Source organism: Methylocella tundrae (genome assembly GCF_901905185.1).
GTDB lineage: Bacteria > Pseudomonadota > Alphaproteobacteria > Rhizobiales > Beijerinckiaceae > Methylocapsa > Methylocapsa tundrae.
Genome location: NZ_CABFMQ020000142.1, coordinates 114,487 through 170,932, shown reverse-complemented (window position 1 = coordinate 170,932; position 56,446 = coordinate 114,487). Strand labels below are relative to the sequence as shown.

Below are 56,446 nucleotides of genomic sequence, written 5' to 3'. Positions count from 1 at the left end.
CCCGACGCCTCCGTGCGGGAATTCGTGCAGACCTTTTCCGGCCTCGGCCTGATCGGCCGCACCGTGCAGCTGCTGGTGTTTCACTATGGCTCGGGCGCCAATGGCAAGAGCGTGTTTCTGGAAACGCTGATGCGCGTGTTGGGCCCGCTGGCGGTTGGTCTGCCGGCCGAAAGCATCACGGGGCAGGGCGATCGCAGCGCCGGGGGCGCCTCGCCCGACCTGGCGCGGCTCTATGGCGCGCGAGCGCTGCGCGTGCTGGAGCTGCCGGCCGACAAGCCGCTGCATGAGGATCTGGTGAAGAAACTCACGGGCGGAGAGAAGATCCCTGTGCGCACGCTGTTCAAGGGCTATTTCGAGTTTACGCCGATCTTCTCATGCCACATGAGCGGCAACGGCTATCCGCGCATCGACGGCACGGACAATGGCATCTGGCGGCGCATGGCCGTGGTGCATTGGCCGGTGACGATCCCGGAGGAAAAGCGGCGCGAGTTCGAGGATGTGCTGGCCGGTTTCGCGCCGGAATATCCGGGCATTCTGAACTGGCTGATCGAGGGCGCGATGCGCTTTATCGAAAGCGGGCTTCACATGCCGGATTCGGTGCGGGCGGCGACGGCCGAGTATCGCAGCGAAATGGACCCGATCTCGGATTTTATCTCGGATTGCGTCGAGGTGTGGGCGGGCGGCAGCGTGACGGCGCGGACGATGTATGACGCCTATGTCTCATGGTCCATGGCGTCCGCCCGGCGGCATGTGTTCGAGGCGAAATTCGCCAAGGTGATGAAGACGCGCTTCAAGCGCCTGGACGAGCGTGTGAGGCGCTATGTCGATTGCAGGCTGCATGATGTGCCTGCGCGGCCTGACGCCGAGCCCCGCATCCCCGGTTGGGAATAGAGGATGGTCGCGATGAGTGTGGTCAAATGGAAGGAGATTGCTAAATGAAACGCATTTATGTCGCCTCTTCTTGGCGAAACAAACATCAACCCCGGATTGTCGATATGCTTCGACAGGAAGGCCACGAAGTTTACGATTTCAGATCGCCTTTCTTTGGTTTGAAGGATGGCTTCCGCTGGCTGGATATCGATGCCAACTGGGAAACTTGGGACCCAAGCGCCTACAGGGATAAATTGCTCGGATCTGCTGTAGCGGCCCAAGGATTCAATTCTGATTTCCGGGCGATGCGCTGGGCCGACACCTGTGTTCTCGTCATGCCTTGTGGCCGAAGCGCTCATCTTGAGCTCGGATGGTGCGCCGGCGCTGGAAAGCACACCATCGTGCATATCCCGGAGAGCTGCGAGCCCGAACTCATGAACATGATTGCCGACGACATCACTATTAGCGATGACGAGCTCCTGAATTCCTTGCGTGGGCGTATCTCGGGAACGGCGGAGATCAACGCGAGTAGGATGGTCAAGGCATGAAAACGCGAAGCGCCGCCTTTGGTCTCCTTGCCTTCGCAAAGACCTTCCTCGCCACAGGACCTCCTCGGCGAGCGTGAGGCCTCACCCTCCTTTTGGCCAAAAGTCAGTCGAGGGGTCGCATTTTGGAACGCATGGATGCTGAGCGCTCCCGCTCGCTCTCGATTTGGACGAAAACGGCGATTTTTCTGCGAGGGTCGCGAGGGTCTTGCGAGGGTTTAGAACGTACCCTCGCAGGCAAAAACGATAAATAGAACAATAATATGCAAAGTCTTTGCGAGGGTTGCGAGGGTTTCGCGCGCGTATATATGAGAAAAAAGGGTTTCGGGAAAAGAAGCTTTTTTTGAAATTTCCTTATGTATACGCGAGAAAAACCCTCGCAACCCTCGCAGACTGTTTGGAACATACTGAAAAGATTGATGAAAAGTGCTGCGAGGGTTTTGGCGAAGTGTTCGCAGGACCCTCGCGACCCTCGCAAACGGATCGGGGATGCGACATGGCGAAAAAGCGGGTTGAGATTGAGGCGCTGCTGCGCTGGGCGTATCGTGAGGAGTTGCCGAAAGAGCAGGCGCGGGGCGGCGCGATCGCGACGGGGTTTCGCGCCGGATGGGGCGGCGTCTCGAAATTTGGCGACTATCTGACGATCATCGATGAGGCGGGGCTGAACCAGTGGGGCGTCGTGCCGATCGCTGGCGCGGAAAGCGCGCCGCATCCGGATGCCGTTGCGATCGCGGCGGCTGTCGCGGCGCTGGATGATCTGGAATTGGGCTTGCCGGAGGATTGGAGCCCGTTCTCGGATTTGGGCGATATGGGCGTCCTGGGCGAAGCGGCGGTTGCCGCGACCGTGGATCGCCTGACCGTGCGCGACGCCGATGGCGCGCGGCGGTTGCGAACGCCGCCAAGCCGGCTGATTTTCAAATTTGCGATCATGGGCGGTTGCCCGGTGTGGCAAGCCGACAAGCCTGAGGCGCGGCTTGTGCGCGGCGCGAACGGGCGCCCGAAATGGTTTGTGCGCAAGATGATCACGACGTCGGTGAGCGATACGCCCTATGAGGTCGAGGCGGACGGATACTCGCAGACAGCGAAAAGGCCGGTCGCGGGCGCGTATCAGAAACGCTATCTCGATCCGTGCCCTGTCGATGCGGGCGTCGCGCGGGGCGAATATGAGATCTGGCGATTCGCGATGGATGTGCTGACTGACGATTTGCGAGAGACGCTGAGCGAGCATGAGGTTTTGGCGTCGCCGCGGGTGATTCGGCCATGGGAAGGCGATATTCGTCTGCCACGAGTGCTGCCGGATTTGACCTGGTCTTGCGTGGTCGCGGCCGTCAAGAGGCGCGGGCGGGGAAGGGCGCAAAAAACCGCTTGACTTGCGGGCGGAGTTTGGCGCACCTTATGCAGGCTTTAAAAGGTTACTCAAACCCGACGCTTCCCGCGCCGGGTTTTTTGTTGCGCGTTTGAGGAGGCGACCATGTGCCGATGCGCTGAGAGACGCGCGGCGATCGGCCGTGTTGTGTCGTCTCTGGCGGATGGCGAATTCGAAAAGGCGCGCATGGCCGAGGCCGCGCGATTCGTGACGCGCACCATGGTCGAGGATGCGCGGGCGCTGGTGAGCGGATCGCGTTTGGCCGCGGCGCGGATGAGCCTGCGCCGGTGATCGCGCTACGGGTGAAAGTGATCAGCAAGGCCGGCCGGTTCGAGACGGCGATCCCGCTGGCGATCGCGCGCGGGCTGAACGAAGGCGGCGACAAGGTGCGCACGCAAGTGCAGCGCGCGCTGAAGACGCAGACGGGCGTGACGAAATACGCCTCGATCACGTCGAGGATGCAGGATTCGGGACGCGGCTATGCGCGCGCCGCGCCTGGCAAACTTGCCTATCAGATCATCGCGAAGGGCAAGGGCATTCCGATCAAGGAATTCCCGGTGAAAGACACCGGGCATGCGATAGATGCGCGCACATGGGGCGTCGATCATGTCTTCAAGCGCTCGTTTGGGATGCCTGGGCTCGGCGTCGACGGGTTTCGCGCAAGGCTGACGGATAAGCGATTGCCTATCCGTAAGCTGTACGGGCCATCGCTGCCGAAAGAGCTGGTGAAAGACAAAGCGGCTGAGGTGTTCATCGCATCGGCGCAGGGGGTTGTGCCTGCCGCTGTGCTCAAACATCTGCTGAAGTCGGTAGGGTGAGATACGGCGTGGATCTGTGGTTCACGGGTCCTTCCCCCCTCCCGAATGAGCTGCGCCGCCGCCGCAGTCCGGAATTTCTCTAGCAAGACTTTGATTTTTTAGGGTCAACGGGGTCAACATTGACATCAACAGCCGTCAACGCCGACGCTGGCGATGGCCTGTGGATCTCTGTGTCGGATCTCGCTCGCCAAAAGGGCGTCGACAAGGCCGCAGTTTCGCGTCGCATCTCGCGCCTCGAATCACTTGGCTCTCTGGAAACACGCACCGGCGCCCGCGGGACTAAACTCGTCAACATCGCGGCCTATGATCGCGCCGTCGGCGAAACCGGCGACGCCATCCGCACGATGAACGGCGCCGGCGCGACGCATCAGCCTCCGCCATCCGGCAATGGTTCAGACCCGATTCTCGCCCGCGAGCAAGCGCGACGCACAGCCTACCAGGCGGACATCGCCAAGCTCGATCTCGATGAGCGGCTCAAGAAGCTGTTGCCCGTCGAGGACATCGCCTCCGCAATCGGCATATGCGCCGAGGGCATCGTGCGCGTCCTCGATCAACTCCCAAGCCGCGCCGATGAGCTCGCATCAGCCGTCGGCAAAGATGGCGCCCTCGGCGCCCGCGCGGTCCTCAAGATTGTCGCCCGCGATCTTCGCTCCGCTATCGAGCGCGAACTGCGCAAGCTCGCTGAGAATGGCGTCAATGCGCCGGCGCCAGATGAAGAGGCCGACGCGGCGTGACGCTCCAATTCAAGCGCTCAGCCCTCGAGGTCGTGGCCAACGCCTTCGCCGACGTCCTATCGCCGCCCGTTCCCATGCCGCCCTCGCAATGGGCGACAGAAAACCTCGTTGTTCCAGACGGCCCTCAGGCAGGGGCGGCATGGGATCTGGCGTTGACGCCCTACATCAAGGAGCCGCTCGACCTGCTCGGGCCTGATTCGGGCGCCAACCAGATCGCCGCGATGAAGTCCGCACAGACCGGCTTCACCACGCTGCTCATCGCCGCCATCGGCCATTCGATCGATCGCGACCCATGCCGCATGATGATCGTGCAGCCGACCGACGCCGCCTTGTCGGACTTCAACCGCGACAAGCTGCAGCCGGCCATCGAATCGACCAAGGCCTTGAAGCGCAAGGTCGCGCCGCAGACCTCCCGCTCATCGGAAGGCTCGACGACCTATTCGAAGAAATATCCCGGCGGGTCGCTGACGCTGGCGATCGCCACCTCCGCGGCGGACCTTCGCTCGAAGACGATCAAGAAATTGCTGCGCGACGAGATCGACCAGTATCCGGACGATCTCGACGGGCAGGGCGATCCAATCGAGATCTCGGACGGGCGCCTGATGTCGTTCCTTTCGTCCGGCGACTGGAAGAAAGTCGACATCTCGACGCCGACGATCAAGGGCGCCTCGAAGATCGAGGCGCGCTACGCCGCCGGCGATCAGCGCCGCTGGCATGTGCCATGCCCGCATTGTCGGGAGGAATTTGTCTTCGAATTCGGAGCGTATTTTCGTTTCGAGCAGACCTTCCCGCACCAGGCGCATTATGTCGCGCCGTGCTGTGGCTCCATCATCGAGGCGCACGAAAAGAAGGCGCTCGTGCGGAGGGGCCGCTGGATCGCGACCAACCCGCGACCCGGCGCGTTCCCCTCCTACCACTTCGACACATTTTCGAGCCCATTTGTGCCCTGGGATGAGATCGCCAAGGCGCATATCTCGGCCGGCGACGATCCGCAGAAGCTCAAGACGTTCTGGAATCTCTGGCTCGGGCTGCCTTACGAGATCAAAGGCGATGCGCCGGACCATAAACGTCTCCTGGAGCGTCGTGAGGAAGGCATAACCCGTGGTCACGTGCCGTCGCGCGGCCTCATGCTGGTTGGCGCGGCTGACGTCCAGATGCGCGGCATTTGGGTCGAGATCACGGCTTTCGCGCCGAACCGTGAAAGTTGGGTTGTCGACGCGTTCTATATCGACGGCGGGACGGAGAGCTTTGACGGCGGCGCATTCGAGAGACTGGCGGCGCAGACTATCGACCGGGAATTTCCCGACGCATTTGGCCGCAAACGGCGTCTCGACGCCTTTGCGATCGATTCTGGCTACCGAAGCCATGTCGTCTATGCCTGGGTGCGCAAGAACCAACGTCTGCATGACATCACCGGCCGCGACACCGTTCTTGCCGTCGATGGTCGCGACGGATGGGGCAAGCCTCCGATCGGCACGCCGAGCCTCGTCGACATCGATTTAGCAGGCCACAAGGTAAAAAAGGGCTGCCAGCTCTGGCCGGTCGGCACATGGCCGCTGAAAGGCGCGTTTTACGCCGATTTGCGCAAGGAAGGGCTGCGGTCCGGCGGCACAAGCGATCCGGGAGGCTATTGCCACTTCGGAAGCTGGCTCGATGAGACCTATTTCCGGCAGATCACGGCGGAATATCTCGCTGACGACGTCGTTCGCGGAAAAATTCGCAAGTTCTGGAAGCTCAAAGCCTCCGAGCGCGACAATCACTTGCTCGATTGCCGCATCTACAACCTCGCCACGGCCGAATATCTCGGCCTTTCGTCGCTGACGGACGATGAATGGGCGCAAATCGCCCGCATTCGCGGCCTTCCGGACGATGCCTGGCGGCCAAACCTGTTTACGCAGCTATCAGCGCCGCCGGAAAGGCCTCTGCCGCAGCCAGCGACGCTGCAAGGCGTCGACATTTACACGAATCTCGACGGCACGGCGTCAAAGACCGACATTTTTGCGAAATTCGCGGCGTTGAACCAGGGCTTGAAATGACGCTCATCGAAAGACTTAGCGCGGAAAGACAAAAGTTGTTGAGTAGGTCTGTGTGCGTTCAAGGCTACATTAATAGCCGGGCTCGCCGCTTCGAAGAGAAGGGATGGCCCGTCGACAATTTCCTTAAAAATGAACTTCCGGCTGCGCGAACGCAACTCGCGGCTCTCAATAAGGCGATTATCGATATTGATGCGAAAATCGCTACGTATAAGCTTCAGGAAGGTGAATTCACTAAATTGGTCAAGCGCCGCGCTGTTTGGTGGGTAAGAAATCTCGCGTCACCTGAAGCTAATGCTCTCGCGCGGCATGAAGTTTTTCGCGGGCTCTCCGATGCCCTAAATGGCGGCGAATCTGTCAGCAAATTAGCGAAGATTGTCAATTGGACCCCGCAACTTCTTGAATATCGTGTGAAGCGGTTTCGGCGTGAAAAAGCTAGACCGGAAAAGATGTATGATGGACATAAGCATCGAGGCGATGTGACGTCCGAGATCAAAGATTTCATAGATAAACCTGCGGCGATGGACGCCCGGCTGCATCGCGCCGTCTGCGTCGTTTCCGTATTATCACAATTTTCGACGCTGAACTCTCGCACATGAGAATTGCCTCCCGATGATTCAGCAGCCGCTAACTCTGGAACAGATGCTTTGCCAGGCGCAGGCCGTCTTGCATCTTCGCCAGATGGGCAAAAGCGCAAACGAGATCATCGCTGACGGCTACGTGGCTAAATATACCCGCATCACAATCCCTGAGTTGATGGCCTATATCAGCCAGCTTCGGGCCCAGATCGCCGGCGCGCCGACGATCGGCGCCATCAACACGATCTGGTCGCGTTGAGCGAAGCTCCGGGCCTCCTCGACAAGAACGGCCGCCCGATTCCATCGGCCGAGATTGACGTGATCCGCGCGCAGGCGATTGGCGGCTTTGGCTCCATTGGCGTCGTGCCCATGGGCGGCTCCGGCTACATCAACCAGGCCTATCATGCCGGCGGCATCGATTCGCAGGACACCGCCAACTGGTGGCCAACGCGGTCCTCGGCCGACGGCACGATCCTTCCCGCCAAGGATCTGACGCTCGCCCGTGTCCGCGACGTCATTCGCAACGATCCGATCGCCAGCGCCGCGGTCGATCGCCTCGTCGATCTCGTCGTGGGGCCCGGCCTGCGTCTTTCAGCGAAGCCGGACGGCCTGGCGCTTGGCATCAAGGATCCGAAGGCGCTGCGCGATTTCGCGCGCTCGATCCAGTCCGAATGGCGTCTCTTCGCGGAAGATCCGCGCTATCTCTGCGACGCGCAGCGGCGCGTCTCGATGAATGGCTTGTTCCGGCTCCTGGCGCGAACGTGGATCGTCGCCGGCGAGACGACAGCCGTGATGAGCTGGCGTGACGCGCCCGGACAGCGCTATTCGACCTGTGTGCTTCCGGTCGATCCGGACCGGCTCTCGAATCCAAACGGCGTCTATGAGCAGCTGACCCTGCGCGGCGGCGTCGAGATGGACCTTTTCGGCGCTCCGATCGCCTATCACGTCCGCAACGCCCATATCGGCGATTGGTGGGCCTCGGAGCTCGCCTGGACATGGACGCGCGTCCCGCGCGAGACGTCTTGGGGCCGTCCGGTCTTCATTCATGGCTTCGAGCCGGATCGGGAGGGCCAGACACGCGCGATCTCGCCGTTTGCCTCGCTGATCCAGCGGTTGCGGATGATCGGCAAGCACGCCGACTCGGAACTCGCCAGCGCCGCCGTCAACGCGCTGTTCACGGCCTTCGTCGAGACCGATCTGCCGACGAGCGAGGTGCAGCAGCGCATGGCGCCGTCGGTCTCGGATTATGCCGACAAGATGGTCTGCTACTACTCGCAGAACCCGGCCATCGTTGGCGGCCAGCGCATCCCGGTGATGCTGCCTGGGACAAAGGTCACGATGAACTCGACGCCGCGTCAAACGGCGAGCTTTGATGGCTTCCAGACAGCCTTTTTGCGGTCCATCGCCGCCGCGCTCGGCATTTCTTACGAGCAGCTCAGCATGGATTGGTCCAAGACCAATTATTCCTCCGCCCGTGCGGCGCTGAATGAGGTCTGGCGGGCGGTCAAGCGCATGTCGGCGGTCTTCGTCGAGCAGGTGGTGACGCCGATCTATTACGCCTTCCTCGAGGAGGCGTTCGACAAGGGCTATCTCAAGCTGCCAAAGGGCGCGAAGCTTGTTGGCCACAACGGCGGACCTCCGCTCGATGATCTCGAGGCCTTCCTCGCCATGCCGGGCGCCTTCACCCGGGCCAGATGGATCGGGCCTGGGCGTGGTTATGTCGATCCGGTCAAGGAAGCCGAAGGCGCAACGCTCCGCATGGAAGGCATGTTTTCGACGCTCGAAAAAGAGTGCGCGGAGCAGGGCGATGATTACGAGGACACCCTCGACCAGATCGCCAACGAGGAAGCCGATCTCAAGGAGCGCGGCCTGACGCGCATGTCGCTCGTCGCCGCTGTGCAGAGCACGAAGGGGCCGAAGCCGGATTCGGAAGAGGCTGAAGGTCCCGCGGGGCCTGGCGGAATAGCGGAGCCAAACAAATGAACAATTTTGAAATCGTAATTGCCGTCGTTGCGGCTATCTCTTTCATCCTCGCCAGCCTTTCTCTGGCGCGCCCGCGTGTTGATAGTACGGAGCCGCAATATCGAGAGATGAGCGAATATCACCGTGATGCGATCGATGCGGCTGATCAGGATCGCCTCCTCAATCCGATCAAGGATTACCATCTCCTTTCATCCGAGATCGAAAAAACCAGTGCGGTGCTTAACGAGGCCATCTTGCAGAAGCTGCGTATTCCAGGCCTTCAGGCGGAATTAGACCGCCTCAATGCTCGCAAAGCGGACTTGCATCGCAATCTCTTCTTCGGAAAGGCTGCGTGATGGCGATACTCGCAGACACTGTTTTTGAATGTCCAGCGCTTAAAGACGCGCAAATGGAAAGTTTACGCCTTCTCGCATGTGAGGCGCTGCGCCGCCCTTGGGATGAGAATCATTCTTCGCCGCCGCATCCATTGACTGTTTTGTCTATTGCTGGAGAAGCGGAAACGAAAGCACAACTGTTTGTTTTCGATGATGCTGTGATAGAGAGTGCAGCTAGCATTCTTGAAGATTATGAAAGCATCGATATTGCAAAGCGATACGCGCGTCTGCCGGCGTCTATGTGTTGGTTCGAATGGAACGAAGATGGCATCCGCGTTGGTGCCTTGTTGACAGATGTGGATGACGGTATTTCATTTGTTCTATTTTCTAAAAATGAAAGATATGGAGCGATACCGGTACTTTGTGGGGAATATGCATTCCATCATGGTAAGTACAAATACAATGTACTTCATTGCAAAAACATCAATTCTAAGGCTAATGAGGGGTATGCAGTTTATATCTCATCGAAGATCTTTGCCATTTGCGCATTCCTGAATATTCCAGGCGCTGTTCATAGTGCGAATTTCAGATGGGGCGATAAGCTTCAGAAGAGCCGCCGAAAGCGCGGGAAAGCGCCACTCCTCAGCTTTAATGAGGTAAAACTTGCCCTCCCGAAAAATTCGGCCTCTCGCAAGGATGTCACATGCGATATGGGGCGTGGTGTCCGATGGCATCATGTTATTGGCTATCTTCGCATCAGCCGCCATGGTGACCCAGAGGCTCATTATACGTGGGTCCCCTCAGTGTGGCGCGGCGATAAGTCTTCGGGCGTTGTTCTGAAGTCTCGAAACGTCTGCGTTAAAGCCGACAGAACTCGCCCGCGTCGCCGTGATACCGCCGGGGACAAAAGTCACGATGGACACGCCGCCACATCAGACGGAGAGCCCTAATGCCTTCGAGAAAGCCTTCTTGAGGTCCTTCGCCGACTCACTCGGCACTTCCTATGAGCAGCTCAGGATAGAGTGGTTGCAGCTCTACGGAGGCCCAGGCGGAACAGCGGAGCCAAACAAGTGACAGAACTCGCCCGCGTCGCCGGACTGCTCTTCAACCGTCCGCTGCTGCTGATGCCGGAGACCGCGATCGCCATCGCCTCCAACCTCGCCGATCGCTTCGGCGTGGATCCGATGCAACCGCCGGCTGAGGCCAGCGCCTTTCGAGGGCGTCCCGTTACCGGAACGCTCGACGATGGCTCGAAGGCCAATCTCTATCGCATGCAGGATGGCGTCGCCATCATCCCGGTGATGGGCGAGCTCGTCAATCGAGGGTCATGGATAGGCGCTTCGAGTGGGCTTACGAGCTATGAAGGCCTCGCCGAGCAGCTGCGCAAGGCATCCGCCGATCCCAACGTGCGCGGCATTCTGCTCGACGTCGATTCGCCCGGCGGCGAAGCGGCCGGAGCGATGGAGACGGGCGCGATCGTGCGTCAGACGGCGGCGCAAAAGCCTGTCGTCGCTTACGTCAGCGGGCTCGCAGCATCCGCCGGATATGCGATCTCCGCCGGCGCGAGCCATATCGTGACGGCGCCGTCCGCCAATCTCGGATCGATTGGCGTCGTCAGGCTGCATGTCGATCGCTCTGAGGCAATCGCCCGTGCTGGCCTCAAGCCGACGCTGATCACGGCGGGCGCCTACAAAGGCGATCATTCGAGCTTCACGCCGCTCGAACCGGACGCCCGCGCGCGGATCCAGGCTGGCGTCGATGATCTTTATGACCTGTTCGTCTCGCATGTCGCCGCCAGCCGCAAGCTGCCGGAAAAGGCCGTGCGCGCGACCGAGGCCGGACTTTTCATGGGCCAGCGCGCGGTCGACGCGGGCCTTGCGGACAGGGTCGGCGATTTCGACGACGCGATGGCCTATTTCGACGATTCAACTCCCAAAAACGTCATTCTGAGCGGAGCCAACATGACTGAACAAACGACTGCCAACGCCGCCGCTGAACTGGCCGCGGCGACCTCTTCCGCGGCCTCGCAGGCCCGCGCGGCGGAACGGGCGCGCACGCAGGCCATCCTCAATGCGCCGGAAGCGACAGGCCGTGCTGATCTGGCGAACTATCTCGCCTTTGAGACGGATATGGCGCCCGAAGCGGCGTCGGCGCTTCTCGCCAAGGCTCCCGCGGTGGCGCCCGCCGCCGCCGCGGCTTCCGAACAGGCCGCGGCCAGGCCGCGCCTGGCCGTGCCGGTCCCTGATGTCAATCCGGATGCGGATGCCGCCGCCGGGGCCGAAGCGGCGTCGGGCTGGGACAAAATCTACACGGACCTCAATCGGCAAGCTGCCGCATCGAACAGGGCGTTCGTGATTCCAGGCTAAAAACGTAACGGAGAGCTTTTATGACGACCGTCCTGACAGAACACCTCCACGCCGGCGCATTTATCGTCAGCGAGGAAGAGGGACTTTATTCGCGCGATCAGATCATGATCTCGAATCTGACGGCGAAGACCCCCGGCACGGTGCTGGGTAAAAGCGGCGTTCCCGGCGCCGAGACCGCGACCGTCGCGGCCGATACGGGCAATGTCGGCACAGGCGCTCTCGTCATGGACGCCACCGCGCCGATCGCCGCCACGGCCATCGATGGCGTTTACGAGGTCATCCTGCGCGCCACGGGCGCGACCGCATCTTTCGATGTCATCGATCCGAACGGCATCGTAGTCGACGCGGGTCTGGTCGGAACCACATTTAACAACCAGATCAAGTTCCTGCTGTCGAGCGCCGGCACGATGACCATCGGCGATCGCTGGTTTGTCACCATCAGTCGCCCGGTCGGGACCGGCGATACATGGGATGCTCTTAATTTCGGTGCGGTCAATGGCCTGCAGATCGTTGCGGGCATCCTGTTCGGCGATGTGGATCTTGGCGCCGGCTCGCAGGCCGCCGCCGCGATCGTCCGCACGGCGCAGGTTCGCCTCGCCGATCTCACCTGGCCAGCCGGCGCGACCGCCGCGCAGATCGCCGAGGGCGTCAACCAGCTGCGCCGCCTCGGCATCATCGTTCGCTAAATTCCAGATCGGGGCCGGGGTGTTCCGTGAGGTGATGGCGGGCGTCTTACGCACGCAACAGAAAGGTCTGATCGGTCCGGCCCATCGCGCTAATGCGCGAGGAACTCAACCCGCAATCAGGCCATCCCGTCAATCTGATCAAAATCCAGTCGAAAGGACTTCGCAGCCATGCTGACGATGGACGTCTTTACGCAAAATGCATTCTCGGCCATCGAAATGACCATGGCTGTTGATCGCGCCGGTTACGTTCCCACCACGCTCCAGAGCATTCCTGGCCTTGTAACGCCGGTCCCGGTTTCGACGGAGCATATCTTCATCGAGGCGCGCGCGAATGCGCCCGCGCTGATCCAGACGTCTCCGCGTGGCGCCCCGCCATCGCAGAAGAGCGGCGATATCCGGGACGCGCGCCCGTTCAAGACGCGCCGCCTCGCGCGCGCCTCGCGCATCACAGCCTCCGAACTGCAGGGCATCCGCGCCTTCGCCTCGCAGACGGAGCTGAAGACGCTGCAAATCGAAATCGGACGGCGCACTATGAAGATCAAGCAGGACTTCGCGCTGACCAAGGAAAACTGGCTGCTCGGCATGGTGCAGGGCCTTGTCACCGACGCGGACGGCTCGACAATCTATAATTGGGCGACAGAATTCGGCCAGACCATCCCGGCCGAGGTCGGTTTCGATCTGGCCAACTTGACGCTTCCCGAGGGCTCCATCCGCCTGAAATGCGCCGCGATCCGCCGCACTATGACCCGCAATTTGCAGGGCCTCGGCGGCATGGGTTTTGACATCGTGGCGCTCTGCGGCGATCAATTCTACGATCAGCTGACGAGCAATTCCGAGGTGCTCAACACCTACAAGAATTGGGCGTCGGCGGCGGACCTCCGCAATGACCTCGGCCGCGCGTGGACGGCTTTTCGTTACGGCGACATCAATTTCGTCAACTATCGCGGGACGGATGACGGCGCCATCGGCATCGCGACCGACAAGGCGAAAATCTTCCCGATCGGCGCGGGCATCTTCCAATGGGCGATGGCCCCTGCGGAGACCTTCGAATTCGTCAATACGCCCGGCCGCGACATGTACAGCTGGGTTGTGATGGATCGTGACCGCAATATGTGGGCGGACCTCGAATATTATTCCTATCCGCTGCCTGTTTGCGTCCAGCCGCAGGCCCTCGCCAGCGCCCGCGCCGGAGCATAAGCTTCGTGGCGTCGCTCTTTATGGCGGAAGTCCTCGACATGGCCGCGTCTGTCGGCGAGGTCATGTCGGAGCCTTTCACCTTGCTGCCGCGCATCAAGGGCGCGGACAGGAACGCGCCGGATATTCCTGACCCGGCGCGCGCCCAGGCAACCTTCAACGGCGTGTTTCTCGATCCGCCGATGAAGCCGGCCATCATGCGCGCCTATGATGCGCGCACGGACCAGCGCCCGGGCACGAATGCAAGCGAGCCGCGCATCGACATCATGCCCGACCAGCTTGTGCCTGGATTTGCCGTGCAGGCGCCGGATCTGATCGTATCTCAAAGCTCGGGCAAGACCTGGCGCGTCACGCATGTGACGCCGACGAAGGCCGCGATCCTGCGCTGTTTCGTCAATCTCGTCGGCTAACCCATGTCGCTCGCGCGTCTCGCCCTGCGCCTTGCCGCGATCGAGGCGCTTTGCCCGTCCGCGACCATCGCGACCGGACCTTATCCGACCGTCGCGGGCGCGCGCGTCGATGACAGCCGCGTCGATCTCATCGCCGCGGCGGAAAGCCCCGAGGCCATCGCCGCGGCTCTCGCGGCGCTGGAGAACAACCCGCTGCTGGTCGTCTACACGGAAGAACAGCAGACATCGCCTTACGGGGATGTCAGATATCCAGCGGCGGAGGAGGTCGTCACCCTCGTCATCGAGGCCATGATCGCCGGTTCCGGCGTCATGCAGATCGAGCTGCCTGATGGAACCATCCAGTCGATCGGAACGCTCGAAGCGCCGGTCACAGATCGCCAGCATGAGGCGATGCTCGATCTCCTCGAGGCGCAGGTCCGTTATATTCTGACCATCAAAAACCGCGCGCCGACGGCCGTCCTCTATAACAAGGTGGCCATGGAAACGCGGATGATCCATTCGGACCCTCAGCGCGCCGCCGACCGCACGCTGCGACTCGCTTCACGCACCATCAAGTTTCACGTCAAGGTTAAAGCGGAAGTCTGGCCGGCGCCCGTCGCGGCGTTGCCGGAGCCTCTCGCGAGCGTCGCCGGCGGCCTGGCGCCCGGCTCATCCGGCGCGCTGCTCTGTGCATCTCTTCTTCCGCTCATTCCCGGCGCCCCCGCGCTCCCGCCGCCGCTTCAGGGCATCGACATTTACACTCATCTCGACGGCACAGCGTCCGCGACCGATCCGGATGGCGTGCACGCCGTCGCCGCCGCATCCGCCGCGATGGACTTCAGCAGCGGCGGCAATAGCGGCCTCATCGCCGCGCTCGCGGGTTAGACTTCAACTTTTGAGGATTGATCATGTCTGAACGCCATGTCCAGGCCCATCTCGTCCATCCGTCGCACAAGCTGCCTGTTCCCGGCACCCAACGGTTCTTCTCGGCTGATGACGCCGGCGAAACCATCGATACGTTCGATTCATTCTGGCTGATGCTGCTGCACGACGGTTCGCTTGCGCTCGGCCCGCGCCTTTCTGATGCGCCAACGGATCACGACGAGCTGAGCGCCTAAACAATCCTTCCCGACACGATTAACCCCATGGAGCCAGCCCGTGACCAATGGCGTCATCTTTCAGTACATTCCAGGCACAGGGCTGGCCGCGCCCGGCCAGTTCTTCGAGGTCAACTCCGGCGGCCAATATCAGCCGGCGACCCGCATCGTGCTGCAAGGTCACGCCACCGCGGCCGGATCGCTGGCGCTCGATACGCCGACGCCCGTCGCCTCGCAAAATGACGCCGACGCCTTCGCTGGCCCCGGCTCGATGCTGCGTGAGATGTTCCGTCTCGCCGCGGCCAATGCGCCGGCCCAGCCGATCTGGATCGAGGCTGTCGCCGATCCCGGCACGCCTCCCGCGCAATGGACGCTGACTGTCGCGACGCTTCCGGCGCCCGGACAGGGCGTCATCGAGATCTGCGGCCGCCAGATCGCGATCGCCGTCTCGACCACGGATACAACCGCGACCGTCGCGGCCTCGCTCGGGGCGGCCATCAACGCCTTCTACGACACGCTGACCAACGCCATGCTGCCGCTGACCGCGACGGTCGCGACCAATGTCGTGACGCTGCTGGCGCGCCACGCCGGCGCCATCATGAATGACGTCGATATTTACAATTCGACGGCGCCTTCCAATGTTCTGGGCGCTACGGGTGTTTTGACCGTTGCGCAGCCGGTTCTCGGCACTGGAACGCCGACCCTGTCTTCCGCGCTCGCCGCCCTCGGCGATGATCCGGCCGATTTCGTCGTCTCGCCCTTCTCCGACGCGATCAATCTCGCGGCGGCGACAATAGCCTTCAATGACACTTCGGGCCGCTGGGCCTGGAGCCGCCAGAGCTATGGTCATTACTGGAGCGTTTCGACCAGCGCTTTCTCGGCGCTGACGACGCTTGGCCTCGGCCTCAATGACCGCCATCAGCTCCTCATTGGCCGCTTCCCGGGCTCGGTTACGCCGTCCTGGGAATGGGTCGCCGGCCGCGCCGCCCTTGAATCGACATGGCTCTCCGACGTCACCACCGGCAACGTCTCGCGCAACCAGACTGGCCGTATTGTGCAGGGCGTGCGCGGCCCGCGCAGCCGTTCCGGCCTGTGGAACTATTCAGCGCGCAACACGCTTCTGAATTCCGGCATTTCGACCTCGACGATCGACACGAGCGGCAATGTCATGATCGACAAGACCGTGACCTGCTACCGCGTCGGCACGTCGGGCCAGCCGGATACGGTGTTTCGCGATATCCAGGCGATCTATCAGGCCGCCGGCGGCATTCAATACATCCGCGCCATGCTGGCCGTCGAGCAGGGCCAGAAAGCCTTCGCGGCGAGCAACCCCGGCAATCTGGCGGCGATCTCGACGCCGTCCGACATCAAGGGCACTTTCGTGCATGCCTATACGGATCTGGTTAACCGTGGCGTCTTTCAGGACGCCGACACCTTCACGCGCAATCTGATCGTGCAGGCCAATGCGAGCAACCCCGCGCGATGCGACGTGCTGGCGCCGATCGAGCGCGTCAATCCGCTCGACATCCTCGCCGTCAACGCGACGTTCTACCAGGCGTATCCGCCTGGCTTCTAATTAGAGGCCAATCCTTCCCCGTAAAGAGTTTTCTCATCAGGAGCCTTTCATGGCAGATTTCGGCGGCTTTATGCGCTTTACGGTCGGCGGCAGTCCGCTGACCTTGCGCGCTAAATTCGAAAGCGAACCGTCCGCGCTCGAGATGGACGGCGGCGCGAATCAGGACGGTTCGATCTATCGCACGATGAAGCCGATGGGCTACATCTTCGAGCCGACCTTCGAGGATACGCCGACGGGCACGGCGACAGCGCTCGACTGGGCCGCGATCATGCTTGGCGGCCCCTACAATATCACGCTCGTCGAAGAGCAGACCGGGCGCATGCACACCTGGACCGTCGCGCAATTCGAAGGCAAGCCCCGCGTCGATCACATGACCGGCGAAGTCACCGGCATCAAAGGCCGCGCCACGGCCTACACCAAGACGAGCGCTTGAAAATGGCGATGAAAACGATCGTGCTGGCGGAGCCTGTTGAGATGCACGGCAGAAGGATCGCCGAAATCGTGCTTCGCGAACCGACTGGCGCCAATTACCTCGATTTCGGCGATCCTTTCACCGCCGTCAATTCCAATGGCGGCTTTTTCTTCGCGGAGGATAAGGCTGTCGTCGCCAATTATTTAGATGCCTGCGTGCAGCATGAGAGCGGGGCTCATGTGCTGCGCCTGCTTTCGCTCGCCGACGCGCGAAAGGTGAAAAAGGAACTTCTGAGTTTTTTTACGGACGCCGCCCCGGCGACCTGAGAAAAATAATCGACGCGCTGTTTTTCGATCTCGCCGTGCGAGAAATCGAGTCCATGCCCCTATCGCGCATCATCTATTGGCATGAGCGCGCGGTTCTGCGCCGCAAGAAGGCTTAAAGCATCATGGCAAGCTCGATGATGGAGGCCAGGCTTGTCATCAGCGCTGATGACAAGACGGGACCGGCCTTCGCCGAGATCGAGCGCAAGATCGCGGCGATCGGCGGTGTTTCAGCGGATGTTGGCCGCATCTCCGGCGGCATCGGTGATGTTTCCGCGAAGATCGGCGGCATTTCCGGCGCGATCGCGAATGTCGGGCAAGACGCAGGCAAGGTAGTCAAGGCCTTTGATGATATAGGGGGCAGCGTAGCCGGAGCGGCGGCGCATGTCGGCGGCTTGTCCAAGGCGATCGAGGGGATTGGCTCCGTCGCCCAGTCGATCGTGCCTGTGGTGGGGGCGGCCTTCGCCGCGATCACGGCAGAGGCCGTCAAGGCCGGCGCCGCGATCGAATCGTCCAAAGCGCGCATGGGTGTCGCCGGCATCACGCGGCCGGAAATCGCCGCCGTGGAGGACGCCTCGCGCGGCTATCTGTCGAAATATCCAAATATCGAACGGGCGGAGGTGTTCGACACCTATAAAGAGCTTCGCTCAGTGCTGTCGAACCCAGAGGAGGTGCTGCCGAACCTCGATTCTGTCGTCGCAGCGAAATCCGCCATGCGCGCCGGCGGCAGCGGCAACCCGGAAGACCTCGTCTATGCGATGAAGGCGGCCGAACTGCTTGGCAAAGCGAACGATCCCGCCGAATTCAAGAAGTTCATCGACGCTTCTGTCAAGGGGCAGCAGGTGATGGGCAAGACGCTCAGGGATGAAGACGTCCTTGAATTTGCGAAAATGTCCAAGTCTGCCGGGTTGCAGCTCTCCGATCGGTTCATCACGACGGCGGCGCTTTCCCTTACCCAGGAAATGGGTGGTCAGCAGGCCGGAACCGCCTTGCAACAGGCGTCCAAAACGCTTGGGGGTGGTGGCCTCGCCAATAATCACGCGGCGGGCAAGGAGTGGCTGCGGCTGGGATTTTTGACCGATGACGATCTCGACCACACGAATAATGGCGAGGTCAAGGGCCTCAAGGCCGGGCATAATCTGAAGGATTGGCGGCTGGGCCAGACGGACCCTGATTTATTCCTGCTGCAGAAGCTCCTACCGGCCATGGAGTCGGCTGGCATCACCGATCCAATCGAGCAGAATAAGGAATTCGAGCGGCTGTTCCCCGGCTCCCGCGCCGCCAACCTGTTTACGCATATGCTCAATCAGCGCGAAGGCCTCGCCAATCACGCGCGCATGTACCAGAGCGCCGCGGGCATCGCGGGCGGCGCCGATCTTTTGAAAAATGATCCTGTCGCCGCGGCGACAGGGGCGACGACGGCGTCGAAGAATTTATTCGGCGCAGTGGCGGAGCCGGCGATGGGCCCCGCGACGGTCGCCCTAACGGCATTCACAAGCGCCACGGCCGCCGCGACGCAGGCGCTCATGGATAACGCGAAAAAGCATCCTGCCCTGGCGTCCGCCAGCGGCGTCGCGGCCGCCGGAGCGGGCGCACTCGCAGGCGTCGCGGCTGGAGCTGGCGTTCTCAGCCTGGTGCCTGGCGTCGGCATCGTATCGGGTCCGGTGGCCGTTGGCGCCGGCGCGCTTTCCGCGGGGCTCGCCGCTACGGCCGTTGGTCTGCGCGCCTCCGGCGCTCTTTACGATGACGCCATCTCGCAAAAAACCTTCGCGCGCGGCCGCTATGGCCCGAATGGCGGCCCAAGCGGCTATGAGCATGATTTTACGCTCGGCTCTGGCGGCGGCTTTTCGAGCAGCGGCAGGCTGCGGCCGCCGTCCAATCTTGGCTACATGTCGAAATGGGATAGCAGCCATGTCGCGCCGACGCCGCTCGGCAAGGAAGGCCCGGCGATCGCCGAGCTGAAGGGCGCGGCGGATATTTCCCTGACGGTGAAAATCGACGCCTCGCCGGAGCTTTTCAGCGCTATCGAGACGGCGCGCAGCATCAGCGCCAATGGCGCGTTGCGCGCGAACACAGGAACCTCGATGCCGGAAGCCGCGCCGACCGGCGTTTCGGGGAATTAGTTATTTCGGGACGGGCTTTTCGTCCTTGTCTTTAGTATTCACTTGCTCTGGCTTGCAATGGGTCGTCGGCGGGATACCGCAGACGCTATTGAGGCGCTTCCAACTGAGGCATTGTCCATCTGGGCCTCTATAGCCTGGACCTCCTTTGCAGCCGCACCCGTCGCAGCCTTGCCCGTCTGCGGCGCAGCCGACGCATATGATCGCCGCGGCGATTATCAGGCGCAGCATGCCGTGCTTCCTCCTGGAAAGCCGATCTTATGCTGATTATGCAGACGCGCATCTCTTTTTCGCAACCATCGCCCGAGTCGCTGCTCAGGACGTCGCAATCGTCCGGGGTTCCACCTCTTTCGCCCGAACAGATCTTGCCGCCGGTCGGCGCGACGCCCTCCGCGTCACTGAGCGCCGTGACGCCCCGGGCGACAGGCCTCATCACCACACCGGCGCATCATCGCTATCTGCGGCACTCCCCGCTTCGCGACAATGGCGCGATGACGCCGGTGACCGCATCCCCCGGCGGTTCGACGCCGGCTGCGGCGGTCGACGCGGCAAAATCAATCGCCGGCGCGCATGAGCGGAGCGACAATGCGCTGATCCGCAAATATCTCGCGACCGGCGGTCACGGCATGAACCCGGCCGATACGGCCTGGTGCGCCTCTTTTGTCGGAGCCTCGTTGCGCAAGGCTGGCGTCAAAGACGTCCCGGCGAGCCGGGGCGGCAATGTCGCGACGTCTTATGAGAAATGGGGCGTGCCGGTCGACCCCGCGAAGGGCGTCTCCGCCGGCGATGTGCTGGTCGAGACGCGCGGGCTTGGTCCCGGCCGGACCGGCGGCCACGTCGGCCTGTTGACCGGCCGCGTCAAGGACGGCCGCGTCGAGATGATCTCCGGCAACTACAGCGATCGCGTCAAAACCTCCTGGGAGAGGCCCGGCGGACGCAACATGATCCGCCGCGCGGGGGACGCTGAATTGCCGCGCGCATCCGAGATGGCGAAAGCGCGTGAGAGTTTGAAGAAGCCGGAGTGATGGTGCGATATATCAAGACCCCGATCGATCGCTTCAATCTGATGATCATGCATTGGCTATCCTTCGATTTATCGGCGCGGATCATCGAAAGTCTCACCGGCGACGAAATCGCCGTCCTCATTGATGAGCGGGCGACACGAATCGTCGGCAAGGTGCGGTCTACAGGCTATCTCTTCGACAGGCTTGCGGAGATCGATAGATAGATAATAGCCCTTGACTTGCGGGCGGAATTTGGCGCATCCTGTGCAGGCTTTAAAAGGCTAAAAACCCGACGCTTCCCGCGCCGGGTTTTTTGTTGTCTCGGCTTGGGGAGGACGGATGCGCAACTGGCCATCGACCCTCTGGCCGGCGAGCTTCCGCGGCATTGCGTTTCAGGTTGAGTCGGATCGCGGCCCCGGCGGCCGGCGCATCGCCATCCATGAATTCCCCGGCTCAGAGACGCCTTTCATCGAGGACCTCGGCAAGACCGCGCCGACGTTTCAGGTCACCGCCTATCTCGCCAGCGACACCGTCGACGCCGACGCGATGGCCTTTCGCGCCGCGCTGGATACGCCGGGGCCTGGCGTGCTTGTTCTGCCGATCGAGGGGCCGCTCAGCGCGCATCTGCGCGCCTATGACCGCGCCTACGCCAAAGACCGCATGGGCCTCGTCGCCTTCACGCTGGATTTCGTCCGCGCGGGCGCGTCGAGCCCGCTGACGTCGGTCCTGATGCTGGCGCAGTTCGTCTATGACGCGGTTGATTCGCTCGGCGCCGCGATTACCACGGCCGCAGCGCAGATGCAGGCATTCGCGCAGCCCGGTTGGGTTGTCTCATCCGCGATAGCTGGCCTGCAGGATATTCCCGCTGTCCTCGAAACCGTGCGCGCCGAGGCCGTCATCGACCCGGTGGTTTCGGCCGGCCTGCAATCGACTCTGGCCGGCATTTATAACGCCGTTCCCACTGCGGTCTCTTCGCTGACCGGCGTCGATACGAGCGTCGTGACCGACAGCCTCGCCGCCGCTGCGGCGCTTCAAACGGCGATGGACCCCGCATCGGCGGCGACTGCTTTTGGCGCCGCCGTGGATGATCTGGCGTCGCTGCCGCCGCCGATGGGCACAACGCCGTCAGCGCAGACTCTCGCCGCCAACGCGGCTTTAGCGCAGCGTCTGGCGCGTCTGACTTTGATGACGGCCGATGTTTCCGCGGTGGCGTCGGCGTCCTATGCGTCGCGGCCGGACGGCGTCGCCGCGCGGCAGCTGCTGGTCGCGCGGTTTGACGTCGAATTTGCCGATTGCGCCGGCGCTGCGAACATCGACCTTTACGTCGCGCTGCAGAATTTGCTCGCCGCCGCGCTGTCCTATCTTTCCTCCGTCATCGCCGATCTGCGGCCTCTCGTGACGGCGAGCTCCAATTCGCCGATGCCTTCGCTCTGGTGGGCGTGGCGGCTTTATCAGGACCCATCGCAGGCGGCTTCGCTCGTCGCCCGCAACAGCGTGCGCCACCCTGCCTGGATGCCGATGCGCATATCGGCGCTGGCGCCGTCGGTTGTTGCTTCCTAACGCGAATTTCCAGAAGCGCGGTTTTGCGACGTATTCGCACAGGTCCGAGCCTCGACCCATGCGAGGATATCGCTTGGGCGGTAGCGGATACAGCGCCCGACACGAACGAAATCCGGGCCACAGCCCTTGACGCGCCATGATTGAAGTGTGGCAACTTTCACGTTGAGGAAGTCTGCAACGCCATTTTCGTCAAGCAATTTCCAATTCTCGGTGAGTGTGCGGTCCATTTGATAGCTCCGAACCTAGTTTTATCGACTCGGATATTGCTTGATCTCGCCACGCTGAGGAATGAGAGCTAATGAGCTCAAAATTCGCTGAAAGCCCTCATTGACAAATATATTGATGTGTGTCTCGGAAGCCGTGTGCGTTCAGCGAATATTTTATGCCGCAGGCTGAGTTCGTCACGGTCGCCGTCGGCGGTTCGCTTTATTCATCCTGGCAGAACGTCAAGGTGCGCGGCTCGATCAAGGAGGCGTGCCGCGACTTCTTTCTGCTCGCGGCGGCGCAGCTTGGCGCGGACGCTACGGCGGCGCTGTTCCAATTGTTCACGCCGCTGAAAATATATGCGACCGGCGAGCTGGTGTTTAACGGCTTCATCGATCGCCGCCGCCCGCATCTCGACCCGCGCCAGGGCTATATCAGCATCGAAGGCCGCGCGAAGGGTCAGGACGCCGTCGATTGCTCCTGCGTCCATCCGACTGGCCGTTTCGAGAACATGACGCCGCTCGATATCGCCAAGGCGCTCGACCGGTTCAATATCGGTTTTTCGTCTGACGCGCAGTTCGACAAGATTCCCGAGTTTCAGTTGCAGCCGGGGGAGACGCTGTTCCGCGCGATCGAACGCGCCTGCCGCGACCAGGGCGTGACGCTGGCGGGGCAGGCGGATGGATCGATCAAGCTGACGAAAGCCGGGCAGACGGCGCAGAGGCAGCCGGGCGCATTGATCCAGGGCGTCAACATTGAAGTGATAGATGGCGATTTCAACGCCACGAATCGCCATTCCAAGATCTATGCGCGCGGCCAAAGCTATGATGGCCACGGCAAGGATGCGCTGCAAATGGAGGCGATCGCTCTGGATAGCACGATCCCGAGGCTGCGTCCTTTGGTGCACGTGCAGGACGCCAACACGGACAAGACGCGCCTGCAAAAGCGCGCTGAAAACCGCCGGGATAAAGCGGCCGGCGACGGCGTTCGCGCCACAGTCCAAACCGCCGGCTGGCGCGACGAGACTGGCGTCCTCTGGACTCCCGGCAATAAGGTCTGGACGGAGAGCCCATTTGCCGGCCTCGCGCAGGATATGCTGATCGAGAATGTGAGCTATCAGCAGGCCGAGTCGAGGACGTGGTCTCTGCTGTCGCTTGTCGATCCGCAAGCGCATGGCGGCCAAGCCGGTAAATCCTCCGGCTCCGGCTCGCAGTGGTCTTTCGACTCCAGCGATGCGACATTGCAATGACTGACGAACACGATACGGCGATCAAGGGCAGCCTGCGCCGCGTCTCGGTCGTAAGCATCGACGATGCCGGCACGCAACAGCGCGCGACCTTGAATGGCCTCTCCGGCGAACAGTTTAAAAACGTTGTGCGTTCACAGCACTTCGGGCTGTCGACCGTGCCGCCGGCTGGTGGCGAGGGCGTAATCCTGATGCAAGGCGGCCGTTCCGACCGCGCGCATGTGCTGGGACTTGAGCATCCGCAGTATCGGCCAAAAAACACCGAGCAGGGCGGCACTGTCCTTTATGATGCGAATGGCCAAGCCATCTCTCTGATCAAAAAGAACCTGCGCATTGTGGGAACGGACACAATCACGCTTACGGCGCCGAAAATCGTGCTCGACGGGATGGTCTATCTCGGCGGCGCCGATGCATCGCTGCCGGCGTCGATGAAGGGCACAATCGATACCGCCGGCGACGCCGATATCAGCAATCTTGCGCAAAAAGTCTTCGTGAAGTGAGCGATATTGTCATCCGGCCAGATCCTGCCTGCAGCGACAATGGGTTATTCGGCTGGGACTCGGTCTATAACGAGACGACCGGTTGCGCCGATTGGGCTTTCGCCGGGCCGCAGGATGCGCCATCCAATCTCGGGGGTCTGCAAAACCTCGCGGCGCTGGCGACGTTCGTTGTGATCACTCTCTTTACCGATCAGGCGTGTCCGCCCGGGCATCCTTTGGAACAATACGCCGATGGTGACCCGCGCGGCTGGTGGGGCGACGGCCTTCTGGAAGACGGCGAAGCCCCCATGGGCTCGCTGCTCTGGCTGCTCGAACGCTCCGTCGCCACCGAGACGACGCGCCGATATGCCGAAGTCTTTGCGCTCGCGGCGCTGCAGCCGCTGCTCGACGCCGGCGCCGCCGCTAATATCGCCGCATCGGCGAGTATTCTGCCGCAAGGCAATGGGATTTTTCTCGACATCGCGCTTTACGGCCAGGACGGATCGAAAATCTATGATCGCAGGTTTGAGATGAGCTGGCGCCAGGCCGCTCCGGCCGCCATCGGATCTCCGCGCGGCTGATGTTCGCACTCCCCGCGCTTGGCGACCTCTATCAACGCACGATTGGCGCGTTCCGCGCCTACGCCAATCTCGACGCCTCGCTGCCGCTCAATAATGTCCAGCCGACCGCGAAGGTTATCGCCGGCCGCGACTTCGAGATCTTCGGCCGTATGGATTATGTCGGGCAGCAGGCCTTCGTCCTGTACGCGGACGAGATTTGGCTGCCGAAGCATGCGTCGCAATATAACATGCCCCGTAAGCCCGCGGCGCTGGCGACAGGCCGCATCGGGGTTGTCTCGCCGGCTGATATTCTGGTCCCGGCCGGTACGCTGTTCACGCGCGCCGATGGCGTGCAATACGCCGCCGCCGCCGACTTCTCGCTTGCCGCCGCCGGAACGCTGCTGGTTTCCGTGGTCGCGCAGGCGACGGGCGCTCTCGGTAATGCCGACGCCGGCACGATTTTGACGATCGGCTCAGGGCCGACCGGAAATGGCGCCTCGGCCGCGACGGCGTCGGTCGCAGCTGGCGGCGTCATCGGTGGCCTCGACATCGAGGATCTGGAGGCCTGGCGCGACCGCATCCTGTTCCGGTTGCGCTATCCGCCGCATGGCGGCGCCGCGTCGGACTATGTGATGTGGGGCAGGGCGGTCGCCGGCGTCACGCGCGTTTTCGTCGAGCGGCTTTATCGCGGCCCCGGCACGGTGCGCGTGTTCCCGATTTTCGACGATCTGTTTGCCGGGACAGGCGGCGTCGCGACCGATCCTTACATCGAGGCGGTCATCGCGGCGATCGCCGCGCAAGAGCCCGCGACGGCGTTTGTGACTGTTTCGGCTCCGACATCGCAGCCGATCGATATCGTCGCGACGGGCGTCGCGCCTTACACGACATCAGTCAAGCAGGCGATCGTTGACGAACTGCTCGACATGATGCGGCGGCTCGGCGCGGTCGCGGGCTCGGATACGGCGACGCCGTCGATGCCGTTTCTCGCCTCGCCGCAGGTCTTCTCGCGGTCATGGATCTGGCAGGCGATCGCCAACGCCAGCGGCGAGCAACGTCATGTGCTGGCGCTGCCCTCGGCTGACATTCCGATCGCCCCCGGCGCCATCCCGGTGCTCGGCTCGGTTGATCTGCAGCCATGAGCAGCTCTTCCTGCAGCCCCGGCGTCGTATCGGAAGATATCTGCCTGACACAGCCGCAGGCGCTCGACCAGCTGGTCAAACTGCTGCCTCGAGGACGCGCCTGGCGCACCGACGAGGACGCGCCGGTGCGGCGAGGCTTCCTCAACGCGCTGGCGGCGAGCTGGGCCTATATCGAAGAGCGGCTCTGCGCGCTGCGGCTTGAATTCTTCTGCCAGAGCGAGACCGAGACGAATGACGTCTGGCTCAGGCAATATGGACTGCCGGACGCCTGCGACCCCTATCCCGATCTCTGCGGCAAGGTCGCGGCTTTCGGGGGCACGCAATGCGATTATTTCCAGGCGATCGCAGCGCGCGCGGGATGGTCGATCGCCTGTCTTGAGACGGGCTGCGGCGCGATTGCCGGGCGTGCGCTGGCGGGCTGCGCGCAGGCCGGGCGCGGGCGCCGCATGGGCGAATTGCACGTGCTCGTCAATCTTGCGGATAGCCCTGCCTATACGGGCGGCTATCGGACGCCCCCTCTCGCAGGCCGGCTGCTCGCCGGCCAGCCGCTTGCCTGCCCGCCAGATCTCTCGGCGCTCGAATGCCTGCTCGAGCGCATCGTCCATGCGCATGTGCTGATCGTTTATTCCACGACCACTGTGCCCGCCTCCTCGATGGATTTTCGTAGCGGCGACAATAGCAGCCTGCTGGCGGCGATCGCGGCTTAAGGAAAAACGATGACAGACATCCTCGGCCCCGGAGCAACCGCCACCAACGTCACGACGACGCGCCCGGCCGACAGCCGCATCATGGCGGCGATCGACACATGGCTGCAGGACTGCACCTCCTCGACGGCGCAGGACGGCACGGAGATTTCGGCGGAATTTCTGAACGGCGTGCTGGCTAATCTGCGCATTCTCGCGCGCGGCAATGGCCCGCAGATCTCTGGCGCCCCGGTCGTTCCGGAAGACAATTCCGATTTGATGCTGCTTAACGCCGCGCTGCATCTGATCCAGCGCGGCAAGATGCATGTCGCGACGGACGCGGGCGGCGTCAACGCTCTTGTCGCGCAGCTCTCGCCCGTTCCGCCGGAACTCGTCGACGGCATGCTCATCGTCATGCGTCCCGCGATAGCCAACATCCCCGGACCGGTGACATTGTCCGCCGCTGGCGTGATCAACGCGGTCGTGTCGTCGACCGGCGCGCCTCTCGTCGGCGGCGAGCTCAATCCTTCGCTGTTTTCGGCTTTCCGCTGGAACGTGACGTTGGGCAAATGGCAGCTCGGGGAGTCCGTGCCGGAAGCGGCGATGGTGCATTTCGGCGCGGACACGAGCGCCGCCGCCAACACGATCGTCGCGAATGTAGCGCCGGCGATCTCTTCCTATAAGCCTGGGATGCTTTTTTCGGTTCCGATCGCCAATCCCAACACCGGCCCGTCACAGGCCAATTTCAACGGCCTGGGCCTCAAAAATATCGTCCTCAACAACAGCGGCGCCGCGCTTTCTGGCGGTGAAATGAGCAACATTGGCGGCTATACCGCGTTGTTCCTTTATGATGGCGTGAGTTTGCGGCTTTTGAACCCGCTGCCCAAGGGCGTTTCGCGCATCGTGCCTTTTATGTCGAGTGGAACGTTTATACCGGGCGGCTCCCTCGTCATGGTGCAGGAATGGGCCGGTGCCGCGGCGGGCCGGAATGTCGGCGGCAGCAGCTACACGGCCGGGCAGGGCGGCGGCGCTGGAGAATACCGCTATGGCTATTTCCAGGTAACGCCGGGTGTTGGCATTGCCGTCACCGTAGGCGCGGGAGCCGCGGCCGGATCGAACGGCAATGGGGGCGCGTCGTCTTTCGGAGCGTTAATGACGGCGATGGGCGCGATCGGCACGGCGGGCGGAACCGGAGGGTTCGGCGGGTACGGGTTCGCGGGCGGCGCGGGAAGCCCCGGCTTTTCGAACGGCAATGTGACGGGAGCGATCGTCGTCATCGGCTCCGGCGGCGTGCCTTATCTCGCCGGCCTGTTCGGTAGCGGCGGTCAGGGCGGCGACGGTGGTCCGTCCGGAAATCCGAATGGCCGCGCCGGGCAGGGCGGTTTCGTCCTCGTGTCCGAGGTGGGATAACCAATGTTTGCATTGAAACAAAACGGAGTAGCCGTCGAGCTTTTTGCCGAGAAGCCCGTCCTGCATCCAGACGTCGAATTGGTTGACGTCTCGGCTGTTCCTGATATCGCCGTCGGCTGGATATTCGAGAATGGCGCCTTCCTCGCGCCCCCTCCACCGCCGCCACCGACGCGGGCCGAGCTTGAGGCCTATGCCGCCGCCAAATGGGCGTCCGTCATCGCCAGTGGAACGGTGACGGCTGGCGGGTTTCAATCTTCGACGGCCGAACAGTGGCAAGGATATGTCTCGCGCGCCGTGCAGCTTTCGCAGACCGATCCATCGACCCCCATTCTCTGGAACGGCGTGACGCCGATCACGCCTTCGCAATTGCAGGCGCTTGGGGCGGCCGTCGGCATTTTCGTGCAGGCGGCGTTCACGGCGGAGGGCGCCGCGCAGGCGGCGATCGCCGCCGGAACCATCACGACCTTCGCCGGGATCGATGCGGCGGCGTGGCCCGCGAATAGCTGATGGATCTCGCTTTCGCCAATAATCAGTCCTGGATCTGGACGGTCAGCCTCAGCCAATGGGCGCTCCTCTATGACCTGACGCAGGCGACGTTCCGCATGCAGATGCGGGCGGCGGCCGGCGATACGCTGGTGATCTATCGCTGGTCATCGAACCCCGCCGACATGGCGCGCGGGCTTCTCTCGTATGAGCCTAGCTCGAAGCTTCTGACCTCGACCGCGCCCTACGCGGACATGGCCCAGCTCGCCGCCGCGACCAATGTCTATGACCTGCAGGCGCTATTGCCGGTCCCAAATCCCGCGATCGTAAAAATCTTCACCGGCGGCGCGCTCGCAGTCTCATCCGGTGTGACGAGGTAGCATGACAGATACAGTCGTCGTTACGACGCCAGACGCCACGCCCGCGGTGCTCCAGCCGACGCTGACGGACGCTATCGCCGCCGCGCTGGCCTATTCGCTGTCCGCCGGCGAGTCGGCGCTGGCGTCCGCCGCATCCGCCGCAACCAGCGCCTCTGCCGGGGCGACGGCCGCAGCGGCCGCGTCCGCGGCGCTGGTAGCCCTCGTCGGCGTTGCGAACGGGATCGCAGGCCTCGATGGCTTGCGGTTTGTGCCGTTAGCGCAGATCGCTGGATTAACCGACGCGCAGATCAGCGCCACAGCGGCGATCTCTGGATCCAAGATCAATCCGGTCTTCCTCAATCCTGTCGCGATCAATAGCAGCGGCGGCGCGGTCCTGACGGTCGGAAATGGCTCAACGGGAAGCGCCACGCCGACGCGGTTGAATTTTGACGCCAGCTACTCCACCGTGCCTGGCGCAAATCCAAAGCTATCGCTTTTTGGAAGCGCCGGCGATGGCTTCGGCGTGTCGGCGTCAGCGCTCGACTATATGGTCGCCGGAGGCCATGCGCATAATTTCTATGTCAACGGATCTAAAGTTGGCAGCTTAGCGGCAACCGGTCTCTCCAGCGTCGGCGTGTCTGTGGCTACGCCGGCTAATTCTCTGTCTCAGGCGTTTGCATCCATCCAATCTTTAAGCGGGGTATTAGCTGGAAACCCTGCCTTCAACGCCAATTGGTTGAAGCTTTCATCTGATACACTGGATGTTGGGGGCGGTTTCGTCCAAGGTCTACTGGTTGAACAACATTTTGGTGGTGCCGGAACGAAAGGCGGCAGGCAAACTATACTCTCTGCCGCGTTTCTCGTCGCGCCAACAGACGCCTCGAATACCAATCGCAACTACGTAAGCCTCTCCGCCAGCATAGAGGCGGCGAGTGGTGATGGCGGGTCTCTGGGGTCTGAGAAGGGCGCTCTCTTCGCGTCCAATTTCGTAGCTATAGCAGATGCTGGAGCAACTCATCTCTTAGATGTGACGGGCTCCGAAGTTGATATCATCATGCGGGCCGGCTCCAGTAGCCTTTATAAATGGGGTTGGGATGTTGTATCTGCCGTAGGGGACGCGGTTCACGGCTCGCTTGAGGACGCCGCGTTCAACGCGCGTTGCGATCAAGGCGCGATTGGTTGGATGAATGCCTTCCAAGTATCAACCGCCGCCGGCACGGCGCCGACATACGGAGTATCTCCTGGCGGGACAATTCTCTATGGTGGCGTTACGGCTAGCGTCGCGCTGCGCGCGGGCATAGATTTGAGCGGTGTGTCTTCGCCGTGGGTTCAATCTGCGATTGTTTTGCCAGCCAATAACGGCGGTATTTGGTGGGGAACGGGATTTCAGGGCGGTTCAATAATCAGTGTTACGGCCGCGAACGGCGGCGGGATCATCTTCGATAATGACGTAACTATTTTTAATTTTGGCGCATCTGAGCCTGTTAAAATAACACCTGCAGGCATACAACTACAAGGCAGTTTGGTTATTGTTGCTGGATTAACGACCTTCTCTGCATCCACAACTAGTTATGCATCAATAAATATTCCCCCAGGAACCGCCCCAACCACACCAGTCAATGGTAACATTTGGTTCGACGGCTCCAACTTCAAGGCTCAGGTCGGTGGCGCGACCAAGACTTTCACTCTCGTTTAGGAAGCAAAGATGCTGATCGATTTTTCCACGGATATTCTTGATCTCTCTGGCGAGCCGATCCTTGACGCGGCGGAGAAGACGCTAAAGCTTGGCGCCCTTTCCGTGAACGCCATCATGACGCCAAAGTCGGCTTTGTCGGGTGAGGAAAACGTCAAACGGCTCGGCCTGGCGCTGCGGATCAACGCCGGCGGCGAAATCGAAGTCACGCCGGAGGAAGCCGCGCTCATCAAGAAATGCGCCGCCGAGGCGTTCCTCTCGCCCCTGATCGTCGGCCGCATGTTCGAAGCGCTCAACGGTTGATACTGGCCAAATGATCTCGCTGCCGCTCGTCCCGAATGTATGGACATCGTTGGGATCTGGGCCGCTCGAGATCCGCGCCGCGCGCGGGGCAGTCTGCTATGCGATTTCCGATTCCCGGCCAGCTCCCGCCGCGCGCGGCTTCACTCTCGCCGCCGGAAAGCCAAAATCGATCCAGGCGACGGGACAGGTGTGGGCGCTGACCCAAAGCCCGATGGGCGCGACCGTGCTCTATCAGCCGGCCGCGCTGAAACACCGGCTTCTCTATTCGGCTGGGACGATCTCAACACCTCCGGCGCTGCCCGTTCCGGCCGTCGTCACAGCGCCGGCGATCCTCGGCTTCTACTGCGTCGGCCAGACGCTGTCCTGCAGCGCGGGCGCGTGGACGAACGCGCCATCGTCTTTCGCCTATCAATGGCTGCGCAATCTCACGCCGATCGCCGGCGCCAATGCCGCGACCTATGTGCTGACATCGGCCGATCTCGGCGCTTCAGTTACGCGGAGCACGACGCCGGGAAACGCCAGCGGCTCCGGGGCCTCGACGACGGCCTTTCCGACGCCGGCGATCTCGGCCGCGCCCGATATAGTCGTCTCGCTTTCCGGGAGCGATTCGGCGGCCGGGACGCTCGCGGCGCCCGTCGCCACCTTCGCCAGGGCTCAAACGCTTCTGCGCGCCAAAATCGCAGCCAACCGCAACGCGGGCTATTTGATCCTTTTTCGCGGCGGCGTCTATTTCCAGACCATCGGCAAGACCCAGTCCTACTGTGGCGTCACGACCGCGCTGACGATGACCTACGCCGACACGCCGGCGGCTCCGAACAGGGTGACTGTCGCGCCCTATCCCGGCGAGGCGGTGACGATCAGCGGCGGCTTGCCGGTCACGGGCTGGGCGGTCGATTCTTCAACCGGATTCTGGACCGCGTCGCTTCCGGCCATCGCCGCTGGAACGCAGCCCATCTTCAACGAAATGTGGGTGACGAACGGATCCAGCACGGCGCGGTCGCAATGGACGATCCGGCCGCTCATGACGAGCGAATATTATCATATCGCTTCGGCGCAGGCGGCGACGGGGACGCTGACGGGTTCGCCGCCTTCCTATCGGGGCGAAACCCTTTATGCATCTAATTTCGGCGACTATGGCCAGGGCAACCAGGGAACGAACCGGTTTGGGTTCAATCCCGGAGAAATCGACCCAGCCGCGCATAATCTCGCCAGCATCCGCATCAGGTTCGAGAGGCGGCAATTATCGGTCGTGCCTCTCGCGTCGGTCGACGGGGTCAATAATATCGCAACGCTGAGCAGTCATTTGCTGTTCACGGACGATGCGCAGGTCAACCAGCCCTATCGCGTCTGCAACGCCCGGGAGGCGCTGTCGTTATCGGTTCCGGGGGAGATGTATCTCGACACGGTCAGCGGCGTCCTGACCTATGTGCCGCGCCCCGGCGATGCGATCGGCGTCACCACGTTCATCGCGCCTGTCGTCGACGAGATCATCCGCTTCTCGAACGCCGCGGCGGATGGCGACGGCTCGGGAAGCCTGGTCGGCAACTGGATCTTCAGCGACATCAATTTCGCGCACACGAATTCCTACACGCTGCGCCTCGGAAGGCTTGAGAGCGACCAGGGCAAGTTCACGGGCGCTGTCGGAGCTATCGCCGGCGTCGGCGCCGCCAATGTCGTATTCTCCGGCGGCTCGATCCGCCACACCGGCGAAAGCGCGACGGCGTTCGGGCCCGGTTCGAAAGCGATCTCGTTCATCGCCGGCGCGCAATATTTCGATCTGGGCGCCAATGGCCCGACAGTGTCCGATGAATTGGGGATGAACCTGCAATGGTTTGGCGGATCCAGCGCGCCAAGCACGCCGACAGCCTGGAATGACGGCGACGGAAACATCAGCAGCTTTTTGCCCGGATACAACATTATCGATAATGTTGTTATTCACGACACCGGCATAAACGTCACTAACTCAGCATCGATTGCCTTCGGGCGCGGCGGCTTCAACTCAATCAAAAAAGTAACGATGTACAATGCCGCCTCGTTTGGCATCGCGTTTGGCCTCGACAGAGCGCCCTACCTGACGAACGATACCAAACAGACGAACAATTATTTCGGATATATTCTTGGCTACAATTTCGGCATGAGCGGCACGACCGGCGCTCAGGACTTCGGCATATTCTATTTGTCCGGTCAGCAAGGATCGAGCGTCGAATCGACCAAGACCGTCATCGAATACTGCTGGGTCAGGGATATCTATGCATCATCCTGGCCGACCTATGACGGAACGAACTACATCGCGCGCGGGAACAATAATTTCAAAGTTTACGTTGATCAGGTCGGGCGCGGCGTGATCGTTCGGAACTCGGTGTTTTCCGGCGTCGGCAATGCGTTTCAGATCAAGGGCACGCTTCATGAGTGGACGAACAATATCGCCGTTGGCGATTACACCGGACTGACGCAAAGCGTTCAGCACTATCCGATGCTTCCATATGTGGCGTCGCCATCGACGAGCGGTCCGGCGTCGATCAGCATAAGTGAAAGCATCTTCGACTTTACGCCCGGAGATTCGACGACGCTCTTCTATGCGAATCTCGCCAGCTACAACATGCCTTCTGACAATAATCTCTTTTTCATGCGCGGCGCGACGATCTCGAGGATGAGCGCCGACATGAGCAAGACACAATGGCTTGCGGCCGGCCGCGACGCACATTCTGTTTTCGACGTCGATCCGCGGTTGAACGCCGATTTCACGTTCGCCGCCGGCAATCCGCTGCCTGGCTTCATCCCGATCGACGTAACGGTCGCTGGCGCGACATAGGATCCCGACCATGGCCGCGACGACGGAAGTGGATGTCACGCCGGGCGCATGGACGTCCTTGGGCGCTGGACCTTTGTGCCTGCAGGCGCTGGAAAGCCAGATCTGGTATGCGGTGTCCGACGCGCCGCCAACGGTTGGCGCGTTGGGCTTCGTGCCCGATGGCATCCAGGACGTGTGGACCAATACGAACGTCTATGTGACGACGCCCGACGCGCTTGGCGCAAGACTGGTGTGGGCGCCGCTCGCGCCATTCGTTGTCAGCTCATCCGGCGTCAGCGCCATGGACTTCAGCCAATCCGCAAATAGCGGTCTCCTCGCCGCGATCGCCGCCTAAACTCCGGAGAATCAACCCATGGCTTTGCCAACCCTCAACGTCACTCCCGGCTCGGGAGCGACGATCAATACGCTGCCCAATGCGCCCGCCGTCATCGCGAACAGCGTCTCCGTGGCGCTGGCGACCGACCAGACGCTGCCGTTGCCGGTTGGCGCAGCCGCGGACGGAACCGACGCAACGGGCGTCGCCCAGCTTGCCGGCGGCGTCGGCATCAGGGGATGGCTGTCGGGCATCTTTTCAAAGGTCGCGACGGCGGCCAATCAGGCGACCGAAATTACCAGCCTTGCGGCCATTCTCGCCGCGATCCAGGCGACCGACACGGCGATCGCAATTACCAATCGCTCCGGATATATCAACGGCGCGGTGGCCGCGGCGGCTGTCCAGTCGATCGGAACGCAGGGCTGGGCTCCCGGCGACACGCTGACGATGCCGAGCGGTGCAGGCGTCGGCACGGCGGCCGTACTCAACGTGCAGAGCACGCAGCTCGCCGCTGTGCCGACCATCGCCGCAGCCGGATCCGGCGGCACGAACGGCGCGGTCACACTGACAGGCACAACCGGAACCGGAACCAAGTTCACCCTGGCCGGCACAATCTCCGGCGGCGTGCTCACGGCGATCGGCTCCATCACTCTGGCCGGCAATTACACCGTCAACCCGACGAATCTGGCGGCCGAGCCGGTGACCGGCGGCGGCCTTACAGGGGCGACGGTCAACATCAAGATGGCGATCTTGGCTCTCGGCGTCACGACCCCGGGCGTCTATACGGCGCCCGTGACCAATCCGCTTGCGCCGGCGGCGACCTCCGGCTCCGGCGTCGGCGCGACAGTCAATCTGACGAGCTTCACGCCGCTTTCCACGCAGGTCGCGGCAGCCAATACCGCGCGACAATATCTCGCCATCCGCAATGAGAGCACTGCGCAGAATATCGGCTTCTCTCTTTCAGGTTCGGCAGCCTTTGGGGCAGTCGGAACGTCGACGCTTCTTTCGAACTTCAACGGCTACGATTGGTCCGGCAATCGCGTGCCGAGCAACGCATTGACGGCGATAGGGCAGGTCGCATTTCAACAATTCACGGCTTGGGAGGGCTGATCTGAAATGCGTCTCATCAAAAAGATTCTCGCCGCCGCCACGGCGATTGTGCTGGGCTCGCAGCTCGCCATCGCCGGCGCAACGTCCTCCTATGTGCCGCAGGCCGAAACTCTCGGAGCCACGCTGCGCAGATTGGCGTCGGCCGCAGCTCACAAAAATCCCTACAACCAGCCGCAATTGCTCGGTGCGCAGCCCTGGATTCAACTCACCGGCGCATATCCCGGCAACGCCGCAGTGGTGGCGGCGGGAACCCTATATTCCAATGCGGGCCATATCTATTACGCCGCTGTTGGCGGGACGACAGGTACAAGCACTGCTCCAACGGGAACAAACCGCACGCTGGCATATCCCGATGGAAGTATAACATGGCTCTATTATGGGCTGGCGGCGGGAGACATCGTTTCCAACGGCGGCTATCTGTTCCAGGTGGTGACGCCGGGGGTCCCGGCAACGACTGGCTCAGGGCCGACTCCTGGAAGCCTGTCTGACGGAACCATCACATGGGCGATGATCGGGCTGCAAACCTCTCCGGTGCTGACGCAGATCAACACGCACAATGCGGCGTTGACGAATGTCTATAACCCGGTCGGCGGCCTCTCCAATAACTCGCTCGTGCCGGACGGGCCAAACACCGCCAATGGCTCCGTTTTCCGTTGGGAGGGCGGGTGGCCGGTCGTCCAGAGCTCCGGGTTTGGCGTATTCCCGGCCGGCCCGGATATCTCTCCGGTGACGGGAAACTGCAACGCTCAGACCGCATATAGCGGCTTGCAGATCCAATGCAATTATGAATCTGTGGAGTTCGTGGCTGAAGCCGCCATAGTCGAAATTAACACCATAAATACGGGCACATACGCGATACAGGTTGATGGTCAATACATCAAATCCGGGGCGGGTCCGAATACAGTTGGCGGCGCGACGCTAGTATCTGTGTATAGTGGCGGAAACGCCAGAATTACACTAGACTTCACGAACATTGGCGGCAGGGCGGCGCACACGATTAAACTTGAAATGACGGCATACAATCTGCTGCGCCAAGTATCTGTAGGCCCTTATGATTATATTACATATCCGAACCAATCCGATAATTTCGGGGTCGCCTTCGTTGGGTCCAGCCTGACAGCTGGAACGGGCGCGACGGGGACTTATTCGAGCTGGTCCAATGTCTTCCGGCAATTGGTCGGGCTTCCTGACGCGGCGAATTTCGCTATCGGTGGCACTGGACTTCTTAATCCGGGAACGTCGACCCCCTACATCAGCCACTTCATGGCCGATCTTTCAAGATATGCGGCCTTCCGAGGTGCGCCGAAAGTGATCTTCGTCGAGGCGGACATCAATGATGTCTCCTACGGATCGACTGCGGCGCAAATTACAACCGCCGCGACGACCCTGATCAAAACCCTACGGGCGGCATATCCGGGCGGCCCAAAAGGGACGCTCATCGTTGGCGTCGCCTCGCAGAATGTAGGTCAGGGCGGCGGCTCGCTCGGCACATGCGGCACGGCGATCCAGTGCGAGGCGGCGGTTCAGGCGGCGTTCACCGCGCAAGCAGCCTCAGGGGACCAATACATCGGCTTTATTCCCAATTATGGCGTTCCCACGCCGCCCGGCCCAGTCCTCACCGGCACGGGTCATCAGACGACGCTGGACGGCACGTGCAACGGCGCCAATGCGACGGGATCGACCGCCGGCAACAACTACATCGACCTGTCCAGCAGCGGCCCGCATCCGAACGATTGCGGCTATATGGTGTGGGCCAAGGCCATTGTTGCGGCCTACCGGGCGATCATCAACGCTTTGCCGTGATGCTGGCCGGGTTTGATTAGATCCACTCTCGGCGCGCTGGCCGTGCTCGCATGGCTGGCCGCTGCCGCTCAGATCGCCCGCGCGGAAACGTGCCGGGCGTCGTTCTATGGCCCGGAGAGCGGTCATCAGACCGCCAATGGCGAACGCTTGCGCCCGATGGGCCTTTCGGCCGCTCATCGCACATTGCCATTCGGGACGCGCCTGCGCGTCTCGGCGAATGGCCGCAGCGTCATCCTTCGCATCAATGATCGCGGGCCCTTCGTGCGCGGCCGCTGCATCGATCTTTCCCTGGGCGCCGCACGGGCGCTCGGCATCGCCGGCGTGGCGATCGTTCGACTCGATCACCTTCACTGATTTCTCTTTCGATAAGGCTCTCTCATGCGCGCGGATCTTCTGCATGTGGTTACGGCTGTGGCCAATCCGGTTCGCTGGAAAAGCCGGATCAGCCTCTATCATGAATTCGAGCGGCATATGCTCGACAGCGGCGTGAAGCTGACGACCGTTGAATGCGCCTATGGTGAACGGCCATTCGAACTCAGCAACCCGCATGTCAACCACGTAAAGGTGCGCGCCAACCCCGCCGCCTTGGTGTGGAACAAGGAAAACCTACTCAACATTGGCGTCTCCCGCCTGCCGCCCGAGGCAAAATATATCGGTACGTTCGATGCCGACATCACGTTCCGCCGCAAGGACTGGGCCGCGGAGACGGTGCATGCGCTGCAGCACTATCCCGTCGTGCAGCCGTGGTCTGATTGCTATGATCTTGGGCCCAACGGGGAGCACATCGAGGCGCATCGGTCCTTCTGCCGGCTTGTTCACGAGAAGAAGCCGATCGTCCAGGGGCCGAATGCTGTTAACGGACCTTATAAATTTGGCCATCCGGGCTATGCCTGGGCGTGGACGCGCCAGGCGCTCGAATGGGTTGGCGGCCTTGTCGAAACCGCCGGTCTCGGCGCCGGCGATCATCATATGGCGATGGCGCTGATCGGCCGCGTCGACGACAGCATCCCCGGCAACATTGGCGACGCCTACAAGAAGCCGCTGCGGCTTTGGCAGGCGCGCGCCATGCCGCATATCGCCCGGAGCATCTCTTATATCGCCGGCACGATCGAACATGGCTTCCACGGCCCGAAGGCCAAGCGCGCCTATGTCGATCGCTGGGGCGTCCTCATCAACAATCATTTTGATCCTGAAACAGATCTCAAGCGCAACACTTACGGAGTGCTCGAGCTCGCCGGCAACAAGCCGGCGCTTCGACATGATGTCGATCTGTATTTCCGCCAGCGCAACGAAGACGCCAACGTCGCGGAGTGAGATATGACCTTGCTTGATCGACAGAAGGAACTGACGGGTTATCTCATCGCGGGATATCCGGATCTCGGCCTGCCTGGGCTTCCGCTCGTCTCAGCGTCCGCGGGCACCGGTAATTCGACGCAGGAGAACGAGTGCCTGCCTGTGACGACGGGCCCGAAAGATCATGGCTCGGACGGCCTCTTCCAATGGCGCGAAGAGCGCCTCGCCGAAATGCAGTCGTGGTGCACGGCGCATTTTGGCGATTGGAAAACGATCAAGGCGCAAGCCGCCTTCTTCCTGAAGGAGCTGCGCGACGGGGACGCAGGCGGCGTCAAATATGATGCGCTCTATCGGGATCTTCTCGCCGGCAAAAAGTCTCTCGCGACCCTGACGACGAACATAAACCGCTTCTATGAACGCTCCGCCGATGACGAAGCCACCAATAACAAGCGCATCAAATACGCGACAGACGCCCTCAACGCCATGGGCGTCGTAAAGCCCGCGCCGCCAGTGGTTCATTCGGCCGCGCCTGCAATTGTCGCAGGCGCCGCGGCTGGCGCGGGACTGTTGTCTCACATCGTCCATGGCGCGGCGTGGATCGGGATAGCCGTGCTCGCCGTCGCCATCATCGCCGCGATCGCCGCCGCCGCCACAGCGCTGCGGCAGGCGAAGACGGTTTCGACGCTGGACAGCGCTGTCGCGGATCTCAAGGCGAAGGCTTTGGCGGTTGAGGCCGCCAAGGCCACCACGATCGCCTCGATCTCAGCCGAAGAGACGAAAGTAGCCGCCGCGAAGGCTGTCGTGGCCGGCGTCCAAACGGCTCCGCCAGCGTCCGCTGCATCGCTGCCTATCGTTCCCCCAACGCCCGCGAAAGGATAATCCACATGAGCGGCCTCCTGCACGCCATTCTCGTCATTCTCGCGATCGCCGTCGGCGGCGGCGCCGTCTATGTCTATTTCACGTACATCCGAAACAAAATGGTCGAGACGGCGGCCGTGACGGGCAAGGCCGCGACCGTCGCGGCGACGCCGGCGCCGGCAAAGATCCTCGCTATCCTGCAAGGGTGGAAGACGCATATTTTGGTCCTCGTCGGCGTCGTGACGAACGGCCTCGCCGCGCTGCCGCATCTGCTCGCGTATTTCAACGCAGAGTTGCTGGCGCAATGGCAGGCGCTTCCTTGGTCCTCGATCGTTGATGCTCATGTAGCGGCCTGGATCAATTTTGCCATTCTCGCGCTGATCCCGCTGACGCACTCCCAAGGCGTCAACCAGGCTGCCAAGACGCCGCCGCAGGGGCAGTGAGATGGGGGCGCTCCTTCTTCCCCTCCTCAACGCCCTGCTTGGCGGCCTGATCACGCCATTCGTCACGGCATGGGTCAATTACAAGACGAACACGGCGACGATCAAAGAGCAGGGCTTCGCGGCGGGAGCCGCCGCTGACGCGACCGTGATGCAGGCGGCGCTCGCCAATGACGTTCAGTTGGCGGCGCTGAAAGTCCAGGTCTACGGCCAGCCGATCAATCGGTTGATCATGCTGATCGCGGGCGTGCCGCCGGCGCTGCATTTCGGGCTGATCTTTATCGATACGATTGTGGCCTCGAAAGCCTTTCTCGGCGCGCCCTTCTTCGGCGTCGCCAAGCTGCCCGCGCCCTACGACACATTCGAATGGGCGATCGTCTCCAGCTTCTTCCTTGTCCACGCCGTGACGCTGGGAACAAGCAACGTCTCCTCCTGGCTTGGGAAGGCGAAATGAAAATCATAGTCCTGATCCTGACATGCCTTGCTTCCACACCAGAGGAAGAGTGCACCAAGAAAACCGCCATCGATTTTCGTGAGATCGCAGCCGATTCGGTCATGCAATGCGCCATGGCGGGCATGACGATCGCCGCGAGCGATCCCCGCGGCAATGAGGGGCTTCGCACCAAAATCGTCTGCGGACGTCCGACAAAGGAAGGGAGCCGCGCAGATGGCGGTCAATGAGAATGATATTGTCGGCGCGGTCGTCTCTGGAAACATAGGGCAGCTTCTGGGCGCCGGCAGCTTTGGGGCGGTCTTCGGCGCGATTGCCATCATCGTTGCCGCGCTGATCAAAAGGCAGCCGGCCATGGTCGCGGCGGTCAACGATAGCGTCCGCACGTTGTTCGAGGCGCAGGAAAGACGAATCGTAGAGCTCGAGGAGAAAGTTGTTGAGCTGACGAAAGCGCTCGAGGAAGAGCGCAAGCAGCGGGGCTTTGGCGCATGATCGGCCTGACCAAGAAGGAAGCGCGGCGCAGCGTCGATGCCGTTCAGAAAGCTCTCAAGGCTGGCCATGCCCCGCCGAACGGCAAATCGGAGAGTGGCAAGAGCGCGGTCTCCGTCGCGGCGGCCGCTCTTGGCATAGCTCCATCGACGCTCTTTTCTCGCGTGAAGGCTGGCGGCCCCTGCGAGCGCCTCCATGCGCTGCCGGTTAATTGGTCGCTGGCGACGCCCGCGCCGGAAGCAGCGCCGCCGCCGCCGCCGGCCGATCCCATCGAGGTGCGCCGGCTGAAGGACCGCGTCCGCGCGGAGGCCACCGGGCGACAAATCGCGGAGCGTCGGCTCGCGGATGGCGAGGCGATTCGCGAAGCTCTATTTCGGCTTACGGCCGCGCCGCTCGATCCGCCTTCGTGGAATCCGAAGCCAGACCGGCCAGATGGCAAGGTCGGCGAGGCTATTATCCTGCCGATCTCCGACATCCACATGGGCGAGGTCATTGATCTCGACCAGATGGGGGGGCGCAACAGCTACAATGTGAAGATCGCGCGCCGGCGCATCGAACGGCTTTTCGCCTCGGCGGTGAAGCTGGCGACGGTCCACTGGTCCGGACCCAAGCCATCCGCGATCTTTGTGCCGCTGATGGGCGACCTCGTCTCGGGCGAGATCCATGAGGAGCTCGCCAAGACCAACGATCTCCTTGCGATTCCGGCCGTGCGAGCGGTCTCGGAAGCGCTCGTCGCCGGCCTTGACCTGCTCGTGCGGGAATTCCCCGCGACGCCAATCCACGTGATCAGCGTGCCTGGCAATCATGGCCGCACGACACGCAAGCCCGAATCGAAAGGCTTTGCGCTAAACTCTTATGACACGCTCGTTGCCTGGACGATCGAGTCCTGGTACGCGGCCAAGGGCGCCAAGCAAATTTCGTTTTCTGCGCCAGCGAGCGGCGACGCTCTGATCAATATCCTCGGCTGGAATGTCCTTCTGACGCATGGCGATCGAATCGGCTCGCGCGGCGGCGCGGGCTTTGTCGGCGTATCCGCCACCGCGACGCGCGGCATGAAAAAGCTGATTGAGGATTATGCGGCCGAGGGCGTGATTCTCGACACGATCATCGTCGGGCACTTTCACTCGCCGATGGAGCTCGAGTATGGATTTGTCAACGGAAGCCTGCCGGGGCCGTCCGAATATGGGCGGTCCTTGCGCATGCGCTCACACCCAGCCTCGCAATGGATGCTCTCGGTGCATCCGCGCCGCGGCATCGCCAGGCGCTGGAAGATCATGGTCGGCGACCCGAGCGAGGGCAGCATTTATAAGGGCAGGGCATGACGGCGGTTGAATGGCGCGGGCCGCGCCTCGTCGGTTTCGCTGGCCGCGCTGGCGCAGGCAAGACCACGGCTGCTCGATATCTTTGCGAGCGCTATGGTTTCACCCGTATCCGATTCGCGGGGGCCCTGAAAGATATGATGCGCGCGATCGGCCTGACCGACGCGGAGATCGAGGGAGACCGCAAGGAAGCGCCATGCGATCTTCTGTGCGGCAAGATGCCGCGTCAGGCGATGCAATGGCTTGGCACAGAATGGGGCAGGGATCTGATCGGACTTGACTTTTGGGTCGAGGCGTGGTCGCGCCAGACGCAGGCGGTTTTGGCGGCCGGCGGCCGCGTCGCCATCGATGACGTCCGCTTTCTGAACGAAGCGTCGAAGATCTGGGGCTTGGGCGGCATTGTCGTGAAGATCGTCGCGGAGGGGGCCGCGCCGCCGGCGGCTTCGCATCGCTCGGAAGAGCAGGGGTTCCCCTGTGATCTGACGATCGAAAATCCACATGATGGCCTTCTTGCGCTCCATCATGGGATAAATATGCTGAATTGCTCGGCGGCATATGGCGACGCCATCCGCCGCAGGTATTGGCGCCAGCATCTCGGCGATCATGGCGTGGGCGTGGACGCGCCGCTCTCCCATGCCGAGGCATGTGGAATCCGGGAGACACAAAATCACGATAAAATTCCCGAAGGTCGCAAATAAACGCGCACATCCACTTGATTTACAAGCACTTCGCGCCTTGCGCACTTATGACTGGGGGACTAGGGGTCGTGGGTTCGAATCCCGCCACTCCGACCATTAAAATCAAGCATCTCAGCGAGTGATGCTTCCGGCGAGGAAAATTCAGAAGCGAACCGGAAGCAGGAGGGGAGCTGGGGTCGATTCGGCAAAGGAGCGGCTATCGACCTTCTACCATCGCACGGGCGCCCGCCGCCTGGGTCTGGACAGAATCGGCCAATGTCGCAACTCCCGCGCTGCCGCCGCTGTCACCCCGTGACCTTCGGACGTTTGGTTACCGCAATGCCGAGCGTCCAAATCAAAACGGAGGATCGGTCCTTAGCGCACATAAATAGCGGGACGATAATGGGAACAGCGCGTGGCTCGTAGTCCCGAATGAGGTGACGCGGATTGATCTTGAAGATTGAAGGATCGCCAGTCCCGGTCCGCTTCGGACGTTTGGATTCTAGCAGCGCCCCTAGGTTCAACTCAGTCTGTGCACATAGGCAAGTATGAAATCCCGTCGGACGTGAATACGGCGCTTGCCTCGCTAACCAGCGACACATGAGTCTTTGCGGCTAGTCCTGCGGCGTTTGCGTCGCCGCGCAGGATTGCCGAAACGATGACGTCATGTTCCTGCCATGACATTTCAAGACGCCCTGGCAACCTGAATTGCGCGCGCCGGAAGGGGGCGAGACGGCTGCGGGTCAGGGTCGTCAATTCATAGATGTGCGCGCTGTGCGCGCCACGGTAGAGCCGCGTGTGGAAGTCAGAATTGAAAAGTTCATAGTCCTCATCGGCCCTGGCCTTGACGAGTTGCGCCGCCGCCTTGTGCTCAATTTCGAGCGCACGCCGCTCGCCGACCGTCATTCGCTCCGCCGAGAACTTGGCGCAAATGAATTCGAGCTCCGCCATGGCTTCGAACATCGAGGCGAGATGGTTCGGAGTGACTACCGCAACGATCGCGCCGCGGTTGGGCCGACGGTCGACCAATCCCATCGCTGCCAATTGACCGAGGGCTTCCCTGACCGGCGTGCGCGAGACATTGAACCTGTTGGCGAGAGCCAGCTCGTCGAGCTTCTCTCCCGGCCGGATAATTCCGGTGACGATGCGGTCCGATATGGCCCTCACCATCTGATCCACGGTGGTTCCCGCCCGCACTAGGTTGCGCTTGCGCGTCATCTCATCTCCAGCGCCTCCGATTGCTTCCTACTATGCCTAAAATTTGGCGTCCACCCGCATTCCCAACTTCGCGATTCAAAGAATTTTGTCTCCAATGCCCTGCATTTAAGCGTCCTGCCAAGCAGATATACGATTTGGACAAAAGTGCATACACTTGCGCTCCGATTAAGCATCCTCTTTAAGGCAGATCGCTCATATCATTGAATTAATTACGATGAATTCTCTGGTATATCGATTGCATACACTTGCGGAATATCACTGTTTTCGAACCGGTCCGCTGTCCCCCTGCGAGCGGAAGCCGAGACCGTCATTATCGGAAGAATAATGTCTGAACTGCGCATCGACATTGAAAGCTTGACTGAGGCCTATGCAAGCGGCGTTCAACCGACCGAGGTTGTCGAGACTGTTTTCGCTCGGCTTCGCGCTGCGAATGATCCCGGCATATTCATCCATTTAGCCGACAAGCAAGACCTTCTCCGCCAGGCAAAAGAGCTTGGGACGTTCGATCCCGCTTTGCGGCCTCTGTGGGGCGTTCCCTTCGCCGTTAAGGACAACATCGACGTCGCCGGCATGCCTACAACGGCCGCCTGTCCCAGCTTTGCCTACGCGCCGGGCGAGGACGCGACGGTGGTCGCGCTCTTGAAGGGCGCAGGCGCGCTGGTCGTCGGGAAAACTAATCTCGACCAATTTGCCGCCGGGCTGGCTGGCGTGCGAACGCCTTATCCCATACCGAAGAATGCAATCGATCCATCGCTGGTCCCCGGCGGATCTTCCTCCGGCTCCGCCATCGCTACTGCGCGCGGCATCGTCTCCTTCGCGCTCGGGACGGATACCGCTGGCTCGGGGCGGATTCCCGCGGGCCTCAACAATATTGTCGGCCTAAAGCCCACGGTCGGCGCGTTGTCGAGCCGCGGCGTCGTGCCGGCCTGCCGGACGCTCGATTGCGTTTCGATCTTTGCGTTGACGGTCGACGACGCCTACAGGGTCTTCTCGGTCGCCGCGAAGCATGATCCTCTTGATCCCTATTCCCGAGCGGTTCCAACGACGCCGCTAATCGAGCGTCCGCCAGCGCCGCGCGTCGGCATTCCCGCCAAGGCTGACCGGCGCTTCTTCGGCGATGTCGCGATGGAAGCCGGCTTTGATGCATCATTGGTCGAGATCGAAGCGCTCGGGTGCCGGCTTGTCGAAATACCGTTCAAAGATTTCTACAGAACTGCGGAACTGCTCTACGAGGGGCCGTGGATCGCCGAACGCTATGCGGCGATCGGCGACTTCCTGGAAACGCATCAGGACGCAATGCATCCTGTCACGCGATCGATCATCGGAGCAGCGCGAAGCCTGACGGCCGCCGACGCCTTCAAGGGCCTGTATGCGCTTCAGACTCTGCGGGCGAGACTCGCTCCTGTGATCGCATCCGTCGATGTGATTTGCGTGCCGACGGCGCCAACCCATTTCACTATGGCCGCCCTTGAAGAAGAGCCAATAGCTACGAACAGCCAACTCGGCGCCTACACGAATTTCGTGAACCTTCTCGACCTGTGCGGCATTGCGACGCCATGCGGAACGCTCAGCAATGGTTTGCCGATGAGCGTGACCCTGCTCGCTGCCGCGGAAAGCGATGGCAAACTCGCGGCATTAGCGGCCGACCTGCATGCGACGAGTAAGGCAACACTCGGTGCGACCGGTTGGCGCCAACGTCCTCGGCCCTCGGCGCCCGTGCAAGCGAGCGACGGTTTGGTCCGATGTTGATGAGCTACTGACTGATTTGTTCGCCAGGACGGCGAGCCCCGCATGAAGCTCTTGTTCTGTAACTACTTTAACTTCGGTATGCGCATGCAGCCGGCGCGGCGCGCGCCCGGCGGATTGGACCCACTGTGGTCGACGAGAAGGGGATGGGGGACTTCCAAATGGACTTAAAACTTTTCGGCCTAAGTTTGGCGGGCGCGGTTGCCGTAAACACGGGTTTTGCGATCGCGGCGGACCTTGCGCCGCCGCCAGCGCAGCAGCCGCCATTCAGCTTGCATGGTTTCGCTGATCTATCGCTGAAAAATGATTATATCACTCCGCGCGGCCTTCTCGTTACGAACAAAGGCGCGACGCTGCAATCCTTGAATGGGCTGGTCCTCGACATATACAACAACCCAGCCGGCTTCATTTCCGACGTGTCGTTAATTGGCGGCACCTGGTTGGACATCAATCCTGGCTACCAGGCTCCCAACACGAATTCTTTCAACGAGATCGACTATTTCGGCGGCGTGTCGGTCAAGTTCGGACAAGCGTGGACTTTCGGCGCTCAATACGTGCAATTCGACAGTCCGCAAAGCGCCTTCTTCGTCGAACGCAACCTTGAGTTCCAACTGCAATACGATGACAGCGGCTGGAACAGCATATTGCCGCTAAACCCGTACGTTAAGCTGTTCTACACGTTCAAGGGCCAGAGCAGTACGGTCGTCACCGGCCAAACGGCCACCTTCGACGTGGAAATCGGAGCGGTTCCAAAATTCGACCTCACTCCTCATGGTCTTCCAGTGATCTTGTCGGCTCCGACCTGGTTCACCGTTGGGCCTTCCGAGTTCTGGGGTGGCGCGAGCAATTTTGGCGTGTTCTCCACAGGGCTTCTCGCGACCGTTCCCTTGCCCGGGATCCCCGCCATCGGCACGTGGTCTCCCCATTGGGCTTTGCACGGCGGCGTGCGGTATTACTATGAATTGAACGACAGGCTGCTATTGGCGCAGACACTGGTCGGCACGGCGGCTCCCGGAACACATCGGAGCGTTGTGGTGCCAACGATCGGCATCAGCATGGATTTCTGACAGGGTGTCCGCGATCCGATCTCCTGCAAGCCACAGAGTGAACACAGGACCACGCTCATGACGGACATCGCGGCTGAACCCTTTCCGTTCAGGCTAGACGCGGCCCGCGCAGCTCTTCTCATCATCGACATGCAGAGGGATTTTCTCGAGCCGAGCGGCTTCGGGGAGTTGCTGGGCAACGATGTCACGATGCTGCGCCGCGCGATCCAGCCAAATCGGCGGCTACTCCACGCCTGGCGCGCCGCCGGCCTAATGGTGATCCATACCCGCGAGGGCCATCGGCCGGATCTCACCGACCTCCCGGCATCCAAGAAGTCACGTAGCCGGGGGGCGCTCGGCATCGGCGATCAAGGGCCGATGGGGCGCGTCCTCATACGCGGGGAGGCCGGGCATGACATCATCCCCGAACTGTATCCGGCGCCCGGAGAGCCGGTGGTCGATAAGCCCGGCAAAGGGGCCTTTTTTGCAACCGACCTTCACGCAATTCTGCACAATCGCGATATCGCCCAACTGGTCGTCACCGGCGTCACTACGGAAGTCTGTGTCAACACGACAGTGAGGGAAGCCAATGACCGAGGCTACGAATGCCTCGTTCTGGAGGATTGCTGCGCCTCGTACTTTGCGGAATTCCACGAGATTGGACTTCGCATGATAGCCGCGCAAGGCGCGATCTTCGGCTGGGTAGGTCAATCGGACGACCTGATCACGGCGCTCGGCGCCGAAAGTTCATAGCGAGTTACATCAGACCGAGCGGAGGCTCAGAATGAGCACGAACATATCACTGAGAGCCAACCCCAAGCTATGGGTTCCCGGCGACATCAATGCACTCTTTGGCTTCGGCACCAACATTCTGGTCAACGTGCTGGTGCTCACGGGGCTGTTGCGATTCGTCATAAAAATGCCCGACGAAATCGTTTTCAACCGCATTCTTCCGGCGTTGGGCGTAATGCTGTTCCTGAGCACCGGATACTATGCCTGGCTCGCCTACCGCCTCGCTAAGAGGACGGGCCGCACAGACGTATGCGCTCTGCCGTCCGGCATCAGCGTGCCGCACATGTTCGTCGTCACCTTCGTCGTCATGCTGCCTATCGGCATCGCCACCAAAGATCCGATCCAAGCCTGGGAAGCGGGGCTCACCTGGGTTTTCGTGCAGAGCTTTGTCTTGATGATCGGCGGCTTCATCGGGCCGTCCATCCGCAAGATCACACCGCGCGCGGCGTTGCTTGGCTCGCTTGCCGGCATCTCAATCACCTTCATTTCGATGAGCCCGGCCGCGCAGATTTTTTCGACGCCCGTAATCGGCGTCGTCTGCTTTGCCGTGATCCTCGCGAGTTGGTTCGGCGGGGTGCGGTATCCCGGCGGCGTGCCAGGCGGCCTCGTTGCCATTGCGCTCGGCACATTGATTGCGTGGGGTTCGAATCTCTTTGGGCTCGGCTATGGCGGCCTCAGCCTTGTGAAGCTCGGCGCGTCCGTCTCCCATTTCCAATTTGCCTATCCATTGCCGGCGGTCGGGCATGTCTTCGCCGGATTCAAATATCTCGGCGTTATTCTCGTGACGGCCATTCCGTTCGGCATTTATGATCTCGTCGAAGCTCTGGACAATGTGGAGAGCGCCGCCGCCGCTGGCGACTCGTTCCCGACGACGCGAGTCCTGACGGCCGATGGGGTCGTCAGCCTCATCGGGTGCCTCATGGGCAACCCCTTCATCAACGCAGTCTATATCGGCCATCCGGGATGGAAGGCGATGGGGGGACGGATCGGCTATTCGGTTGCCACCGGGATCATCGTTCTCTTCCTCACATGGTTCGGCATCATCGCCCTGCTATCGGCCATCATCCCGATCGTCGCAATTCTTCCAATTCTCCTTTATATCGGAATGCTGATCGGCTCTCAGGCTTTCCAGGAATCGCCGCATCGACATGCGCCCGCCATCGTCCTGGCGCTGGTTCCGCAGATTGCGGCGTGGGGCAAGACTCAAATCGATAACGCGCTGGGCGCCGCCGGAACGAGCGCGGCCGCTCTAGGGGTCGACAAGCTCGCCGACTCGAGCGTCCTCTACAAGGGGCTCGAGACGCTCGGCGGCGGCGCAACTTTGGTCGGCATCATCCTCGGCGCGATCACCGTCTATGTGATCGATCAGGAGTTCAAGAAAGCGGCGGCTTTCGCCTTTGCCGGCGCGGTTCTGACCTTCTTCGGCTTCATCCATGGCGAGGGCGTCGGCATTGCAATGTCGCCTGAAGTTGTGACCGCCTATCTGGGGATAGCAGCTATTCTCCTGGCTTGCCCCCGCCTCGTCGGCGTTATCCCCCACGCAACGATAGCCCACGCCGAACGGCCTCACGGAGAGTCGCAGGTGAGCGCGGTCAAAGTGTGATGCGCGCCATCGGGTGGCCGGTTCCGAAGGTCCCGGCCGCTTCGGTGGACGAGCCGGGCTGGCGCCGTCTGCCTCCATTCACAGGCCTCACGGCTTGGCTATCACGCTCACATGCGCCGCAACAACCCGCCAGCCTTCGTCCATGCGCACCCAGGTCTGCATCTGCCTCCCTATCCGGCCGGGCGCCGACGCCCGGCGGAACAGCGTCGAGGCGGTGGCGAAGTTGCGTCCGAAAGTGGTGATCACCGTGTTTTCCAGCGTTCGCGCGAGATCGACCGGGGAGCGCGCGGCCCGAAAGGCGGCGATCGCCGAATAACCATGGAGGCTCTCACTTCCGCCATAGCGAATCGTGCGTTCGTCCATCCAGAAAAAGGCGTCGAGCGCCACGACATCGTTGGAGACGAGCGCCGCTTCGTATCGCCTGAAAGCGTCCTCGACTTCCGCAACAACATCGGGGTCATTGATAGGGTGCATGGGAATGGGTTTCCTTTCTGGCGCGCCGATCCACATGTAGCGTATTTCGAATCCTGTTGGCGTGATTGAGCGGAGGATCGCGTGAAGTCGAGATTGCTTCAACCCGCCCTGTTAGATCACGCCCGCTTTTCGCAGACCTAGCTGTTTTTGGTCGCAGCGGATTGGCGACCAACCGCCGAGCATTGCATCCGGAGCCCGATGCGTGTACCAGAAAAGCATCCCGGCTCGAACATGCGAACGATCCGTTCATCTGGGTGATTCTTGGCTGAAGTCATTGTTATGATCGCGACACTGAGCGCAACGGCGGCTGGTCGCGGCGCTCACAAACTTTCATGAGGTCGCCGCTGAGCGAGAGCGAACTTTTCGATCCAGATGCGCTCGTCACCGCAATGGCGCCGCTTCTCGGCTTTGGCGCCATCGAGGACTATCGCGCCGGCATCGTCGCCAATTTGAAGCTGACGGTGGCGCTTGCGGAACTCGTCATATCGTTTCCTCTCGACGATCACGAGGAGCCGGCGGAGGTTTTCCGGGCATGACCGGCATCGCCGAACTAGGCGCCGCCGAAATCGCACGCGCCATCTCGGCCGGCTCGCTCTCCGCAGTCGAAGTGACGCGCAGTCTGCTCGGGCGAATTGATGCGCTCGACCATAAAGTTGGAGCATTCACCGCAGTTGTTGCCGAAAGAGCGCTTGCCAAAGCACAGGCGGTCGATGCGGCGAAGGCAGGGGGCGATGCGCTGGGACCACTCGCGGGCGCGCCCTTCGCGGTAAAGAACCTTTTCGACGTCAAGGGCCTCGTCACGCGCGCCGGCTCCAGTATAAACCGGGATAACCCCGCGGCCGTGAGAGACGCAGCTCTGGTGGAGCGGCTGGAGGCCGCCGGCGCGATCTGTATCGGCGCCCTCAACATGGGCGAATACGCCTATGACTTCACGGGCGAAAACATTCATGACGGCCCGTCACGCAATCCACATGATCTGCATCATATGTCGGGCGGCTCCTCAGGAGGATCGGGCAGTGCGGTCGCCGCCGGTTTCGTGCCGATCGCCTTGGCTTCGGACACGAATGGCTCGATCCGCGTGCCTGCTTCGCTCTGCGGATTGTTTGGCCTCAAGCCGACCTTCGGCCGCCTTTCGCGGGCGCGCACTTTTCCATTCGTCGCGAGTCTCGACCATCTCGGCCCATTGGCGCGGTCAATCGCCGATCTAGCGCTCGCCTACGACGCCATGCAGGGACCGGACGCCGACGATCCGGGTTGCGCGCAAAAGCCGGTCGAGAACGTATCGGCGCTGCTCGATCGCGGCGCTGAGGGGCTGCGAATCGGCGTCGCCGGGGGCTATTTCGCCGAGAACGGCAATCAAGAAGCGTTCGCCGCCGTTGATCGCGTGGCGAAGGCCCTGGGCGCGACGCGCATCGTCGAGTTTCCAGAGGCGAAGCGCGCCCGGGCGGCCGCCTTCCTCATCACGACGACGGAAGGCGCGGCGCTGCATCTCGATCGGCTCCGGACACGGGCGGCCGACTTCGATCCAGCAGTCCGAGATCGATTGATGGCTGGCGCCATGATCCCGGCCGCCTGGGTAGCCAAGGCGCAAAAATTTCGGCGCTGGTTTCAGCGCGAGGCGGAAGCGCTTTTCGAGACTGTAGATGTGGTTCTCGCACCCGCGACTCCCTGCCGGGCGCCCAAACTTGGCCAATCTCAAATGACGATAGCGGGGACGACGATGGCCGTACGCGCGCATCTCGGCCTTTACACGCAGCCGATCTCGTTCATCGGCTTGCCTGTCGTCACGGTCCCGGTCTGGAGCGACGGCGAATGTTTGCCGATCGGCGTCCAGATCATCGGCCCGGCCTGGCGGGAAGACCTCATAATGCGGGTCGCGGCGGCGCTGGAAGCGATTGGCGTAGCGAAGGCGCCGGTCGCAATGTTGCGGACCTAGACCCTAGCCAGGCGTCTGGTCCCTCCACTCCGACTAATCGGATTAGAGCAAGCTAAACAGGCCTTGATTCAGTCCTTGGCGCAGCAGATCGAAAGCCGCCAGCTACTCATTTGCCGAGCCCGTGATCGCCATCTTCTTCAGCAAGGCTCCGGGCGTTTTGACCAGTTCAAGGTCGGCGAGGCCAAACCCTTCCGGCGCCAGCGCGACGAGATTAAAGCTTTTTGGCTCTACGATGAATTTCGCGAGTTCGGACCCAAGAAGGCGCGCGGAGGGATTGTTTCCGAGCAGGGCCGGAAACACGAAAGTCGCCGCCATTAGATCCGACTGACGCACCTCATCCACAGATTTCTTTTGGCTTTTCGCCTGGGCTGCGAGAGACCGGTCGAAGAGGCCACCGTTTTCGACACGAATGTCGATCTTTTTGACGAGGAGATTGCGCGCGGCGGCAGCGGCGATCTGCTCATTGTTTGAGGCGAGATCCTGCGTCACATTATCGATCAACGCCGTCATTTTGAGAGCGCCCATATCGGCGCCCTCAAGCGAGAAATCATTGATTGCGAGTTGCTTGGACGTCTGCGTCCAGACAACATTGAGGCGGCTCGTCAGATCGAGCCGGGAATACCCCATGGCGGCGAGCGCGGGCAGGGCCCCGCCGTCTCCGCCTTCATCAAGGGGATAGACCAAATGATCGAGCGCAACGTCGAGACCAGACGCGGAGTCGTCCTTTTGCGCCGCGCTCCTGATGTCGAAACGCTCGACCTTGAATGAGCCGGCGGATTTTGCTGTTTCGCTGGCGGAAGTCGCGTCGGCGGCGAACTTCATCACCACGATCTCCTCGAAGTCCGGCCGCAGATCCTTACCCAATAAATCCGGCGCGTGATCGGCGCTCGAGAGAGGCCGCAGATCAATGCCGCGGAAGCTGACGCTCTCGACCGCCATTCTTCCGGCGGCGCCGTCGAGTGCGAGCTCTTTCCCATCGAGGGAATCTATCTGTGATCCGTCGAGGCGCGTCATCGACGCCTGCGCCATCGTGAAGGTGGCGGCGTTTCCATCCTTATTGAGCTCGAGTTTCAGCGCGCTGGCCGCGGCGTCGTCGACTTCGAAGCAATCGAGCAATCTCAGGACGTCGCCTTTCGCTGTCCGCGGCGGCTGAGCCTCAACCGTGCTCGCTTCGACCTGTTGTTTCAGTTCCGGACGCGCCTTCACAGCGCCGACGGTCAGGTTTTTGACGTCAAGATCGAAATGCGCATTGCCAAGATGAAATCCATTGATGGCGAGCGAATTGTAGAGCGGAAGCTTGGGCGCGTCGGCCCGATCGCGCGTTTCGGTCAGGATTCTGGCGCCAAGGACGAGGTCGAGATCCTTGGCGCTCATTTGGCCATAAGCGCCGCCGACGTCGCCGGATTGAGGATTGGAAAGTGAAAAGCTGGCGCCGGCGGCGCTGGCGGAGGAGGCCTTGCCATTGACAAGGCTGTTCAGCGCAATGTCGCGATAGGTCAGTTTTTGCGTTGCCGCTCCCACCTTGCTCTCGACGGTCATTTCAGGAATCGTAATCGCCGCGGCCGATAGCGCGGCCAGCCGTTCGGCGAGGGGCTTTGCGGCTTTCGCGTCGAAGAGGGCCAAAAGATCCGAATTTGAAATTGATGCGCCGGAAAGCTCGATCTTTTTGATTTTATAGGTCGCGAGGCCGGTCTCGATGACGACGTCCTCGGCGCTTGCAGAACCCGTCCCGGCAAGCGCCGCGGCGATCGGCGGCAGCAACGCCGACGCGGCGAATTTCAACGCGCCGATATGGAGCGAGACGTCCTTGCGCCGCCAGTCGAGGCCAATGATGCGAGCGTCGCCGCGCCAGGGCTCATCGATGACCCGGCTGAAGGTGAGACCGTCGACGCGGGAGGCGACCGCCGCGACCGATTGACGGAAAGCGTACCGATCCGCGGCTTCGAGCGAGACGACGGCGAGGGCGCAAAGGGCGACGCCGCCGAGTAAAGTTCTGGACTTCATGAGACCTCGCGAGGCGCATGACGGGTTCGAAGGCCCCGCAGGCGCGCCGACACATCCACAATAGGCGCCGCGGTCCCACAGGCTGCTCGATTAAAGCGCCGCGTCGTCCATATAAAGCCACAACCCCTCAAACGCTAGGCGCGGGGACGTTCCGTCCTTCAGCTCAAACCGCAAAGCTCGAACCGCAGCCGCAGGAGGCGGTCGCGGCGGGATTTTCAATCTTGAACATCCGTCCCATCAGATTATTGATGAAATCAATGCGGCAACCGCGCAGGAACTCAAGAGAGATTTGATCGATCAGAACCAATGCGCCGTCCTGATCCAGGACGAGATCGTCCTCCGCGCGTTCGGTTTCAATCTTATAAGTGTAGGTGAAGCCCGAACAGCCGCCGCCATCGACGCCAATACGCAGGAATGATCCCTCGGGCTCGCTCTTCAAAATCTCTGCGATGCGCAGCACGGCGCTTTCGGTCATCTCGACGGGGGCTTCAACTGCGGCTTCGCTCATGATTGTCCTCAAGGTGACATTCGGCGGATTTTGCGGCGGATTTCAAGGCGGCGATGCAAGCATCACGCCGCACCAACGCCGCTTGCCTCACCGTGAAATAAAGAACATAGGTCGCAGCGTTCGCGACCGCAATAAGCCCGCCGACGAATCGAGTTTCATGCAGCCCTCAGCCTTTCCTCCGGTTCGCGCGCCTTACGCCGCCGATCCCGCGCGCAGCCGAGGCCGGCTTGTCAGCGAGCCGGCGTCCCCCTCGCGTTCGGAGTTTCAGCGCGATCGCGACCGCATCATTCATTCCTCGGCGTTCCGGCGTCTTGCCCATAAGACCCAGGTTTTCATTCCGCATGAGGGCGATCATTACCGCACGCGGCTCACCCATTCACTCGAAGTCGGCCAGATCGCGCGCTCGCTCGCCCGCGCGCTCGGGCTTGACGATGACCTCGCCGAAGCGCTGGCGCTCGCCCATGACCTCGGCCATACGCCCTTCGGCCACGCGGGAGAGGATGCGCTCGACGCCGCCATGCGCCCCTATGGCGGCTTCGATCACAATGCGCAGACGCTGCGCATCGTGACCAAACTCGAACGTCGCTATGCCGCCTTCAATGGCCTCAATCTGACATTTGAGACGCGGGAGGGGCTGGTCAAGCATAATGGGCCGCTCTTGCTGTCCAGCGGCGGCCCGGTCGCGCGCTACGCCGGGCGCGGGCTTCCCGCCGCGCTTCTTGAATATAACGCGATCTCCGACCTCGATCTCAGCCGGTTTGGGACGGCCGAGGCGCAGGCCGCGGCGCTGGCCGATGACATCGCCTACAATGCTCATGACATCGACGATGGTTTGCGCGCCGGGCTGATCGCGATATCCGACATCGCCGAAGTTCAATTCCTACGCGAGCTTGGCTGTGAAATTGAAAAGCTTTACCCTGGCCTGGAGCCGTCCCGTTTCATTCATGAGCTGACGCGCCGCCTTATCACTTTCTTCATCGAGGATGCCATTGATGAAAGCCGGCGGCGGCTTGAAAAGACAGGCGTTTCCAGCGCGGAGGACGTGCGCTCGCAGAGCGCGCCGGTGATCGGATTCTCGCCTTCGACCGCGAGGATCGAAAGACAGATCAAAGACTTTCTCTTCCAAAACCTTTATCGCCATCCGCGTCTCATCCGGGTCCGCGATCAGGCGGCCACGATCATTTTCAATCTGTTCCCGCGCTTTTTGAACGCGCCCCGGTCAATGCCCGCGGAATGGTCCGAAGCGGCGCTGAGAATCGGCGCTGACGAGGGGCGCCGCGCCCGTGTCGTTTGTGACTATATCGCCGGTATGACCGATCGCTATGCCGTGTCTGAGCACCGCAGGCTTTTTGACGAGGCTCCGGATTTGCGCTAGAGCACCCATCGCTCCCAACTTGGGGAGCATCGTCTATGTCACTGTTTTAGCAGATGATCTTAACTGCAATCTGCGGCCTTTGTCGCAAGTGCGGGCGCCCGCGTCTCCAAGCGAAGCGAACTGCCGGTTCGGGCGAAGAAATGCGCGGAAACAAAAGGATAGAGCGATTTTTAAGGCCCGCGGCCCGCAAAATGGCTTACAAGGCGACGTCCGCGCGATGTTTTCCCTGATCTTGGCGCGGTCCAGATCTGGCGCTGCTGGATATTATAAAACCTGCTCAAGCCGGAGCCGGGAAGGCAAAGCCTCAGGCCTTCATGATCTTCCATCTTGATCCGGTCTGTTTCAAGGCCGCGGGCGCCGGCGCGGCCACATGAGCGCGCTGCGCCGATTTATGAGAAGTCGATAGAAATGAATGTGTTCGCCGATTTTCACCAGCGTATCGCCGGCATCCTGCGGAAGATCATCGCAGACGGGCGTTTGCCGCGCGACCTCGACCTCGGTCGTTTTGTGGTCGAGCCGCCGCGCGACTCTTCGCATGGCGATCTCGCCGCCAATGCCGCGATGGTCTACGCCAAGGAGGCCAAGGCGGCGTTCGGCAATCCGCGTCAGCTTGCGACCGAGATCGCCTTCGCGTTGTCGGAGGACGCCGACGTCGCTGAGGCCGAGGTCGCCGGGCCTGGCTTCATCAATATTCGCCTCAAGCCACAGGCATTCAGCCGCATTCTTCACACTGCGCTGGAGCAGGGGACGGATTTTGGCAAAGCCGACAGCGACGATTACGGCGCAGGCAAGCTCCAGCGCGAAAAGACCAACGTCGAATATGTATCGGCCAATCCGACGGGACCGATGCACGTCGGACATGGCAGAGGCGCGGTCTTCGGAGACGCGCTCGCCAATCTGCTCCAGTTCGCGGGCCATGACGTCGCCCGCGAATATTATATCAACGACGCCGGCGCGCAGGTTGATGTTTTGGCGCGCTCCGCCTATCTGCGCTACCTGGAGGCGCTGGGCGAGCCGATCGGCGAGATTCCGGAGGGACTTTATCCCGGCGATTACCTGAAAAGCGTTGGCGCAACCCTGGTCGAGCGTTTTGGCGGCAAGCTCCGCGACCTACCCGAGAGCGCATGGATCGCTGACGTCCGCGCTGTCGCGATCGAGGATATGATGACGATGATCCGCGAGGATCTCGCCGCGCTCAAGATCGAACACGAGATTTTTTTCTCTGAACGATCGCTGACAGGTGGCGACGCTGGCGATCAGGTGGCGGCGGCCATCGCCGATCTGCGCAGGCGCGGGCTCGTCTACGAGGGGCGTCTGACGCCGCCGAAGGGCCAGCCGATCGAGGATTGGGAGGATCGCGAGCAGACTTTGTTCAGATCGACCGCTTTCGGCGACGATGTCGATCGTCCGCTGCTCAAATCGGATGGCTCCTACACGTATTTTGCGTCCGATATCGCTTACCATAAGGCCAAGATCGACCGGGGCTACCGGCTTTTGATTGATGTCTGGGGGGCCGACCATGGCGGCTATGTCAAGCGGATGCGGGCCGCCGTCGAAGCCCTGTCGGAAGGCGCCGCCACGCTCGACGTCAAATTGTGCCAGCTGGTCAAATTGATGCGCGCCGGCGAGCCCGTGAAAATGTCGAAACGCTC

Annotated in this window: 60 protein-coding genes and 1 pseudogene (2 of these 61 running past the window's edge); 56 read left to right on the top strand and 5 right to left on the bottom strand. The window is 61.7% G+C overall.

The genetic code is table 11. The features are described from left to right. From MPC4_RS19975 to MPC4_RS19855, 25 genes are all read left to right on the top strand, one after another. Positions 1-891, top strand: partial view of a DNA primase family protein gene (locus tag MPC4_RS19975; RefSeq protein ID WP_174514074.1) — the 3' portion only. Its footprint begins 885 nt before the window's first position; the window shows 891 of its 1,776 coding nt (coding positions 886-1,776); its start codon lies off the left edge, out of view; the stop codon is at positions 889-891. A 44-nt stretch (positions 892-935) separates the two neighbouring features. Next, the gene (locus MPC4_RS19970; RefSeq protein WP_174514073.1) at positions 936-1,418 is read left to right on the top strand and encodes a hypothetical protein; all 483 of its coding nucleotides are present in this window, start codon (positions 936-938) and stop codon (positions 1,416-1,418) included. A 493-nt stretch (positions 1,419-1,911) separates the two neighbouring features. Continuing rightward, positions 1,912-2,784, top strand: a complete 873-nt coding sequence (locus MPC4_RS19965) for a hypothetical protein (RefSeq protein WP_174514072.1) — start codon at positions 1,912-1,914, stop codon at positions 2,782-2,784. Positions 2,785-2,886: 102 nt separating this feature from the next. Then, entirely contained in the window at positions 2,887-3,072 is a 186-nt protein-coding gene (locus tag MPC4_RS19960) for a hypothetical protein (protein ID WP_174514071.1), read from the top strand. Continuing rightward, positions 3,069-3,599, top strand: a complete 531-nt coding sequence (locus tag MPC4_RS19955) for a hypothetical protein (RefSeq protein ID WP_174514070.1) — start codon at positions 3,069-3,071, stop codon at positions 3,597-3,599. Before MPC4_RS19960 ends, MPC4_RS19955 begins: the two co-directional genes overlap by 4 nt. Positions 3,600-3,718: 119 nt before the next feature. After that, on the top strand, positions 3,719-4,333 hold the full coding sequence (locus tag MPC4_RS19950) for a MarR family transcriptional regulator (protein ID WP_174514069.1): 615 nt from the start codon (positions 3,719-3,721) through the stop codon (positions 4,331-4,333). Continuing rightward, positions 4,330-6,369, top strand: a complete 2,040-nt coding sequence (locus MPC4_RS19945; RefSeq protein ID WP_174514068.1) for a phage terminase large subunit family protein — start codon at positions 4,330-4,332, stop codon at positions 6,367-6,369. Before MPC4_RS19950 ends, MPC4_RS19945 begins: the two co-directional genes overlap by 4 nt. Next, a complete protein-coding gene (locus MPC4_RS19940; RefSeq protein ID WP_174514067.1) occupies positions 6,366-6,965 on the top strand; it encodes a hypothetical protein in 600 nt (199 codons plus the stop codon). The genes MPC4_RS19945 and MPC4_RS19940 overlap by 4 nt, the downstream gene beginning before the upstream one ends. A gap of 13 nt (positions 6,966-6,978) precedes the next feature. After that, positions 6,979-7,203 carry a gpW family head-tail joining protein gene (locus MPC4_RS19935; protein WP_174514066.1) on the top strand — a complete coding sequence of 75 codons (225 nt, stop codon included), beginning with the start codon at positions 6,979-6,981 and terminating at the stop codon, positions 7,201-7,203. Next, entirely contained in the window at positions 7,200-8,927 is a 1,728-nt protein-coding gene (locus tag MPC4_RS19930) for a phage portal protein (protein ID WP_174514065.1), read from the top strand. The genes MPC4_RS19935 and MPC4_RS19930 overlap by 4 nt, the downstream gene beginning before the upstream one ends. Further along, positions 8,924-9,262, top strand: coding sequence for a hypothetical protein (locus tag MPC4_RS19925; RefSeq protein WP_174514064.1), 339 nt, complete (start codon positions 8,924-8,926; stop codon positions 9,260-9,262). The genes MPC4_RS19930 and MPC4_RS19925 overlap by 4 nt, the downstream gene beginning before the upstream one ends. After that, entirely contained in the window at positions 9,262-10,191 is a 930-nt protein-coding gene (locus MPC4_RS19920) for a hypothetical protein (RefSeq protein ID WP_174514063.1), read from the top strand. The genes MPC4_RS19925 and MPC4_RS19920 overlap by 1 nt, the downstream gene beginning before the upstream one ends. Positions 10,192-10,311: 120 nt before the next feature. After that, positions 10,312-11,607, top strand: coding sequence for a S49 family peptidase (locus MPC4_RS19915; RefSeq protein WP_174514062.1), 1,296 nt, complete (start codon positions 10,312-10,314; stop codon positions 11,605-11,607). Positions 11,608-11,627: 20 nt separating this feature from the next. Continuing rightward, entirely contained in the window at positions 11,628-12,293 is a 666-nt protein-coding gene (locus MPC4_RS19910) for a head decoration protein (protein ID WP_174514061.1), read from the top strand. Between the two features lie 168 nt (positions 12,294-12,461). Beyond that, positions 12,462-13,490, top strand: coding sequence for a major capsid protein (locus MPC4_RS19905; protein WP_174514060.1), 1,029 nt, complete (start codon positions 12,462-12,464; stop codon positions 13,488-13,490). Positions 13,491-13,495: 5 nt separating this feature from the next. Beyond that, positions 13,496-13,897, top strand: a complete 402-nt coding sequence (locus MPC4_RS19900) for a hypothetical protein (RefSeq protein ID WP_174514059.1) — start codon at positions 13,496-13,498, stop codon at positions 13,895-13,897. A 3-nt stretch (positions 13,898-13,900) separates the two neighbouring features. Beyond that, positions 13,901-14,761: a hypothetical protein gene (locus MPC4_RS19895; RefSeq protein ID WP_174514058.1), complete on the top strand. Its 861-nt coding sequence runs from the start codon at positions 13,901-13,903 to the stop codon at positions 14,759-14,761. A 23-nt stretch (positions 14,762-14,784) separates the two neighbouring features. Continuing rightward, positions 14,785-14,994, top strand: a complete 210-nt coding sequence (locus MPC4_RS19890) for a hypothetical protein (protein ID WP_174514057.1) — start codon at positions 14,785-14,787, stop codon at positions 14,992-14,994. A gap of 40 nt (positions 14,995-15,034) precedes the next feature. Continuing rightward, positions 15,035-16,549, top strand: coding sequence for a hypothetical protein (locus tag MPC4_RS19885; protein WP_174514056.1), 1,515 nt, complete (start codon positions 15,035-15,037; stop codon positions 16,547-16,549). Between the two features lie 49 nt (positions 16,550-16,598). Further along, entirely contained in the window at positions 16,599-16,982 is a 384-nt protein-coding gene (locus tag MPC4_RS19880) for a hypothetical protein (RefSeq protein WP_174514055.1), read from the top strand. A gap of 2 nt (positions 16,983-16,984) precedes the next feature. Next, positions 16,985-17,287 (top strand): phage tail assembly protein, encoded by a 303-nt coding sequence (locus MPC4_RS19875; protein ID WP_174514054.1) that lies wholly within the window; start codon positions 16,985-16,987, stop codon positions 17,285-17,287. A gap of 122 nt (positions 17,288-17,409) precedes the next feature. Beyond that, positions 17,410-19,407, top strand: a complete 1,998-nt coding sequence (locus MPC4_RS19870) for a hypothetical protein (protein ID WP_174514053.1) — start codon at positions 17,410-17,412, stop codon at positions 19,405-19,407. A gap of 257 nt (positions 19,408-19,664) precedes the next feature. Further along, the gene (locus MPC4_RS19865) at positions 19,665-20,429 is read left to right on the top strand and encodes a C40 family peptidase (protein ID WP_174514052.1); all 765 of its coding nucleotides are present in this window, start codon (positions 19,665-19,667) and stop codon (positions 20,427-20,429) included. Further along, complete coding sequence (locus tag MPC4_RS19860) at positions 20,429-20,632, top strand: hypothetical protein (protein ID WP_174514051.1); 204 nt, start codon at positions 20,429-20,431, stop codon at positions 20,630-20,632. The genes MPC4_RS19865 and MPC4_RS19860 overlap by 1 nt, the downstream gene beginning before the upstream one ends. Positions 20,633-20,747: 115 nt before the next feature. Then, entirely contained in the window at positions 20,748-21,968 is a 1,221-nt protein-coding gene (locus tag MPC4_RS19855) for a DNA circularization N-terminal domain-containing protein (RefSeq protein ID WP_174514050.1), read from the top strand. On the opposite strand, the gene MPC4_RS19850 is transcribed toward MPC4_RS19855, so the two are convergent. Further along, on the bottom strand, positions 21,965-22,195 hold the full coding sequence (locus MPC4_RS19850; protein WP_174514049.1) for a helix-turn-helix transcriptional regulator: 231 nt from the start codon (positions 22,193-22,195) through the stop codon (positions 21,965-21,967). The two genes, MPC4_RS19855 and MPC4_RS19850, sit on opposite strands and share 4 nt — an antisense overlap. Before the next feature lie 155 nt (positions 22,196-22,350). Between MPC4_RS19850 and MPC4_RS19845 the strand changes: the two genes are divergently transcribed. The 23 genes from MPC4_RS19845 to MPC4_RS19735 are packed head-to-tail and all read left to right on the top strand — an operon-like array spanning position 22,351 to position 42,113. Next, a complete protein-coding gene (locus MPC4_RS19845; protein ID WP_174514048.1) occupies positions 22,351-23,421 on the top strand; it encodes a phage baseplate assembly protein in 1,071 nt (356 codons plus the stop codon). Then, positions 23,418-23,918 carry a phage baseplate assembly protein V gene (locus MPC4_RS19840; protein WP_174514047.1) on the top strand — a complete coding sequence of 167 codons (501 nt, stop codon included), beginning with the start codon at positions 23,418-23,420 and terminating at the stop codon, positions 23,916-23,918. Before MPC4_RS19845 ends, MPC4_RS19840 begins: the two co-directional genes overlap by 4 nt. Next, positions 23,915-24,478 (top strand): phage GP46 family protein, encoded by a 564-nt coding sequence (locus MPC4_RS19835; RefSeq protein ID WP_174514046.1) that lies wholly within the window; start codon positions 23,915-23,917, stop codon positions 24,476-24,478. The genes MPC4_RS19840 and MPC4_RS19835 overlap by 4 nt, the downstream gene beginning before the upstream one ends. Then, positions 24,478-25,596, top strand: a complete 1,119-nt coding sequence (locus MPC4_RS19830; RefSeq protein ID WP_174514045.1) for a baseplate J/gp47 family protein — start codon at positions 24,478-24,480, stop codon at positions 25,594-25,596. Before MPC4_RS19835 ends, MPC4_RS19830 begins: the two co-directional genes overlap by 1 nt. Beyond that, complete coding sequence (locus MPC4_RS19825; protein ID WP_174514044.1) at positions 25,593-26,303, top strand: hypothetical protein; 711 nt, start codon at positions 25,593-25,595, stop codon at positions 26,301-26,303. The genes MPC4_RS19830 and MPC4_RS19825 overlap by 4 nt, the downstream gene beginning before the upstream one ends. Positions 26,304-26,312: 9 nt before the next feature. Beyond that, positions 26,313-27,689, top strand: coding sequence for a hypothetical protein (locus tag MPC4_RS19820; protein ID WP_174514043.1), 1,377 nt, complete (start codon positions 26,313-26,315; stop codon positions 27,687-27,689). A 3-nt stretch (positions 27,690-27,692) separates the two neighbouring features. Then, on the top strand, positions 27,693-28,196 hold the full coding sequence (locus tag MPC4_RS19815; protein WP_174514042.1) for a DUF4376 domain-containing protein: 504 nt from the start codon (positions 27,693-27,695) through the stop codon (positions 28,194-28,196). Beyond that, entirely contained in the window at positions 28,196-28,552 is a 357-nt protein-coding gene (locus MPC4_RS19810; RefSeq protein ID WP_174514041.1) for a hypothetical protein, read from the top strand. Before MPC4_RS19815 ends, MPC4_RS19810 begins: the two co-directional genes overlap by 1 nt. A gap of 1 nt (position 28,553) precedes the next feature. After that, positions 28,554-30,227 carry a hypothetical protein gene (locus tag MPC4_RS19805; protein WP_174514040.1) on the top strand — a complete coding sequence of 558 codons (1,674 nt, stop codon included), beginning with the start codon at positions 28,554-28,556 and terminating at the stop codon, positions 30,225-30,227. Positions 30,228-30,236: 9 nt separating this feature from the next. Then, positions 30,237-30,527 (top strand): hypothetical protein, encoded by a 291-nt coding sequence (locus tag MPC4_RS19800; protein ID WP_174514039.1) that lies wholly within the window; start codon positions 30,237-30,239, stop codon positions 30,525-30,527. 10 nt (positions 30,528-30,537) lie between these two features. Continuing rightward, positions 30,538-33,339: a hypothetical protein gene (locus MPC4_RS19795; RefSeq protein WP_174514038.1), complete on the top strand. Its 2,802-nt coding sequence runs from the start codon at positions 30,538-30,540 to the stop codon at positions 33,337-33,339. 10 nt (positions 33,340-33,349) lie between these two features. Further along, positions 33,350-33,673, top strand: coding sequence for a hypothetical protein (locus MPC4_RS19790; RefSeq protein ID WP_174514037.1), 324 nt, complete (start codon positions 33,350-33,352; stop codon positions 33,671-33,673). Positions 33,674-33,691: 18 nt separating this feature from the next. Further along, positions 33,692-34,762 (top strand): hypothetical protein, encoded by a 1,071-nt coding sequence (locus MPC4_RS19785; protein WP_174514036.1) that lies wholly within the window; start codon positions 33,692-33,694, stop codon positions 34,760-34,762. Positions 34,763-34,768: 6 nt separating this feature from the next. Beyond that, positions 34,769-36,565 carry an SGNH/GDSL hydrolase family protein gene (locus MPC4_RS19780; RefSeq protein ID WP_174514035.1) on the top strand — a complete coding sequence of 599 codons (1,797 nt, stop codon included), beginning with the start codon at positions 34,769-34,771 and terminating at the stop codon, positions 36,563-36,565. 12 nt (positions 36,566-36,577) lie between these two features. Beyond that, complete coding sequence (locus tag MPC4_RS19775) at positions 36,578-36,919, top strand: septal ring lytic transglycosylase RlpA family protein (protein ID WP_425312508.1); 342 nt, start codon at positions 36,578-36,580, stop codon at positions 36,917-36,919. A gap of 24 nt (positions 36,920-36,943) precedes the next feature. Further along, positions 36,944-37,879, top strand: a complete 936-nt coding sequence (locus tag MPC4_RS19770; protein WP_134487667.1) for a hypothetical protein — start codon at positions 36,944-36,946, stop codon at positions 37,877-37,879. A 3-nt stretch (positions 37,880-37,882) separates the two neighbouring features. Next, on the top strand, positions 37,883-38,737 hold the full coding sequence (locus MPC4_RS19765) for a phage tail tip lysozyme (RefSeq protein WP_174514034.1): 855 nt from the start codon (positions 37,883-37,885) through the stop codon (positions 38,735-38,737). A 5-nt stretch (positions 38,738-38,742) separates the two neighbouring features. Next, positions 38,743-39,159 (top strand): hypothetical protein, encoded by a 417-nt coding sequence (locus tag MPC4_RS19760; protein ID WP_174514033.1) that lies wholly within the window; start codon positions 38,743-38,745, stop codon positions 39,157-39,159. Between the two features lies 1 nt (position 39,160). Further along, complete coding sequence (locus MPC4_RS19755) at positions 39,161-39,610, top strand: hypothetical protein (RefSeq protein ID WP_174514032.1); 450 nt, start codon at positions 39,161-39,163, stop codon at positions 39,608-39,610. Further along, positions 39,607-39,837: a hypothetical protein gene (locus MPC4_RS19750; RefSeq protein WP_174514031.1), complete on the top strand. Its 231-nt coding sequence runs from the start codon at positions 39,607-39,609 to the stop codon at positions 39,835-39,837. The genes MPC4_RS19755 and MPC4_RS19750 overlap by 4 nt, the downstream gene beginning before the upstream one ends. Continuing rightward, on the top strand, positions 39,824-40,099 hold the full coding sequence (locus MPC4_RS19745; protein ID WP_174514030.1) for a hypothetical protein: 276 nt from the start codon (positions 39,824-39,826) through the stop codon (positions 40,097-40,099). Before MPC4_RS19750 ends, MPC4_RS19745 begins: the two co-directional genes overlap by 14 nt. After that, positions 40,096-41,418, top strand: a complete 1,323-nt coding sequence (locus MPC4_RS19740; RefSeq protein ID WP_174514029.1) for a metallophosphoesterase — start codon at positions 40,096-40,098, stop codon at positions 41,416-41,418. Before MPC4_RS19745 ends, MPC4_RS19740 begins: the two co-directional genes overlap by 4 nt. After that, a complete protein-coding gene (locus tag MPC4_RS19735) occupies positions 41,415-42,113 on the top strand; it encodes a hypothetical protein (protein WP_174514028.1) in 699 nt (232 codons plus the stop codon). The genes MPC4_RS19740 and MPC4_RS19735 overlap by 4 nt, the downstream gene beginning before the upstream one ends. A 504-nt stretch (positions 42,114-42,617) precedes the next feature. Here MPC4_RS19735 and MPC4_RS19730 read toward each other — a convergent pair. Next, on the bottom strand, positions 42,618-43,310 hold the full coding sequence (locus MPC4_RS19730) for a GntR family transcriptional regulator (RefSeq protein ID WP_174514027.1): 693 nt from the start codon (positions 43,308-43,310) through the stop codon (positions 42,618-42,620). Between the two features lie 324 nt (positions 43,311-43,634). On the opposite strand from MPC4_RS19730, the pseudogene atzF reads away from it, so the two are divergent. From atzF to MPC4_RS19710, 4 genes and pseudogenes are all read left to right on the top strand, one after another. After that, positions 43,635-45,050 (top strand): annotated as a pseudogene (gene atzF, locus MPC4_RS19725) (allophanate hydrolase); the annotation flags it as partial. A gap of 134 nt (positions 45,051-45,184) precedes the next feature. Further along, a complete protein-coding gene (locus MPC4_RS19720; protein ID WP_174514025.1) occupies positions 45,185-46,123 on the top strand; it encodes a hypothetical protein in 939 nt (312 codons plus the stop codon). A gap of 57 nt (positions 46,124-46,180) precedes the next feature. After that, on the top strand, positions 46,181-46,855 hold the full coding sequence (locus MPC4_RS19715; RefSeq protein ID WP_174514024.1) for a cysteine hydrolase family protein: 675 nt from the start codon (positions 46,181-46,183) through the stop codon (positions 46,853-46,855). Positions 46,856-46,886: 31 nt separating this feature from the next. Continuing rightward, entirely contained in the window at positions 46,887-48,497 is a 1,611-nt protein-coding gene (locus tag MPC4_RS19710) for a regulator (RefSeq protein WP_244629125.1), read from the top strand. 87 nt (positions 48,498-48,584) lie between these two features. On the opposite strand, the gene hpxZ is transcribed toward MPC4_RS19710, so the two are convergent. Beyond that, on the bottom strand, positions 48,585-48,971 hold the full coding sequence (gene hpxZ, locus MPC4_RS19705; protein WP_174514023.1) for an oxalurate catabolism protein HpxZ: 387 nt from the start codon (positions 48,969-48,971) through the stop codon (positions 48,585-48,587). 332 nt (positions 48,972-49,303) lie between these two features. Here hpxZ and MPC4_RS19700 point away from each other — a divergent pair, with 332 nt between their 5' ends. Together MPC4_RS19700 and MPC4_RS19695 are read left to right on the top strand one after the other, a co-directional pair. Further along, positions 49,304-49,507 (top strand): DUF4089 domain-containing protein, encoded by a 204-nt coding sequence (locus tag MPC4_RS19700; protein ID WP_174514022.1) that lies wholly within the window; start codon positions 49,304-49,306, stop codon positions 49,505-49,507. Next, entirely contained in the window at positions 49,504-50,907 is a 1,404-nt protein-coding gene (locus MPC4_RS19695) for an AtzE family amidohydrolase (protein ID WP_174514021.1), read from the top strand. The genes MPC4_RS19700 and MPC4_RS19695 overlap by 4 nt, the downstream gene beginning before the upstream one ends. Positions 50,908-51,009: 102 nt before the next feature. Here MPC4_RS19695 and MPC4_RS19690 read toward each other — a convergent pair whose 3' ends face one another. Further along, complete coding sequence (locus tag MPC4_RS19690) at positions 51,010-52,911, bottom strand: hypothetical protein (protein ID WP_174514020.1); 1,902 nt, start codon at positions 52,909-52,911, stop codon at positions 51,010-51,012. 163 nt (positions 52,912-53,074) lie between these two features. Continuing rightward, positions 53,075-53,419 carry a HesB/IscA family protein gene (locus MPC4_RS19685; RefSeq protein ID WP_174514019.1) on the bottom strand — a complete coding sequence of 115 codons (345 nt, stop codon included), beginning with the start codon at positions 53,417-53,419 and terminating at the stop codon, positions 53,075-53,077. 157 nt (positions 53,420-53,576) lie between these two features. Between MPC4_RS19685 and MPC4_RS19680 the strand changes: the two genes are divergently transcribed. Continuing rightward, a complete protein-coding gene (locus MPC4_RS19680; protein ID WP_174514018.1) occupies positions 53,577-54,794 on the top strand; it encodes a deoxyguanosinetriphosphate triphosphohydrolase in 1,218 nt (405 codons plus the stop codon). Between the two features lie 408 nt (positions 54,795-55,202). Continuing rightward, positions 55,203-56,446, top strand: partial view of an arginine--tRNA ligase gene (gene argS, locus MPC4_RS19675; protein WP_174514017.1) — the 5' portion only. Its footprint extends 550 nt past the window's final position; 1,244 of the gene's 1,794 nt are visible here — the first part of the coding sequence; its start codon is at positions 55,203-55,205; its stop codon lies off the right edge, out of view.

Excerpts from the sequence above, each read along its gene's own strand:
- MPC4_RS19880 (WP_174514055.1), top strand. The coding sequence starts at position 16,599 with ATGGCAGATTTCGGCGGCTTTATGCGCTTTACGGTCGGCGGCAGTCCG.
- MPC4_RS19800 (WP_174514039.1), top strand. The coding sequence starts at position 30,237 with ATGCTGATCGATTTTTCCACGGATATTCTTGATCTCTCTGGCGAGCCG.
- MPC4_RS19970 (WP_174514073.1), top strand. The coding sequence starts at position 936 with ATGAAACGCATTTATGTCGCCTCTTCTTGGCGAAACAAACATCAACCC.
- MPC4_RS19760 (WP_174514033.1), top strand. The coding sequence starts at position 38,743 with ATGAGCGGCCTCCTGCACGCCATTCTCGTCATTCTCGCGATCGCCGTC.
- MPC4_RS19715 (WP_174514024.1), top strand. The coding sequence starts at position 46,181 with ATGACGGACATCGCGGCTGAACCCTTTCCGTTCAGGCTAGACGCGGCC.
- MPC4_RS19740 (WP_174514029.1), top strand. The coding sequence starts at position 40,096 with ATGATCGGCCTGACCAAGAAGGAAGCGCGGCGCAGCGTCGATGCCGTT.
- MPC4_RS19805 (WP_174514040.1), top strand. The coding sequence starts at position 28,554 with ATGACAGATACAGTCGTCGTTACGACGCCAGACGCCACGCCCGCGGTG.
- MPC4_RS19860 (WP_174514051.1), top strand. The coding sequence starts at position 20,429 with ATGGTGCGATATATCAAGACCCCGATCGATCGCTTCAATCTGATGATC.
- MPC4_RS19855 (WP_174514050.1), top strand. The coding sequence starts at position 20,748 with ATGCGCAACTGGCCATCGACCCTCTGGCCGGCGAGCTTCCGCGGCATT.
- MPC4_RS19780 (WP_174514035.1), top strand. The coding sequence starts at position 34,769 with ATGCGTCTCATCAAAAAGATTCTCGCCGCCGCCACGGCGATTGTGCTG.
- MPC4_RS19795 (WP_174514038.1), top strand. The coding sequence starts at position 30,538 with ATGATCTCGCTGCCGCTCGTCCCGAATGTATGGACATCGTTGGGATCT.
- MPC4_RS19830 (WP_174514045.1), top strand. The coding sequence starts at position 24,478 with ATGTTCGCACTCCCCGCGCTTGGCGACCTCTATCAACGCACGATTGGC.
- MPC4_RS19790 (WP_174514037.1), top strand. The coding sequence starts at position 33,350 with ATGGCCGCGACGACGGAAGTGGATGTCACGCCGGGCGCATGGACGTCC.
- MPC4_RS19700 (WP_174514022.1), top strand. The coding sequence starts at position 49,304 with ATGAGGTCGCCGCTGAGCGAGAGCGAACTTTTCGATCCAGATGCGCTC.
- MPC4_RS19685 (WP_174514019.1), bottom strand. The coding sequence starts at position 53,419 with ATGAGCGAAGCCGCAGTTGAAGCCCCCGTCGAGATGACCGAAAGCGCC.
- MPC4_RS19680 (WP_174514018.1), top strand. The coding sequence starts at position 53,577 with ATGCAGCCCTCAGCCTTTCCTCCGGTTCGCGCGCCTTACGCCGCCGAT.
- hpxZ (WP_174514023.1), bottom strand. The coding sequence starts at position 48,971 with ATGCACCCTATCAATGACCCCGATGTTGTTGCGGAAGTCGAGGACGCT.
- MPC4_RS19910 (WP_174514061.1), top strand. The coding sequence starts at position 11,628 with ATGACGACCGTCCTGACAGAACACCTCCACGCCGGCGCATTTATCGTC.
- MPC4_RS19865 (WP_174514052.1), top strand. The coding sequence starts at position 19,665 with ATGCTGATTATGCAGACGCGCATCTCTTTTTCGCAACCATCGCCCGAG.
- MPC4_RS19815 (WP_174514042.1), top strand. The coding sequence starts at position 27,693 with ATGTTTGCATTGAAACAAAACGGAGTAGCCGTCGAGCTTTTTGCCGAG.
- MPC4_RS19690 (WP_174514020.1), bottom strand. The coding sequence starts at position 52,911 with ATGAAGTCCAGAACTTTACTCGGCGGCGTCGCCCTTTGCGCCCTCGCC.
- MPC4_RS19745 (WP_174514030.1), top strand. The coding sequence starts at position 39,824 with ATGGCGGTCAATGAGAATGATATTGTCGGCGCGGTCGTCTCTGGAAAC.
- MPC4_RS19875 (WP_174514054.1), top strand. The coding sequence starts at position 16,985 with ATGGCGATGAAAACGATCGTGCTGGCGGAGCCTGTTGAGATGCACGGC.
- MPC4_RS19940 (WP_174514067.1), top strand. The coding sequence starts at position 6,366 with ATGACGCTCATCGAAAGACTTAGCGCGGAAAGACAAAAGTTGTTGAGT.
- MPC4_RS19845 (WP_174514048.1), top strand. The coding sequence starts at position 22,351 with ATGCCGCAGGCTGAGTTCGTCACGGTCGCCGTCGGCGGTTCGCTTTAT.
- MPC4_RS19920 (WP_174514063.1), top strand. The coding sequence starts at position 9,262 with ATGGCGATACTCGCAGACACTGTTTTTGAATGTCCAGCGCTTAAAGAC.
- MPC4_RS19765 (WP_174514034.1), top strand. The coding sequence starts at position 37,883 with ATGACCTTGCTTGATCGACAGAAGGAACTGACGGGTTATCTCATCGCG.
- MPC4_RS19785 (WP_174514036.1), top strand. The coding sequence starts at position 33,692 with ATGGCTTTGCCAACCCTCAACGTCACTCCCGGCTCGGGAGCGACGATC.
- MPC4_RS19730 (WP_174514027.1), bottom strand. The coding sequence starts at position 43,310 with ATGACGCGCAAGCGCAACCTAGTGCGGGCGGGAACCACCGTGGATCAG.
- MPC4_RS19890 (WP_174514057.1), top strand. The coding sequence starts at position 14,785 with ATGTCTGAACGCCATGTCCAGGCCCATCTCGTCCATCCGTCGCACAAG.
- MPC4_RS19840 (WP_174514047.1), top strand. The coding sequence starts at position 23,418 with ATGACTGACGAACACGATACGGCGATCAAGGGCAGCCTGCGCCGCGTC.
- MPC4_RS19895 (WP_174514058.1), top strand. The coding sequence starts at position 13,901 with ATGTCGCTCGCGCGTCTCGCCCTGCGCCTTGCCGCGATCGAGGCGCTT.
- MPC4_RS19695 (WP_174514021.1), top strand. The coding sequence starts at position 49,504 with ATGACCGGCATCGCCGAACTAGGCGCCGCCGAAATCGCACGCGCCATC.
- MPC4_RS19925 (WP_174514064.1), top strand. The coding sequence starts at position 8,924 with ATGAACAATTTTGAAATCGTAATTGCCGTCGTTGCGGCTATCTCTTTC.
- MPC4_RS19810 (WP_174514041.1), top strand. The coding sequence starts at position 28,196 with ATGGATCTCGCTTTCGCCAATAATCAGTCCTGGATCTGGACGGTCAGC.
- MPC4_RS19870 (WP_174514053.1), top strand. The coding sequence starts at position 17,410 with ATGGCAAGCTCGATGATGGAGGCCAGGCTTGTCATCAGCGCTGATGAC.
- MPC4_RS19850 (WP_174514049.1), bottom strand. The coding sequence starts at position 22,195 with ATGGACCGCACACTCACCGAGAATTGGAAATTGCTTGACGAAAATGGC.
- MPC4_RS19960 (WP_174514071.1), top strand. The coding sequence starts at position 2,887 with ATGTGCCGATGCGCTGAGAGACGCGCGGCGATCGGCCGTGTTGTGTCG.
- MPC4_RS19755 (WP_174514032.1), top strand. The coding sequence starts at position 39,161 with ATGGGGGCGCTCCTTCTTCCCCTCCTCAACGCCCTGCTTGGCGGCCTG.
- MPC4_RS19750 (WP_174514031.1), top strand. The coding sequence starts at position 39,607 with ATGAAAATCATAGTCCTGATCCTGACATGCCTTGCTTCCACACCAGAG.
- MPC4_RS19820 (WP_174514043.1), top strand. The coding sequence starts at position 26,313 with ATGACAGACATCCTCGGCCCCGGAGCAACCGCCACCAACGTCACGACG.
- MPC4_RS19905 (WP_174514060.1), top strand. The coding sequence starts at position 12,462 with ATGCTGACGATGGACGTCTTTACGCAAAATGCATTCTCGGCCATCGAA.
- MPC4_RS19710 (WP_244629125.1), top strand. The coding sequence starts at position 46,887 with ATGAGCACGAACATATCACTGAGAGCCAACCCCAAGCTATGGGTTCCC.
- MPC4_RS19735 (WP_174514028.1), top strand. The coding sequence starts at position 41,415 with ATGACGGCGGTTGAATGGCGCGGGCCGCGCCTCGTCGGTTTCGCTGGC.
- MPC4_RS19825 (WP_174514044.1), top strand. The coding sequence starts at position 25,593 with ATGAGCAGCTCTTCCTGCAGCCCCGGCGTCGTATCGGAAGATATCTGC.
- MPC4_RS19770 (WP_134487667.1), top strand. The coding sequence starts at position 36,944 with ATGCGCGCGGATCTTCTGCATGTGGTTACGGCTGTGGCCAATCCGGTT.
- MPC4_RS19935 (WP_174514066.1), top strand. The coding sequence starts at position 6,979 with ATGATTCAGCAGCCGCTAACTCTGGAACAGATGCTTTGCCAGGCGCAG.
- MPC4_RS19965 (WP_174514072.1), top strand. The coding sequence starts at position 1,912 with ATGGCGAAAAAGCGGGTTGAGATTGAGGCGCTGCTGCGCTGGGCGTAT.